Annotated in this window: 48 protein-coding genes (2 of these 48 cut by a window edge); 11 read left to right on the plus strand and 37 right to left on the minus strand. The window is 71.0% G+C overall.

Annotated elements, in window-relative coordinates:
* Positions 1 to 1,350, minus strand: partial view of a WS/DGAT/MGAT family O-acyltransferase gene (locus tag ACFPLC_RS06175; RefSeq protein WP_378188979.1) — the 5' portion only. The gene continues 57 nt to the left of window position 1, outside the view; only the first 1,350 of its 1,407 coding nucleotides appear in the window; its start codon is at positions 1,348 to 1,350; its stop codon lies beyond the left edge, outside the window.
* A gap of 34 nt (positions 1,351 to 1,384) precedes the next feature.
* On the opposite strand from ACFPLC_RS06175, the gene ACFPLC_RS06180 reads away from it, so the two are divergent.
* A complete protein-coding gene (locus ACFPLC_RS06180; protein WP_378188980.1) occupies positions 1,385 to 2,146 on the plus strand; it encodes a TrmH family RNA methyltransferase in 762 nt (253 codons plus the stop codon).
* 4 nt (positions 2,147 to 2,150) lie between these two features.
* Here ACFPLC_RS06180 and ACFPLC_RS06185 read toward each other — a convergent pair whose 3' ends face one another.
* A complete protein-coding gene (locus ACFPLC_RS06185; RefSeq protein WP_378189075.1) occupies positions 2,151 to 2,525 on the minus strand; it encodes an HAD-IA family hydrolase in 375 nt (124 codons plus the stop codon).
* A gap of 185 nt (positions 2,526 to 2,710) precedes the next feature.
* Between ACFPLC_RS06185 and ACFPLC_RS06190 the strand changes: the two genes are divergently transcribed.
* On the plus strand, positions 2,711 to 3,160 hold the full coding sequence (locus tag ACFPLC_RS06190; RefSeq protein ID WP_378188982.1) for an Rv3235 family protein: 450 nt from the start codon (positions 2,711 to 2,713) through the stop codon (positions 3,158 to 3,160).
* A 117-nt stretch (positions 3,161 to 3,277) separates the two neighbouring features.
* On the opposite strand, the gene ACFPLC_RS06195 is transcribed toward ACFPLC_RS06190, so the two are convergent.
* The 7 genes from ACFPLC_RS06195 to mtrA form a co-directional block, all read right to left on the minus strand.
* Positions 3,278 to 4,495, minus strand: a complete 1,218-nt coding sequence (locus tag ACFPLC_RS06195; protein WP_378188984.1) for a cytochrome P450 — start codon at positions 4,493 to 4,495, stop codon at positions 3,278 to 3,280.
* Between the two features lie 69 nt (positions 4,496 to 4,564).
* Positions 4,565 to 7,459: a preprotein translocase subunit SecA gene (secA, locus tag ACFPLC_RS06200; RefSeq protein ID WP_378188986.1), complete on the minus strand. Its 2,895-nt coding sequence runs from the start codon at positions 7,457 to 7,459 to the stop codon at positions 4,565 to 4,567.
* Positions 7,460 to 7,755: 296 nt separating this feature from the next.
* Positions 7,756 to 8,436 carry a ribosome hibernation-promoting factor, HPF/YfiA family gene (gene hpf / locus ACFPLC_RS06205; RefSeq protein WP_191315205.1) on the minus strand — a complete coding sequence of 227 codons (681 nt, stop codon included), beginning with the start codon at positions 8,434 to 8,436 and terminating at the stop codon, positions 7,756 to 7,758.
* 712 nt (positions 8,437 to 9,148) lie between these two features.
* Positions 9,149 to 10,009 (minus strand): ComF family protein, encoded by an 861-nt coding sequence (locus ACFPLC_RS06210; protein ID WP_378188987.1) that lies wholly within the window; start codon positions 10,007 to 10,009, stop codon positions 9,149 to 9,151.
* Positions 10,010 to 10,077: 68 nt separating this feature from the next.
* Entirely contained in the window at positions 10,078 to 11,787 is a 1,710-nt protein-coding gene (locus ACFPLC_RS06215) for an LpqB family beta-propeller domain-containing protein (RefSeq protein WP_378188989.1), read from the minus strand.
* On the minus strand, positions 11,784 to 13,514 hold the full coding sequence (gene mtrB, locus ACFPLC_RS06220) for an MtrAB system histidine kinase MtrB (protein ID WP_378188990.1): 1,731 nt from the start codon (positions 13,512 to 13,514) through the stop codon (positions 11,784 to 11,786). Before mtrB ends, ACFPLC_RS06215 begins: the two co-directional genes overlap by 4 nt.
* Before the next feature lie 7 nt (positions 13,515 to 13,521).
* Complete coding sequence (gene mtrA / locus ACFPLC_RS06225) at positions 13,522 to 14,199, minus strand: MtrAB system response regulator MtrA (protein ID WP_005150760.1); 678 nt, start codon at positions 14,197 to 14,199, stop codon at positions 13,522 to 13,524.
* A 337-nt stretch (positions 14,200 to 14,536) separates the two neighbouring features.
* On the opposite strand from mtrA, the gene ACFPLC_RS06230 reads away from it, so the two are divergent.
* Positions 14,537 to 15,322 (plus strand): IclR family transcriptional regulator, encoded by a 786-nt coding sequence (locus ACFPLC_RS06230; protein WP_378188992.1) that lies wholly within the window; start codon positions 14,537 to 14,539, stop codon positions 15,320 to 15,322.
* On the opposite strand, the gene ACFPLC_RS06235 is transcribed toward ACFPLC_RS06230, so the two are convergent.
* On the minus strand, positions 15,319 to 16,287 hold the full coding sequence (locus ACFPLC_RS06235) for a helix-turn-helix transcriptional regulator (RefSeq protein ID WP_378188993.1): 969 nt from the start codon (positions 16,285 to 16,287) through the stop codon (positions 15,319 to 15,321). The genes ACFPLC_RS06230 and ACFPLC_RS06235 overlap by 4 nt on opposite strands.
* Before the next feature lie 64 nt (positions 16,288 to 16,351).
* Here ACFPLC_RS06235 and ACFPLC_RS06240 point away from each other — a divergent pair, with 64 nt between their 5' ends.
* Both ACFPLC_RS06240 and solA read left to right on the plus strand, forming a co-directional pair.
* Positions 16,352 to 16,801 (plus strand): hypothetical protein, encoded by a 450-nt coding sequence (locus ACFPLC_RS06240; RefSeq protein WP_378188994.1) that lies wholly within the window; start codon positions 16,352 to 16,354, stop codon positions 16,799 to 16,801.
* Positions 16,802 to 16,858: 57 nt separating this feature from the next.
* Positions 16,859 to 17,989, plus strand: a complete 1,131-nt coding sequence (gene solA, locus ACFPLC_RS06245) for an N-methyl-L-tryptophan oxidase (protein WP_378188995.1) — start codon at positions 16,859 to 16,861, stop codon at positions 17,987 to 17,989.
* Here solA and ACFPLC_RS06250 read toward each other — a convergent pair.
* From ACFPLC_RS06250 to ACFPLC_RS06260, 3 genes are all read right to left on the minus strand, one after another.
* Positions 17,978 to 18,631 carry a dTMP kinase gene (locus ACFPLC_RS06250; protein ID WP_229903039.1) on the minus strand — a complete coding sequence of 218 codons (654 nt, stop codon included), beginning with the start codon at positions 18,629 to 18,631 and terminating at the stop codon, positions 17,978 to 17,980. The two genes, solA and ACFPLC_RS06250, sit on opposite strands and share 12 nt — an antisense overlap.
* A 62-nt stretch (positions 18,632 to 18,693) precedes the next feature.
* Positions 18,694 to 19,443 (minus strand): hypothetical protein, encoded by a 750-nt coding sequence (locus tag ACFPLC_RS06255; protein ID WP_378188996.1) that lies wholly within the window; start codon positions 19,441 to 19,443, stop codon positions 18,694 to 18,696.
* Positions 19,440 to 20,015, minus strand: a complete 576-nt coding sequence (locus tag ACFPLC_RS06260) for a papain-like cysteine protease family protein (protein ID WP_378188997.1) — start codon at positions 20,013 to 20,015, stop codon at positions 19,440 to 19,442. The genes ACFPLC_RS06255 and ACFPLC_RS06260 overlap by 4 nt, the downstream gene beginning before the upstream one ends.
* Positions 20,016 to 20,262: 247 nt before the next feature.
* Between ACFPLC_RS06260 and ACFPLC_RS06265 the strand changes: the two genes are divergently transcribed.
* Positions 20,263 to 21,261 carry a hypothetical protein gene (locus tag ACFPLC_RS06265; protein WP_191315215.1) on the plus strand — a complete coding sequence of 333 codons (999 nt, stop codon included), beginning with the start codon at positions 20,263 to 20,265 and terminating at the stop codon, positions 21,259 to 21,261.
* A 224-nt stretch (positions 21,262 to 21,485) separates the two neighbouring features.
* On the opposite strand, the gene ACFPLC_RS06270 is transcribed toward ACFPLC_RS06265, so the two are convergent.
* From ACFPLC_RS06270 to ahcY, 3 genes are all read right to left on the minus strand, one after another.
* Positions 21,486 to 21,935 carry a type II toxin-antitoxin system VapC family toxin gene (locus ACFPLC_RS06270; RefSeq protein ID WP_191315216.1) on the minus strand — a complete coding sequence of 150 codons (450 nt, stop codon included), beginning with the start codon at positions 21,933 to 21,935 and terminating at the stop codon, positions 21,486 to 21,488.
* Positions 21,929 to 22,216: a CopG family ribbon-helix-helix protein gene (locus tag ACFPLC_RS06275; RefSeq protein ID WP_378188998.1), complete on the minus strand. Its 288-nt coding sequence runs from the start codon at positions 22,214 to 22,216 to the stop codon at positions 21,929 to 21,931. The genes ACFPLC_RS06270 and ACFPLC_RS06275 overlap by 7 nt, the downstream gene beginning before the upstream one ends.
* Positions 22,217 to 22,316: 100 nt before the next feature.
* Positions 22,317 to 23,789 (minus strand): adenosylhomocysteinase, encoded by a 1,473-nt coding sequence (gene ahcY / locus ACFPLC_RS06280; RefSeq protein WP_191315218.1) that lies wholly within the window; start codon positions 23,787 to 23,789, stop codon positions 22,317 to 22,319.
* Positions 23,790 to 23,881: 92 nt separating this feature from the next.
* Between ahcY and ACFPLC_RS06285 the strand changes: the two genes are divergently transcribed.
* Positions 23,882 to 26,140 (plus strand): hypothetical protein, encoded by a 2,259-nt coding sequence (locus ACFPLC_RS06285; RefSeq protein WP_378189077.1) that lies wholly within the window; start codon positions 23,882 to 23,884, stop codon positions 26,138 to 26,140.
* Between the two features lie 51 nt (positions 26,141 to 26,191).
* On the opposite strand, the gene ACFPLC_RS06290 is transcribed toward ACFPLC_RS06285, so the two are convergent.
* From ACFPLC_RS06290 to ACFPLC_RS06310, 5 genes are all read right to left on the minus strand, one after another.
* Positions 26,192 to 26,884: an LPXTG cell wall anchor domain-containing protein gene (locus ACFPLC_RS06290; RefSeq protein ID WP_378188999.1), complete on the minus strand. Its 693-nt coding sequence runs from the start codon at positions 26,882 to 26,884 to the stop codon at positions 26,192 to 26,194.
* Positions 26,885 to 27,152: 268 nt separating this feature from the next.
* Entirely contained in the window at positions 27,153 to 28,679 is a 1,527-nt protein-coding gene (locus ACFPLC_RS06295) for an amino acid permease (protein ID WP_378189000.1), read from the minus strand.
* Positions 28,680 to 28,767: 88 nt separating this feature from the next.
* Positions 28,768 to 29,685: a cation diffusion facilitator family transporter gene (locus tag ACFPLC_RS06300; protein WP_378189001.1), complete on the minus strand. Its 918-nt coding sequence runs from the start codon at positions 29,683 to 29,685 to the stop codon at positions 28,768 to 28,770.
* 85 nt (positions 29,686 to 29,770) lie between these two features.
* Positions 29,771 to 30,088 (minus strand): helix-turn-helix domain-containing protein, encoded by a 318-nt coding sequence (locus ACFPLC_RS06305; RefSeq protein ID WP_378189002.1) that lies wholly within the window; start codon positions 30,086 to 30,088, stop codon positions 29,771 to 29,773.
* Positions 30,085 to 30,447, minus strand: coding sequence for a type II toxin-antitoxin system RelE/ParE family toxin (locus ACFPLC_RS06310; protein ID WP_378189003.1), 363 nt, complete (start codon positions 30,445 to 30,447; stop codon positions 30,085 to 30,087). The genes ACFPLC_RS06305 and ACFPLC_RS06310 overlap by 4 nt, the downstream gene beginning before the upstream one ends.
* 202 nt (positions 30,448 to 30,649) lie before the next feature.
* On the opposite strand from ACFPLC_RS06310, the gene ACFPLC_RS06315 reads away from it, so the two are divergent.
* Positions 30,650 to 33,574: an AfsR/SARP family transcriptional regulator gene (locus ACFPLC_RS06315; protein ID WP_378189004.1), complete on the plus strand. Its 2,925-nt coding sequence runs from the start codon at positions 30,650 to 30,652 to the stop codon at positions 33,572 to 33,574.
* A 632-nt stretch (positions 33,575 to 34,206) separates the two neighbouring features.
* Here ACFPLC_RS06315 and manA read toward each other — a convergent pair.
* The 5 genes from manA to ACFPLC_RS06340 all read right to left on the minus strand — a co-directional run bounded on the left by manA (position 34,207) and on the right by ACFPLC_RS06340 (position 38,665).
* The gene (manA, locus tag ACFPLC_RS06320) at positions 34,207 to 35,436 is read right to left on the minus strand and encodes a mannose-6-phosphate isomerase, class I (protein ID WP_378189078.1); all 1,230 of its coding nucleotides are present in this window, start codon (positions 35,434 to 35,436) and stop codon (positions 34,207 to 34,209) included.
* 54 nt (positions 35,437 to 35,490) lie between these two features.
* Positions 35,491 to 36,585 (minus strand): hypothetical protein, encoded by a 1,095-nt coding sequence (locus ACFPLC_RS06325; RefSeq protein ID WP_364256285.1) that lies wholly within the window; start codon positions 36,583 to 36,585, stop codon positions 35,491 to 35,493.
* Complete coding sequence (locus tag ACFPLC_RS06330) at positions 36,569 to 36,790, minus strand: Trm112 family protein (RefSeq protein ID WP_191315226.1); 222 nt, start codon at positions 36,788 to 36,790, stop codon at positions 36,569 to 36,571. The genes ACFPLC_RS06325 and ACFPLC_RS06330 overlap by 17 nt, the downstream gene beginning before the upstream one ends.
* 85 nt (positions 36,791 to 36,875) lie before the next feature.
* Positions 36,876 to 38,231: a phosphomannomutase/phosphoglucomutase gene (locus ACFPLC_RS06335; protein WP_191315227.1), complete on the minus strand. Its 1,356-nt coding sequence runs from the start codon at positions 38,229 to 38,231 to the stop codon at positions 36,876 to 36,878.
* Between the two features lie 80 nt (positions 38,232 to 38,311).
* Positions 38,312 to 38,665, minus strand: coding sequence for a DUF3499 domain-containing protein (locus ACFPLC_RS06340; protein WP_026468546.1), 354 nt, complete (start codon positions 38,663 to 38,665; stop codon positions 38,312 to 38,314).
* A gap of 79 nt (positions 38,666 to 38,744) precedes the next feature.
* Between ACFPLC_RS06340 and ACFPLC_RS06345 the strand changes: the two genes are divergently transcribed.
* A complete protein-coding gene (locus ACFPLC_RS06345; RefSeq protein WP_004559274.1) occupies positions 38,745 to 39,209 on the plus strand; it encodes a metallopeptidase family protein in 465 nt (154 codons plus the stop codon).
* 352 nt (positions 39,210 to 39,561) lie between these two features.
* Here ACFPLC_RS06345 and ACFPLC_RS06350 read toward each other — a convergent pair whose 3' ends face one another.
* The gene (locus ACFPLC_RS06350) at positions 39,562 to 42,867 is read right to left on the minus strand and encodes a glycosyltransferase (protein WP_378235727.1); all 3,306 of its coding nucleotides are present in this window, start codon (positions 42,865 to 42,867) and stop codon (positions 39,562 to 39,564) included.
* 198 nt (positions 42,868 to 43,065) lie between these two features.
* Positions 43,066 to 43,353 (minus strand): WhiB family transcriptional regulator, encoded by a 288-nt coding sequence (locus ACFPLC_RS06355; protein ID WP_161790928.1) that lies wholly within the window; start codon positions 43,351 to 43,353, stop codon positions 43,066 to 43,068.
* A gap of 264 nt (positions 43,354 to 43,617) precedes the next feature.
* Here ACFPLC_RS06355 and ACFPLC_RS06360 point away from each other — a divergent pair, with 264 nt between their 5' ends.
* On the plus strand, positions 43,618 to 44,379 hold the full coding sequence (locus tag ACFPLC_RS06360) for a site-2 protease family protein (RefSeq protein WP_378189079.1): 762 nt from the start codon (positions 43,618 to 43,620) through the stop codon (positions 44,377 to 44,379).
* A 29-nt stretch (positions 44,380 to 44,408) separates the two neighbouring features.
* On the opposite strand, the gene ACFPLC_RS06365 is transcribed toward ACFPLC_RS06360, so the two are convergent.
* The 3 genes from ACFPLC_RS06365 to mshB are packed head-to-tail and all read right to left on the minus strand — an operon-like array spanning position 44,409 to position 46,430.
* On the minus strand, positions 44,409 to 45,206 hold the full coding sequence (locus tag ACFPLC_RS06365) for a hypothetical protein (RefSeq protein ID WP_378189007.1): 798 nt from the start codon (positions 45,204 to 45,206) through the stop codon (positions 44,409 to 44,411).
* A complete protein-coding gene (locus tag ACFPLC_RS06370) occupies positions 45,199 to 45,591 on the minus strand; it encodes a hypothetical protein (protein ID WP_378189008.1) in 393 nt (130 codons plus the stop codon). The genes ACFPLC_RS06365 and ACFPLC_RS06370 overlap by 8 nt, the downstream gene beginning before the upstream one ends.
* Positions 45,588 to 46,430 carry an N-acetyl-1-D-myo-inositol-2-amino-2-deoxy-alpha-D-glucopyranoside deacetylase gene (gene mshB / locus ACFPLC_RS06375; protein ID WP_378189009.1) on the minus strand — a complete coding sequence of 281 codons (843 nt, stop codon included), beginning with the start codon at positions 46,428 to 46,430 and terminating at the stop codon, positions 45,588 to 45,590. Before mshB ends, ACFPLC_RS06370 begins: the two co-directional genes overlap by 4 nt.
* A 112-nt stretch (positions 46,431 to 46,542) precedes the next feature.
* Between mshB and ACFPLC_RS06380 the strand changes: the two genes are divergently transcribed.
* Positions 46,543 to 48,324: an ABC transporter ATP-binding protein gene (locus ACFPLC_RS06380; RefSeq protein WP_378189010.1), complete on the plus strand. Its 1,782-nt coding sequence runs from the start codon at positions 46,543 to 46,545 to the stop codon at positions 48,322 to 48,324.
* 131 nt (positions 48,325 to 48,455) lie between these two features.
* On the opposite strand, the gene ACFPLC_RS06385 is transcribed toward ACFPLC_RS06380, so the two are convergent.
* From ACFPLC_RS06385 to typA, 6 genes are all read right to left on the minus strand, one after another.
* Entirely contained in the window at positions 48,456 to 49,472 is a 1,017-nt protein-coding gene (locus tag ACFPLC_RS06385) for an ABC transporter permease (RefSeq protein ID WP_378189012.1), read from the minus strand.
* 82 nt (positions 49,473 to 49,554) lie between these two features.
* Entirely contained in the window at positions 49,555 to 50,484 is a 930-nt protein-coding gene (locus ACFPLC_RS06390) for an ABC transporter permease (RefSeq protein ID WP_191314840.1), read from the minus strand.
* Positions 50,477 to 51,493: an ABC transporter permease gene (locus tag ACFPLC_RS06395; RefSeq protein WP_191314841.1), complete on the minus strand. Its 1,017-nt coding sequence runs from the start codon at positions 51,491 to 51,493 to the stop codon at positions 50,477 to 50,479. The genes ACFPLC_RS06390 and ACFPLC_RS06395 overlap by 8 nt, the downstream gene beginning before the upstream one ends.
* 186 nt (positions 51,494 to 51,679) lie before the next feature.
* On the minus strand, positions 51,680 to 53,491 hold the full coding sequence (locus ACFPLC_RS06400) for an ABC transporter family substrate-binding protein (RefSeq protein ID WP_378189013.1): 1,812 nt from the start codon (positions 53,489 to 53,491) through the stop codon (positions 51,680 to 51,682).
* Between the two features lie 290 nt (positions 53,492 to 53,781).
* Positions 53,782 to 55,518: an ABC transporter family substrate-binding protein gene (locus tag ACFPLC_RS06405; RefSeq protein ID WP_378189014.1), complete on the minus strand. Its 1,737-nt coding sequence runs from the start codon at positions 55,516 to 55,518 to the stop codon at positions 53,782 to 53,784.
* Between the two features lie 381 nt (positions 55,519 to 55,899).
* On the minus strand, positions 55,900 to 57,671 hold the 3' portion of the coding sequence (typA, locus tag ACFPLC_RS06410) for a translational GTPase TypA (RefSeq protein WP_378189015.1). It continues 154 nt past the right edge of the window; only the last 1,772 of its 1,926 coding nucleotides appear in the window; the start codon falls outside the window, past its right edge; it ends in the stop codon at positions 55,900 to 55,902.

The raw sequence follows: 57,671 nt of genomic DNA on the forward strand, positions 1-57,671 counted from the left end.
ATCCACGTCGAACGCGGCCTTGCGGTCGCCGTTCAGTCCGAAGTAGACGCCGCCGTGGTAGGACGTCACCCCGATCGCCAGCGCCTGGGTGCGCATCAGCGGCATCACCGGGAACATCTCGACCAGTCTGGCCTCTCCCGCGTACATCGGCACCTGGGGACCCGGTGAATTGGTCACCATGACGTTGAAGATGCGCCCGGACAGCGACCCCGCCGCTCGCGCGCCGAGCGAGTGGAGCGTAGCCGGGGCGAAGCCGCCGACCTTGAGCAGGCCGCGCGCCGCCACCGAACGGCCCGAATCGAGGTGCTCGGCCATCGCGTGGCCGATGTGCTGCAGCCGCAGGACCGGGTTCGGCTCGCCGACCGGCAGGTCGACCAGGTACGCCGCCACCTGGTTGCCGACCAGCCCCGGGGTCGAGTACCCGGGCGTCTCGGCGTCGCGGACCGCCAGCGGCACCAGCGCGCGGATCGTCGTGTTCGGCGTCAGCTGCACCTCGCGCGAAAGCAGCCATTCGCGCAGCGCCCCCGCGATGGCCGCGAGGACGACGTCGTTCACCGTGCCGCCGTGCGCCGCGCGGATCTTACGGAAGTCCTCCAGCCGCGTGCGCACGACCGCGAACACGCGGCCGCCCGAGACCCGGACGTTCAGCGGTCCGGATGGCGCCGGGCTCACCAGCGTGCGCAGCGTCGACGCCACCCCGCCGACGGTTTCGGCGAACTTGCCCGCCGCCGCGACCGCGTCGTTCGCCGCCGACCGGACGTTCTCGACCACCTCACCCGGCCGCTGGACGCCCTCGCTGATCGCGTCCAGCACCAGCTGGGTGCGGCTCGGCTCGCGGCGCGGCGTCCAGATGTCCTCGAAGGGCTCGGGCGCGGCCGGCACCGGGTCGAGGATGAGCTGGCCGAGGTCGATCGTGCCGACACCGTCCACAACGGACTGGTGGGTCTTGGTCACCAGCGCCACCCGGTCGCCGGCCAGCCCCTCGATGAAGTAGGCCTCCCAGAGCGGCCGCTCCGGCGCCAGCCGCCGCGACATCAGGCGCGCGACCAGGTCGAACAGCTGGTCGTCACTGCCCGGCTGGGGCAGCGCCGAGCGCCGGACGTGGTAGTTCAGGTCGAAGTCGACGTCGTCCACCCACACCGGCCGCGCCAGGTGACCCGGCACCTCCAGCACGCGCTGCCGGTACCGCGGCAGGTACGCCAGCCGCCCGCCGATGAGGTCGACCAGCTGCGCGTAGCCGAACCCGGAGCGCGGCCGCTCGAAGATCGCCACGCCGCCGACGTGCATCGGGGTCGCGTGGTCCTCGACGTACAGGAACGAGGCGTCCAGCGCGGACAGGCGGTCGGGCATGGGCCGATCCTTACACAATGCGAGACTGCGGGGTGTGGGTGATGAGTCGACTATCTCGCCGAAGGACCGCTTCCTGACCGTGTACGGCCGGAAGCCGGTGCTCGAGGCACTGGCGGACGACGGCCTGCGCGTGGACAAGGTGATCCTCGCCGACACCGCTCGCGGTCCCGGCGCGGCCGAGATCACGCGCGCGGCGAAGGCCGCCGGCGTGCCGGTGCAGCGCGCCAGCGCCCACCGCGTCAAGGTGCTCGCCGGCAACGGCAAGCAGGACCAGGGCGTGCTCGCCGACGTCGTCGCGCCGCGGATGCGAGCGCTTTCCGCGGCGCTGGCCGACCGGCGGCCGCCGTCGCGGGTGCTGCTGCTGGACGGCATCACCACCCCCGCGAACGTCGGGATGATCCTGCGGACGGCGACCGCGGCGGGCCTGGACGGCGTGATCGTGCCCCGGCGGGGCGTCGCGGCGCTCGACCCGCTGGTGGTCAAGGCCTCGGCCGGGGTGGCGTTCCGCGCGCCGGTGCTGCGCTGCGGCTCGGCGGGCGAGGCCGCCGAGATGCTCGCCGAAGCCGGCTACGGCCTCTACGCGCTGGGCGCGTCGGCGCGCACCACGGTGTTCGACGTCGACCTGCCGCAGCGCGCCGCGTTCGTCCTCGGCGGCGAGACGGCCGGGGTCGGGCCGGAGGTCGGCGAGCTCGTCACGGAGTGGCTGTCGATCCCGATGCCCGGTGACGTCGAGTCGCTGAACGTCTCGGCCGCGGCCGCGGTGCTGTCGTTCGAGCTGGTCCGCCGGGGGCGCTGATCCCTCACCCGGCGGCGAACAGCACCGCGAGCTCGTCCAGCGTCTCGCTGACCGACCGGTGGTGCACCCCGACCATGCCCGCCTCGACGGCGCCGCGGATGTTCGCCGCGGAGTCGTCGACGACCGCGCAGCGCGCGGCGGGCAGCCCGAGCCGGTCGGCCGCGATCAGGTAGACCGCCGGATCCGGCTTGGCCACGCCGACCTCCCCGGAGAACACCAGGGCGTCGAAATAGTCGAACATCGTGTTCTTGACCTCGTCCGACGCCCCGGGGGCGTTGGACAGCAGCGCGGTGCGGACGCCGCGCTCGCGTGCGGCCGCCAGGTAGTCGTAGAACCGGCCGGCGTCGGGATCGGTGAGAACCCCCGCGAAATCGACCAATAGCCCTTTCAGCACCCGGCACACCATAGCTGTGGCGACCAACCGTGTCTCGCCGTGCGGGCGGTTTACCGCATCATTCGTGCAAAATCCACGGCTTCGACAGTTCTCCCCCGGATCGTGCGATTCCGGTGTCCTTTTCCCCCGTTCCCGCCTCTAAGCGAATGCCGAGTCAGGGAGGGCAGGAAATGATCGAAGAACATCGGTTGCGACGGCTGATCCACTGCGAGGTGCCGGGCCGGGCGGAGGGGGCGACGTCGAGGGAGCACCACCGCGGCGACCCGCGGTGCCCGGCGCCGCCGCAGCTCGAAGCGGGCGAAGTGGGTCACCTGCTGAACATGCTGCTGGAGGCCTACGACGGCCGCCGGCCGGCGGCGCAGGTCCGCGCCTTGGTCGCTCCGGAGGTGTACGCCGGTCTCACCGGGCCGCGACGGCCACGGCCACGGCACCGGACGCAGACGATCCACACGTGCACCCCGGTACCGGAGGTCGTCGAGGCGTGCGCCCGCGTGGAGGCGGACGGCCGGTCGTTCGCGCTGGCGGCGAGGTTCGTCCGCACCCCGGCGGGCTGGCGGTGCGAGCGGTTCGCGCTGTTGAAACCGCACCAGCCGGCCCACCCGCTCCGGCGGGCGGCATGAAATCGAACAGCGAGAGCCGCTCACCACCGGGCTCACCTCAAGCGCCCCAAGGCGGCCTTCGGTGCGTTAGACGCAACCAAGGCCACATTGGGGCGCTTCCGGCTGGCGGTCGCGTGATCAGTGGTCGTGCTGACCGGCGCTCTTCACCGGGAGGGCCGCCAAGCCGCGCAGCGTCGTCGTCGGGCTCCACTCCGGGTTTCCCGCCGAGGTCAGGTCCGGGCGGCGGCGGGCCAGCTCGCGGAAGGCGATCCGGGCCTCCAGCCTCGCCAGCGGGGCTCCCAGGCAGAAGTGGATGCCCTGGCCGAACGCCAGGTGCCGGCCCGGCTCGCGCGCCGGGTCGAAGGATTCGGGGTCCGGGCCCGTTGCCGGGTCGCGGTTGGCCGCGCCGATCACGACCACCGCCTGACTGCCCTCCGGCACGGCCAGCTCGCCCAGCGTTGTGTCGCGCAGGGCCGTGCGGGCCGTCAGCTGGACGGGTGAGTCGTAGCGCAGCACCTCCTCCACCACGCGCGCCGCGTTCTCGCCCTCCGTGCCCAGCGGCTTGAGGCCGTCCTGGCCGTGCAGCAGCGCCAAGACGCCGTTGCCGATCAGGTTCGTCGTCGTCTCGTGGCCGGCGATCAGCAGCAGCGTGAGCGTCACCAGCAGCTCGCCCTCGCTGAGCACGTCACCCGCGTCCGACACCGCGACCAGCGCCGACAGCAGATCGTCCCCCGGCTCGCGGCGCCGCCGCTCCGCCAGCTCGCGGAAGTAGCCCACGAACGACTGCCGCGCCCTGACCGCCGGTTCGAACGTCTCCGGGCGCTGCAGGAACGGCGGGTCCAGCGCCCGCGCCATCGCGTGCGACCACTCCGCGAAGCGCTCGCGGTCGTCCAGCGGCACGCCGAGGAGCTCGGCGATCACCTCGACCGGCAACGGCTTCGCGAGCGCCGTCATCAGGTCGAACTCGGCCGGGGCACGGTCGATCAGCGCGGCCGCGATCTCCTCGATGCGCGGCGCCAGCTGCTCGACCATGCGCGGGGTGAACGCCTTCGCCACCAGCCGCCGCAGGCGCGTGTGGTCGGGCGGGTTCAGCGACAGGAACGCCCGGACCACGCGTCCCGAGGCGTCGACCGGCTGGTCCGGGAGGCGGTCCGCCGGGTCCAGGTACTCGGGTTCGGGGTGCCCGAACGCCGGGTCGCGCAGCACCTGCGTGGCCTCGGCGAAGCCGCTGACCACGAACATCCGCTCGTCGAGGGCCGCGACCGGCCACCGCTCGCGCCACCGCCGGTACGCCGGGTACGGGTCCGGCCGCCGCTCGGCGGCGAACAACGCGAAGAACTCCTGCGGATCCGCCAACTGCTTCCCCCTCACGAAAAAAACCGGGGTGCGCGCGGACCACCGCACGCACCCCGGCACTCTGCTACATCAGCGACGCGGGCCCTTCTTGCCCTTCTTCTGGGCGTCACGCTGGGCGGCGCGACGGTCCCGGCGGGTACCGCCGGCGCCACCGCCCGCGGCCTGCGCCCCGCCCTCGACGTGCGACTCGACCTCGCCGTCCTCGCCCGGACCGGACAGCATCATGCCCGACGGCTGGCCACCGCCGCCGAGACCCTTGCCGCGCAGCGCGGCCGGGACGGACTCGGTGTCGGTCGTCGGCGGCTGCGGCGGCGCCGGCCGCGCGTGCCGGCCCTCCGAGGGCGCGGCTGCCTGGCCGTTGCCGGTCGGGACGCCCGTCGGCAGCGCCGCGGCCTGCTCGGCCGGCGGGGCCTCGGCCCGCTCGACCTGCAGGTTGAACAGGAAGCCGACGGCCTCCTCCTTCAGCGAGTCGAGCATCGCGCGGAACATGTCGAAGCCCTCGCGCTGGTACTCGATCAGCGGGTCGCGCTGCGCGAGCGCCCGCATGCCGATGCCCTGCTTGAGGTAGTCCATCTCGTAGAGGTGCTCGCGCCACTTGCGGTCGAGGACCGTCAGCATCACCTGGTGCTCCAGGGTCCGCATGCCCTCCGGGCCGACGAGCGCGTTGATCTCCGCTTCCCGCTTGTCGTAGGCGTTGCGGGCGTCCTGGATCAGGGCTTCGCGCAGGGTGCTCTCGTCGAGGTCGCCGTCCTCCATGAGGTCGTCCCACTCGATGCTCACCGGGTACAGCGTCTTCAGCGCCGTCCACAGCTTCTCGTGGTCCCAGTCCTCGGCGTAGCCGTTGGCCGTCGCACCGTCCACATAGGCGTTGACGACGTCGACGAGCATGCCCTCGATCTGGTCGCGCAGGTTCTCGCCGGCCAGCACGCGGTGGCGCTCGGCGTAGATCACCTTGCGCTGCTCGTTCATGACCTCGTCGTACTTGAGGACGTCCTTGCGCTGCTCCATGTTGATCTGCTCGACCTGGGTCTGCGCGCTCTTGATGGCCTTGGAGACCATCTTGTGCTCGATCGGCACGTCGTCGGGCAGCCGCATGGTCGTCATGACGCGCTCGACCATGGTCGCGTTGAAGCGGCGCATGAGCTCGTCACCGAGCGACAGGTAGAAGCGGGACTCGCCCGGGTCGCCCTGGCGGCCGGACCGGCCGCGGAGCTGGTTGTCGATGCGGCGCGACTCGTGGCGCTCGGTGCCCAGGACGTAGAGCCCGCCGGCCTCGCGGACCTCTTCGGCCTCGGCCTTCGACTCCGCCTTGACCTGCTCGAGGACCTCGGGCCAGGCGGCCTCGTACTCCTCGGAGTGCTCCACCGGGTCCAGGCCACGCTCGCGCAGCACCTGGTCGGCGATGAGGTCGGGGTTGCCGCCCAGCACGATGTCGGTACCGCGGCCCGCCATGTTCGTGGCGACCGTGACGGCGCCCTTCTGGCCGGCGCGCGCGACGATCAGCGCCTCGCGGTCGTGGTGCTTCGCGTTCAGCACTTCGTGCGGGACGCTCAGCTTCACCAGCAGCTTCGACAGGTGCTCGGACTTCTCGACGCTCGTCGTGCCGACCAGCACCGGCTGGCCCTTTTCGTGCCGCTCGGCGATGTCCTCGGCGACGGCCTCGAACTTGGCCTGCTCGGTCTTGTAGATCAGGTCCGCCTGGTCGACGCGGATCATCGGCCGGTTCGTCGGGATCGGCACCACACCCAGCTTGTAGGTCTGGTGGAACTCCGCGGCCTCGGTCTCGGCCGTACCGGTCATCCCGGACAGCTTGTCGTAGAGCCGGAAGTAGTTCTGCAGCGTGATCGTGGCGAGGGTCTGGTTCTCGGCCTTGATCTCGACCTTTTCCTTGGCCTCGATCGCCTGGTGCATGCCCTCGTTGTAGCGGCGGCCGTGCAGGATGCGCCCGGTGAACTCGTCGACGATCATGACTTCGCCGTTGCGGACGATGTAGTCCTTGTCGCGGTGGAAGAGTTCCTTCACCTTGAGCGCGTTGTTCAGGTACCCGACCAGCGGGGTGTTCGCGGCCTCGTAGAGGTTCTCGATGCCGAGCTGGTCCTCGACGAACCGGACGCCCTTCTCGGTGACGGCCACGGTGCGCTTCCGGACGTCGACCTCGTAGTGGTACTTCGAGTTGATCAGGTTCGTCTTCTCGACGCGCTCGCGCGACCCCATGGTGGTCGTGTCGATGCCCTGCATCAGCGGGGCCAGGCGCGCGAACTCGACGTACCAGCGCGAGGACTGGTCGGCCGGGCCGGAGATGATCAGCGGCGTACGGGCCTCGTCGATGAGGATCGAGTCGACCTCGTCGACGATGGCGAAGTTGTGCCCGCGCTGCACGCAGTCGTCGAGGCTCCACGCCATGTTGTCGCGCAGGTAGTCGAAGCCGAACTCGTTGTTCGTGCCGTAGGTGATGTCGGCGTTGTACTGGGAGCGCCGCACCTCCGGCTGCTGCTCCGAGAGGATGACGCCGACCTCGAGGCCGAGGAAGCGGTGGATGCGGCCCATCCACTCCGAGTCGCGCTTGGCCAGGTAGTCGTTCGTCGTGACGACGTGGACGCCCTTGCCGGGGATGGCGTTGAGGTAGGCGGGGAGGACGCAGGTCAGCGTCTTGCCCTCGCCGGTCTTCATCTCGGCGACCTGGCCGAGGTGCAGCGCCGCGCCGCCCATCAGCTGGACGTCGAAGTGGCGCTGGCCCAGCACCCGCTTGGCCGCTTCCCGGACGACCGCGAAGGCCTCCGGCAGCAGCTCGTCGAGGGATTCGCCGTCGCCGTTCCGCTTACGGAACTCCTCGGTCTTGGCCCGCAGCTCGGCGTCGGTCAGGTCCTTGACGTCGTCTTCGAGGGTGTTGATGTGATCGGCGATGTTGCGCAGCCGCTTCACCATCTTGCCCTCACCCGCGCGGAGCAGGCGGTTCAGCACCATCCGGTCGACCTCACTAGCTGAATATGAGCGCGCCCAGGCCGGTCCCGGGCAGGTTCTCCCGCGGTGGCGGCCGTGTTCGGCGCCACCTTCCCACCCCCATCGTAGGGAACGGTGGCCGTGGTGTGCACACGCCGTACGTCCTGAGAACCTTATTCAGCCGTCGGCCGGCGCGAATGTCACGGAGGTGGACGGCCTGCGGTCCGTAGCGCCGGCCTGACCAGAATAAGGTTCTGACATGCGGAAGACCCGCACGCGAGCGCGTGCGGGCCCTCCGGCTGACCTCCTTCGAGCCCGGCTCAGCCGAGCCGGATCACGCCGTAGTCGAAGCCTTTCCGCCGGTAGACCACGCTGGGCCGGCCCGCTTCGGAGTCGTTGAAGAGGTAGAAGTCGTGGCCGACCAGCTCCATCTCGTAGAGAGCCTGGTCCACCGTCATCGGTTCCGCGGTGTGCTGCTTCTCGCGAACGACGCGGCCGGGCTGGTGACCCAGGTCGTCGTCGGCCCAGCTCTGCTGCTGCGGCAGGCGGATCTCGTCGGCACTCGCGAAGCCGTTCGCCTGCGGCTCGGGTGCGTCCAACACCGCGGTACGCGCGGCGGGACTGGCTGCGGCCGGGGATCCACCACCCGGCAGCGCCGAGGTCGCTTCGGCGACCGATTCCGGGCGGCTGCGGCCGTAGTGCACGCGCCTCCGGTCGTGTGTCCTCCGCAGCCGGTTTTCCAGCTTGGTGACTGCGGAATCGAGCGCCGCGTAGAAGTCGGCGGCACACGCTTCGGCGCGTACGGCCGGGCCTCGCCCCTTTCCGGTGATTTCGACGCGCTGGCAGCTCTTGGCCTGGCGCCGGTTGGGTTCGTGGAACAGTTCCACGTCGTACCGGATGACTTTCCTGTCGTAGCGCTCGAGGCGGGCCAGCTTTTCGCTGACGAGTGCCCGATAGTGGTCGGGCACCTCCACGTTGCGGCCCTTAACGACGATGTCCATACACGACCTCCCTCGCTGAGATGACTGCGAGCTGTTGTGTTCACACACGGCGCCGGTATTGCGGGGACGTAAGCCCGGATCGCGGGCTGAGAAGGAACTCGGAAACGGTGGACGACGTCTCGTTCCGGTGACCGAGCGCGGACTCAGCGCACCTCCGGCGCCAGGGACATGGGCTCGTCACCTCCCTGCCTGCGGGGATTGCTGATTGCGGAGCACGTTAGCTTCCTCACGCCCGTTACAACAGCCCCCGAGCCGGGGGATGTCAGGGGTTGGGACTCGGTCACCCCGCGCAGTGATCGCGAAGTGGGCACCGCAAAACACCCGCTGGTCGGACGCGGCGCGCGTGCCGTGCTTTCACACGGACGGCGCACCGCTGCCTGCCGGTGGACGCCGAGGGTGACGACCCCGTCCCGCACAGCCGCCACTCCGGTGGAGTGGTGTGGCGGCCGAGTGATCGTGATCGACACCCTCATGCCCGGACAACGGGCGCCGATCCGTTCGCGTTCCCGGTTGCCGTCACTCATGTAGGTGACGGCAGGTTCACCCGGGCGCGAGAAGCGGTTTTTCGGGTGGTTTTTTGCCGGTTGAGCTGGGGCGGGACGGTGTTGGATCGCGGTGAGGCGCGGAACCGGTACCACTGATTTCGCCCGCGTTCTGCGCGCTTCGTGGGGAAGGTCCACAGTGGTTCGCATGGGTGGTCCGTTCGCTCGTTTCAGCCGGCGGCCAGGAGGGTCAGGACGGCGGAGACCGTGAATCCCGCCGCGGTCAGCGCCCGGGTGCAGGCGGCCGCGGTGGCGCCGGTGGTGATCACGTCGTCGAGGACCACGATGGCGGCTCCCGGGGGCGGTCGGCCGGACTCCCGGAATTTCAATCGGCCGGCCAGATTGGCCTGGCGTTGCTCGCGGGTCAGGCCGACGGCGTCGCGGGCTGCGCCGGCCAGTTCCAGTGCCGGGGCGACCGTGGCCTTGATGCCGCGGGCGGCCAGGGTGATTGCGGCCCCGTGGGCGAGGCGCTCGACGTGCGGGCCGCCTCGGACCCGTGCCGCGGAAGGACGGCTCGGGGCCGGGACGAGGCAGATCGGTCGCGTTGAGGTGGCTGCCTGGATCGTGGGTGCGGCTCGCACCGGGGCGGGCACGGGCTCGCTCGGCTGGGCCGGATCGGCACTCGCCGGTGCAGCCTCCTCCAACCTGCCCAGCGAACCCGCCGGAACCGGGGGCACGGCCCGCACCGAGGCCGGAGCGCCACCGGGCCCGTCGGCCGCAGCTCCCTCCGGCGCAAACGGACCCGCCGAAACCCCCACCACCGGCAGCACCACCAACGCCTCCGCGAGCGCCCGCCCAAGCGACGGCGCCAGGTCCCGACGACCGCGCTCCTTGTACGCGATCAGCAACCTCCGCCCCACCCCGCGGTACCGGGCCAGCGCGAACACCCGCACCAACCCCGCCGTCGGCCCGCGCACCACCTCCCGGGCCGCGCCCCACACCTCCGCGCACCGGGCACAACACGGCTCGCCCCGGGCTCCGCACGCGGCGCAGCGGCTGGGGATCAGGAGATCGAGCAGTCTCTTCAGCACACCGACAGTGTCACGACCGGCACCGACAGTTCCGGCCCTCCGGCCGTCACCCACCGGAGTGAAAAAGATCAGCCGGGATAGAAGGGGTCCGCGTCCTTCATCGTGTGGCTGTGCGGGCGCCACACCTCGCCCAGCGCCGACGCCGTCCACAGGCCGTTGGCGTCGGCCACCACGATCTGGTGGTCGGGAGCCGCCGTCACGCCGTGGACCGTCGGGGTCAGGTTGCTGCTGTTGAACGGGTCCAGGCGCTGGCCGTCCGCCGTCACCTTGACCACCGGCCGGGACGACGACTTCGTCGCCACCACCAGGGCGTCCGACGCGACCCAGTCGACGTCGACGACGTCCTCGAGTTCGTGCGGCTGGAGGTGGCGTGGCTCGCGCAGGGCCACCGAGTCGCCGTTGACGACCACCGAGGCCACCCACAGCTCGCCCTTGACCACCGCCGCGACGCGGGCGCCGTCGCGGGAGAACCGGAGCTCCGTGAGATCACCCTGCTGGGTCAGGTCCGTGGCGTTGACGCTCAGCGCCGTCCAGTGGCCGTTCTGGTCGAGCACCATCCGGCCCACCGACAGCCCGTCGACCACCGTCCACAGCTCGCCGGTGCCGGGACGCCACGTCGGGCGGGTCAGCGAACTGCCGCCGAGGGTGGTCGGCGCCAGGTCGCGGCCGAGGTCGCCGATCCGCAGGTGCACACCGTCACCGCCGCGCTCCACCACCGCCAGGCGCTTGCCGTCGATCGACTGGGCCGCGCTCACCACGTCGTACCCGCCGTTACCGGCCGGCCCGGCAACCGGGGCGCCGTCGCTGAGGGACCGGACCCGGCCGCCGACCGTCATCATGCCCAGCAGCTGCGGGCTGATCGACAGCGAAGCGCCGTACGCGGGCAAGTCGTTCTGCCGCCAGTCGGGGTGGTTCGGCACGAGCGGGGCGCCGTCGGCGAGGATGCGGATCCGGGCCGACGTGACGTACTGCAGGGACAGCACGATCTGCGCGGCGATCAGGTTCCGGATGTCGTCGGGCACCCCGGTGAGCCCGGTCAGCGGCACTACCAGCGTCCCGTCGTCGAGGCTCTTGACGTTCGTGTCGATCTCGATCGGCTCGCCGAGCAGGTTCTTCACCGCACCGGCCAGGCTCGTCGACGGTCCGCTGACCAGCAGGTCCATCACCCGGCCCGGCAGCCCGGACTGCGGCTTCGCGACGACGTACCGCCGATCGGGGACGAACGTGGCCGACGACTCCGAGTAGAAGCTCACCGGCACCGGGGTGTAGTTCTCGCTGAAGTCGGACTCGGTCGCGTACAGGTCGGCGGGCGGGTCGACGATCCGCCACTGGTTGTTCGCCTGCTTGCGCACCTTCACCTGCAGCAGCGCCGAGGTGTAGTCCGGCACGAACGCGCTGTTCTGGTACAGCGTGCCGATGTCGATCCCGCGCACGTTGACGACCTGCGTGTTCGGGTCCGGCGGCGGGGCGGTGTCGTAGACCGTGCCGAAGGTGTCCTGGATGATCGTCAGGCTGCGGCTCGGCCGCCAGTTCAGCCGGCTCTGCTCGTCGAGGTAAGCCCGGGCGGCGGCGTTGTTCTGCCCCTGCTTGAGCGTCGCCCCGATGAACGCGCGGACCAGCGACAGCGGGTCGATGTTCAGCGGCGGCTCCGGCACCACGTCACCGGCGCTCTGCCCCTGCCGCTCGCCGGACACGACCTGCGGCTGCGATTCCAGCGGCACGTTCGCGCAGCCCGCGAGCAACGTCAAGCAGAGAACAACGAGCAGAAGCCGTTTCACTGACCAATTCCCTCACGTTCAGCGAAGATCGCCTCCGGCGCCGGCGTCACGTCGATGACCCCGAGCGGCACGTCCGTGGCGAACCGGTCGGGCGGCGGCAGCACCAGCGGCGAGTCACCGGCGGGCACGTCCTGCTGCCGCGGCAGCAGGAGCCGGAAGCAGGCGCCGTTGCCGGGCTCGCCCCACGCGTCGAGCTCGCCGCCGTGCAGGCGCGCGTCCTCCTGGCTGATCGCCAGGCCCAGCCCGGTCCCGCCGGTGCGCCGGTTGCGCGACGGGTCGGCGCGCCAGAACCGGTTGAACACCAAGTCCGCTTCGCCGGGGCGCAGGCCGACGCCGTGGTCCCGGACCGTGATGGCGACGGCGGTTTCGTTCGCCCCGACCGTCAGCACCACCGGCTTGCCCTCGCTGTGGTCGACGGCGTTGGCGAGCAGGTTGCGCAGGATCCGCTCGACGCGCCGGGCGTCGACCTCGGCGATCACCTCTTCCTCGGGCAGCACGAGTTCCACCGAGCTGCCCGCGTTGCCGGCGATCACCCGCACCTGCTCGACCGCGCGGGTGGCGATCGGGCGGACGTCGATGAACTCCGCGGCCAGCTCCTCCACCCCGGCGTCGAGCCTGCTGATCTCCAGCAGGTCGCCGAGCAGCGCTTCGAACCGGTCGAGCTCGTCGACCAGCAGCTCCGTCGACCGCGCGAGCCCGGCCGGGAACTGCTCGCGGGACGCGTGCAGCACGTCCGCGGCCATCCGGACGGTGGTCAGCGGGGTGCGCAGCTCGTGCGAGACGTCGGAGGTGAACCGGCGCTGCAGGCCGCCGAACTCCTCCAGCTGGCGGATCTGGCGCTGGATGCTCGCAGCCATCCCGTTGTAGGACACCGCGAGCTTCGCCAGGTCGTCTTCGCCGAGCACGGCGAGCCGCTGGTCGAGGTCGCCGCCGGCGAACTGCTCGGCCGCCGCGGCGGCCTGCCGGACCGGGCGGACCACCTGCCGCGTCACCAGGTTCGTGATGCCGGCCAGCAGGAGCAGCAGCACGAGCCCGCCGACCAGCAGCGTGTTCTGCACCGTCGAGACCGTGTTCTGCTCGGTCGTCAGCGGGAACAGCAAGTACAGCTGCAGCGGGGTGGACACGGTGCTCAGCGGCGTACCGACGATCAGGTACGTCGTGCGGCCGCCACCGGTGTCGTCGGGGACGGTGTGCTCGAGGAAGCTCATCTGGTCGGCTTCGACGAACTGGCGCAGCCTCGGCGGCACGTTCTCGAACGGGCCCGCGGACGACGGCGGCTTCGCGCCGGGCTGGCCGTTGCCGCCGCTGGCGAGGACCGGGACGAACGTGCCGGCCGCCGACCCGGCCGCGTCCTGGCTGGTCGGCGTGATCGCGATCTTCTTCAGCGCGTTCTGGAGCCGGTTGGTCAGCGCCTCGTCGGTCTCGGAGCCGAGGCCGACGAGCTCGCCGGCGGCCGTCTCCGCCGCCGCGCGGGTCTGCGCGACCGCCGCCGTGCGCTTGGTGTCCAGCAGCCGTTCGGTGATCTGGTTCTGCAGCACCATGCCGAGCACGAAGACCACGGCCGAGGAGAGCGCGAGCGTCGAGACGGTGACGCGGAACTGCAGCGAGTGCTTCCACAGCTCGTTGAACGCGACCGCGCGACGGCGCGCGAAAACGACGACACGCCGCACAAGGCGTGCCGTCGAACGCGCGAACGCGGGGAGCCGTCTTCCGGTCTCGAGGGTCATCGACTCATCACGGCGGGCCGGCCTTGTACCCGACGCCGCGAACGGTCAACACCACCTCGGGGTGCTCCGGGTCCTTCTCCACCTTCGAACGCAGGCGCTGGACGTGCACGTTCACCAGCCGGGTGTCGGCCGCGTGCCGGTAGCCCCACACCTGCTCGAGCAGCACCTCGCGGGTGAACACCTGGCGCGGCTTGCGGGCCAGCGCCACCAGCAGGTCGAACTCCAGCGGGGTCAGCGGGATGGCCTTGCCTTCGCGCGTGACCTCGTGGCCCGGCACGTCGATCGCCAGGTCGCCGATGGTGAGCGACTCCGCGGGCTCGGCCTCGGTGCGGCGCATGCGGGCGCGGACCCGCGCGACCAGCTCCTTCGGCTTGAACGGCTTGACGACGTAGTCGTCGGCGCCGGACTCCAGCCCGAGGACGATGTCGACGGTGTCGCTCTTGGCGGTGAGCATGACGATCGGCACCCCGGACTCGGCGCGGATCGCCTTGCAGACGTCGATCCCGTTCATCCCGGGCAGCATCAGGTCGAGGAGGACGAGGTCGGGCTTCAGCTCACGCAGCGCGGGCAGCGCGCGTGAGCCGTCGGCGACCACCGCCGTGTCGAACCCCTCCCCACGGAGCACGATGGTGAGCATCTCCGCGAGGGCGGGGTCGTCGTCGACCACGAGAACACGTGCCTTCATGTCCACATATTCGCACTAGTTCCGGCGCCCGCACGCACGACCCGCGTGTTTGACCACCAGAAAGATCAAGATCGCCGCCCCCGCCTGCTCCATCCGGGTGCCGGTACCGGCCGCTTTGGACGGTCCGTGGAGGCTGCGCCGGGATTCCGCCGCAGCCTCCACGGACCTGAGAGAAGGGATCAGGGCACCGACTGGCCGGATACCCGGCCATTCGGTGAAAGTTGCGCATAGTGAGACTCTGTGCCTCCTCCGCAACAATCCGGGTTCGAGGACGTCCTCGTCAAGGGATTCGCCCACTCAGCCGATAGGAACCCCCCGAAACGGATACTGTTGCGCCATGCGGAACCAGGACTCGGGCAACGCAACTCAGAGCCAGGTGCAGTCGGTCGACCGGGCCATCAGCGTGCTCGAACTGCTCGCGCGCAACGGCGAAACGGGGATCACCGAGATCGCGGGCGAACTGGGCGTCCACAAGTCGACGGCGTCGCGCCTGCTCAGCGTCCTGGAGACGAGAGGCCTGGTCGAGCAGCTCGGCGAACGCGGGAAGTACGCCATCGGCTTCGGCGTCGTCCGGCTGGCCGGTGCCGCGACCGGCCGGATGGACCTCGCGAAACTGGGCCGGGCCAGCTGCCTGGCCCTGGCCGAGGAACTGGGCGAGACGGTGAACATCGCCATCGCCGACGACGGCGTCGCGATCAACATCAGCCAGGCCCGCGGTTCGGCGGCGATCACCACGCAGAACTGGACGGGCCAGCGGACGCCGCTGCACGCGACCTCGAGCGGCAAGGTCCTCCTGGCCTACATGGGCGAAACCGAGCGCAAGCGGGTGCTGAAGCGGAAGCTCGAGCGGTACACCCCGCGCACGACGGTCGAGCCGGAAGAGCTGCTGGCCGAGCTGGAACGGGTCGTCGAAGACGGTTATGCGGCCTGCTACGAAGAACTCGAACTCGGCATGCACGCCGTCGCCGTGCCGATCCACGGCCCGGGCGGGGAGGTCGTCGCCGCGATGAGCGCTTCCGGGCCGTCGTACCGGCTTTCGAAGCAGCGCGTGAAGCAGATCGTGAAGCCGATGACCGAGGCGGCGGACGAGCTTTCCGCGCAGCTGGGGTACTTCCGCGACTAGGGGTAGAGCCCCGCCATCGCGCGGATCGTCTTTCCCATGTGCGCCACCAGTTCCGCGGGGGCCAGCGCCTGCGCCTCCGCGCCGAGCCGCAGCAGCCCGGCGGCCGCGTGCGGCACGCTTTCCAGCGGGATTTCCGCGCGCTGCCAGCCTTCGGCGTCTTCGGGTTCGAGCGTCCGGGCGACGAGCCGCGCGGCTCGCGGGCCCAGGATGTCCGGCAGGGCCGCGATTCCGGCCGGGGAAAGCCGCACGACGGCGGTCTTCGCTTCTTCGCTGCCTTCGTAGCGTTCGACGTGCGCGCGCCAGAACGCGGGCAGGTCGAAGCCGGCCGGCCGGGTGAACTGCTCGTCGAGCGCGCGGAACTCCTCGATGCTGGCGACGCGGTAGGTGCGCGGCCGCGGCCCGGCGACCAGGTACCAGACCCCGGCCTTGAGGACCAGGCCGAGCGGGTGCAGCCGCCGCGTCACGACACCGGGCGCCGGCGACCAGCGGCGGTAGCGGATCTCCACGACCCGGTCCTGCCACAGCGCTTCCGCGGCCGCGAGCAGCTGCGGCACGGGATCCGCTTCGCGGTACCAGCCGGGCGCGTCGAGGTGAAACCGCTGCCGGATCCGCACCGACGCGTCGCGGTACGGCGTCGGCAGCGCGGCCATCAGCTTGAGCTCGGCGGCGGCCACCTGGGCACCCAGTCCCAGCTCGGCGGCCGGCTGCGGCAGCCCGGTGAGGAACAGGGACCCGGCTTCCCCTTCGGTCAGCCCGGTGAGCCGGGTCCGGTAGCCGTCCATCAGCTGGTAGCCGCCGTTCGGGCCGCCTTCGGCGTAGATCGGGACACCGGACGCGGCGAGCGCTTCGACGTCCCGGTACACCGTCCGCGCGGTCACGCCGAGCTCCGCCGCCAGCCGGGCGGCGCTCATCCTCCCCCGGTTCTGCAGCAACAGCAGCAGGGACACCAGCCGGCTCGCACGCACCCGGCGGAGTTTGCCAGCCGCCACTGACAAAAGGTGTCAGTGGTGGCACCCCAGGATCACCGGCATGAACGACTTCGACTTCTTCATCGGCTCCTGGACCGTGACGAACCGGCGGCTCGCCAAGCCCCTGACCGGCAGCGACGACTGGAGCGTCTTCCCCGGCACGTCGACCTGCTGGTCGCTGTTCGAGGGCGGCGGCAACGTGGACGAGATCGCCTTCCCCACCCTCGGCTTCCGCGGCTGCACGCTCCGGCTCTTCGACGTCGAGCGCGCGGAATGGTCGCTGTACTGGGCCAACAGCCGGACCGGCCTGCTCCAGCCACCGGTCACCGGCCGCTTCGAAGGCGGCCGCGGCGACTTCTACGGCGACGACACGCACGAAGGCGCGCCGATCAAGGTGCACTACGCCTGGACGGGCGTCGAAACGGCCACCCCGCGCTGGGAACAGGAGTTCTCCGCCGACGGCGGCCGGACCTGGGAGGCCAACTGGGTCATGGAGTTCGCCCGCGCTTGACAACGGCGTCGCGCATCACGCACGTTGTTGCCGAAGACGCAACTGCGGAAGGGTGCCATGACGCACTACGACGTGATCGTCGTCGGTCTCGGCGGGATGGGCAGCGCCGCGGCGTACCGGCTGGCGCAGCGCGGGCAGCGGGTGCTCGGCGTCGACCAGTTCGCGCCGGTGCACAACCGCGGGTCGAGCCACGGCGGTTCGCGGATCACGCGCCAGGCGTACCTCGAAGGCCCCGAGTACGTCCCGCTGCTGCTGCGGGCCCACGAACTGTGGGCCGGTCTCGAGCGCGACAGCGGACGGCGGCTGTTCACCCGCTGCGGCGGGATCATGGTGGGCACGGCGGATTCGCGGACGATCACCGGCAGCGTGGCGTCGGCCCAGGCCTTCGGCATCCCGCACGAACTCCTGGACGCGGCCGAAATCCGGCGCCGGTTCCCCACGATGGCGCCGGCTCCGGACGAGGTCGCGCTGTACGAGCCGGGCGCCGGGCTGGTGTCACCCGAAGGCAGCGTCGCCGCGCACCTGCAGCTCGCCGCGCGGTGCGGCGCCGAACTGCACCACGAGGAGAAGGTCTTCACCTGGAACACCACGGCCGGCGGGGTGCGCATCGGGACGTCGCACAACTACTACACGGCCGACCGCCTGGTGCTGTGCCCCGGCGCGTGGGCCGGTGAGCTGCTGCACGGCTTCGGCGTCACCTTCACGGTCCGGCGGCAGGTGCAGTACTGGTTCGCGCCGTCGGGCGGGATCGCACCGTTCCGGGACCACCCGGTCTACCTCTGGGAAGCCGACGGCTACACGTTCTACGGCTTCCCGGCGCACAACGCGCCCGCGGACGGCGTGAAGGTCGCGTTCCACGGCGGCGGCCGGACGTGCACGCCCGACGGCATCGACCGGGCGGTGTCCGGCGACGAGGTCCACGAGATCGCGTCCGTGGTGAAGCGGCACCTCCCGACGCTGCCCGGCGCGTTCCTCCGGGCCGCGACCTGCATGTACACCGACACGGCCGACGAAAGCTTCGTGCTCGCCCCGCACCCGGAGGAAGAGCGGGTGGTGCTCGCGTGCGGGTTTTCCGGCCACGGCTTCAAGTTCGCGCCGGTGATCGGCGAAATCCTCGCCGACCTGGTCGTCGAGGGCGCCACCGCGCACCCGATCGCGCAGTTCGACCCGGTCCGGCTACTGCCCTAGCAGCGTCGTCGCCAGTGCTTCGAGGTCCACGCCCGCGACGCCGTCGAGGACGTGCCAGGGCGCGAGCCAGCCCGACGCGGCCAGCTCGTCGTAGACGGCCGCGCACCGCCGCTGCAGGCCGTCGTCGGTCTCGAAGGCGTCGCGCTCCCGGCCGGTTTCGGTCTCCGCACGCCGCTCGGCGCGCTCGGCCGCGACCGCCGGGGCGACGCGCAGCAGGAGGTGCGCGTCCGGGCGGGGCAGGCCGAAGCGGTCGACCTCCAGCTCCCACACCCACTTCACGACTTCGCCGGCGGCGTCCTGGCGCAGGCGCGCGGCCGCGTACGCGGCGTTGGAAGCGACGTACCGGTCGAGCAGGACGACGTCGTGCGCGCTCCGCAGCGCGCGGATCTCGTCCGCGGCGCCGCTGCGGTCCAGCGCGTAGAGCATGGCCATGCCGTACACCGAGTCGGCGAGGTCGCCGTGCCCGCGGTGCAGTGCCTCGCGGACGAGGTCCGCGTGCACGCTCTTGCCGTAGCGGGGGAACGCCAGCGACGCGACACTCGCGCCCTTCGCGCCCAACGCCGTCGTCAGCCCGTCCGCGAGCGTGCGCTTGCCCGCGCCGTCGAGCCCTTCGATGACCACCAGTCGACCCACGCCGGTCACAGTAACGGTGGTGGACCGGCGGGCTCGGTGGAAGGGGATCGACGCCGAGCCCGCCGGTTCGTCTATGCGGCGTGCCGCCGCAGGTGGAGCACGTACCCGGCGCCGCTGACGGCCAGCACGCCGACCAGGATCAGCAGCGGCACCCAGCCGGTGTCGTGGCCGGACGGCGCCGCGCCGCCGTCGCCGCGGGGCATCACCTGGGACGTGGCGTCGAAGCCGCCCGCCTCGCCGTCGCGGGAGTAGGCCGAGCCGGGGAGCTTGTCGGCGTAGCGTTTCCCGACGATCTGCTGGTAGCCGGCGATCGCCCGGCCGTCGGCCAGCGAGGTCACCTGGCCGTCGCGGACCGCGTACCAGGCGTCGACCTGCGGTTCGTGCAGCAGCTGGGCGCCCGCGGGCAGCTTCCTGGCGTACTCGCCTTCGACGTCGCCCGAGGCGATGTTGCCGACCTGCCAGGTGCCGTCCGCGCCGCGGACCGACCAGAGCGTCGCGGTCCGGCCGTCGGAGGCACGCGCGGGGATCGCGAAGTAAGCGAAGTCACCTGGCGCCGCGTCGGGCTTGCCCGCGACGAAGTCCGGCGACAGCTCGTACACGGGGTACGCGTCCGGGGCGATCTGCACCTGCACCGGGCCGTGGGCGTCCGGCGCCTGGGCGAAGAACCGGAAGAGGACGTCCTGGAACCCCGCGGCCGCGTGGTGCGCCGCGGAGGCGTCGGCGCTGCTGATGCCGGCGGCCTGGGCCGCGCCTGACACCGGAGCCGTCATCAGCAGCGCCGCGCCGGTCAGCACGGCGAGCACGAGCGCCCGCCTGCTCATCGGGCGATCCCGGTGAGCGTGTGCGTCCAGGTGAAGGAGGAATTGTGCGCGTAGTACCCGTAGGTCGACCAGTTGTAGCGCTTGGCCGGGCCGGGGTCGCCCCAGAACACCCAGTCGCCGCGGGTGTCGTAGCCGTACAGGACGTGCACGTGGCCGCCGCCCGAGCGGTAGCCGACGCGGGTCTCGACCGGCCGGTTCGCCGCGGTCTGCGTCCGGACGTCGGCGTAGGAGATGCGCCGGTCGAGGTAGCGGCCGGGCGAGCCGAAGCCGAGCCGGGCGAACGCGCGCTGCGGGTCGGCGAGCGTGCCGGGGAGGTTGGCGCAGTCGGTGCCGGTCTCGTCGTGGGCGAGCTGGCAGAACCGCGTCTGGCTGACGGCCGCGCCGTGGTAGGCGGCGATGGTGGCGCCCGCGCCCGCCCAGCACCACTGGTTCTTCTGCTGGAGCTGCAGGGCGATCTGGTTCCGGTAGGTCGACGGCACTCCGGGCGCGGCTCCGGCGGTGACCGGCGCGACCAGGCACAACAGCAGGCTCACGGCCAGTACGGCGTGGACCTGGCTCGACTTCACCAGCACAGATGGCCTCCTGTGGAGGAGTGGGCGAACCAGCGGTGGTCACAACGGTGAACAACGCGGTCACAAGGAGCAAGAACGCCATCCGGAGGAACGGACCGTTCCGGGGGACAGCCGGAACGCGGAACGCTCACCTCAACGAGGCCAACCACCCTGAACGGGGGTCGGCACGGCCACTCTACGCTGCTACCGTGAACGTTCCGCGGTGTTCACGCCCAGCGCACACACTGGTCGGGTGAAGGGACGAGCGGTGGCACAAGACGGGAACCTCCCACTGATCATCGATGGCGCCCGCACGACCCGGGCATCGGTCGCCGAACTGCCGAAAGAGCTGACCGAGGCACTCCGTACCGGCGAGTTCCACCATGCGCTGAGACTGGCGATCGCCTACCGCGGCCTGTCGCTGGCCCGGCTGCGCGCCCACCTCGCGCTGCGCGGCGTCCAAATCGGACAGTCAACGCTGAGTTACTGGCAGCGCGGGCTGCGTCAGCCCGAGGTGCCGAAGGCGCTGCCGGCGGTCCGGGCGCTGGAATCGGTCCTCCAGCTGCCCGCGGACGCCCTGGTGGTGCTGATCGGGCCGCGACTGGTCCGCCGCGGCCACCAGCCGGCGGCGTCGTTCCACGACCTGCGATCCGGTGACATGGGGTCGATCGTCGAGGACCTCCTGGCCGAGCTGGGCGCGTACCCGTCGTCGAACCACTACAACGCCGACCTCGAGCTGCTGTCGGTCCACGACACGATCACGTTCGACGCGGAACACCGCCAGGTCAGCCTGCGCACGCGGCTGGTGACGCGGGCGCGGCGCCATGGGCCGGACCGGTATCTGACGGTGTACAACGGCGACCCGGGCTGCCGCATCGACGACGTCGAGCTGATCACGGACGAGGGCTGCCGGGTCGGGCGGATGCGCCGCAACCCGGACGCGGACACGATGGCGACGGAGCTGCTGTTCGACCGCAAGCTGGCCGAGGGCGACATCCACGTGTTCTGCTTCGAGGTCCGCGACGACTCGGGCTCGGCTTCGCCGGGCTACTACCGGATGCTGCGGGACCGCTGCGCGAGTTACCTGGTCCAGCTGCGGTTCGACCGGAACGCGCTCCCGGCCCGGTGCACGCGGCAGGTCCGGGCCCGCGACGACGCGCTGCCGGTGGTGGCGGAGGAGCTGCCGTGCGACATGGGCGGCGTGAGCAGCGCGTTCTTCAGCGACGCCGGACCGGGCCTGGCCGGCGTCGCCGTGGAGTGGAACTGACGTGATGCCCCGCTGATCACGTGTGATGCCCCTCCAGTCACGCGTGATGCCCGGTTGCGCACGGCCGGACCGGGTCGGCTCGCGTGCTCCGGGGCGGGAGACGCGTGATCAGGGGCGGAACATGCGTGATTGCGGACGGGACTCGCGTGATTGGGCGCGTGACTCGCGTGATCAGCGGGGCATCTCGCGTGATTGGGTGGGCATCTCGCCGGTGGCCGCGACCTTCACAGCACCTCGAAGCCGTTCGCCTTGGCCGCATCGGCTTGGCGCTCGTCGCGGGTGACGAAGGTGACGGGTTCGCCGCCGGTGAGTTCCGCGGTGTCGTGCATGGCGACCGCGATGTGGATCGCGTCCAGGGTGCGCACCGGGTAGTTCTCGGTGACCAGCCGCCGGGCCGCCGGAATGACCCGGTTCGGGTTGAAGGGGATGAGCACCAGGTCACCGTCCGGGGAGGCGAGGTGATCGAAGTGCGCCAGCATCGCCGCCGGATCGGGAATCCGGCCGGTCCGCTTGGCGGCCGTCATGGCACCGGCGAATTCGATGCGGGTGAAGTCGCTGCTGACCACCGGGGCAGCGCCCTCCAGGAGCAGCTTGCGGAACTTGTCGTGCTCCGGCTCATCGTGGAGGTAAGCCGTGACCAGCGCGCTGGTGTCCACGTAGAGCACGGTCACCACTCCCCTCGGGTCCAGTCGAGCGCTTCGCTCACAGCCGTGCCCCAGCCACGAGACATCTCTTCGAGCTCGTCCAGGGTCGGCACGTGAGCCGGCGGCTCCACGTGCACGACCTTGCCTTCGGCGATCATGCGCCGCTTCCATTCCGCACGAGTTTCCGTCTTTGCCACGATTCCCCTCAACGCCTCTGTGACCAGGTCGTTCATGCTGCGCCCCTGGGCTTCGGCCAGCGCCTTCAGCCGGGCGTGCAGCTCGTCGTCGATCCTCGTGATCAACTGCTTCACGACACCATGATAACACGTCACCCATTCGTGCTATCACTGTCACAAACGCAGAACAAAGGGCCGCCCCGAACACTTTCGGGGCGGCCCTGACCAGCGAAACTCAGTACCGGTAGTGCTCCGGCTTGAACGGGCCTTCGACGTCCACGTCGATGTACTCGGCCTGCTCCTTGGTCAGCTTGGTGAGCTCCCCACCCAGCGCCTCCAGGTGAATGCGAGCCACCTTCTCGTCGAGCTTCTTCGGCAGCCGGAAGACCTCGTTGTCGTACTCCTCGTGCTTGGTGAACAGCTCGATCTGCGCGATCACCTGGTTCGAGAAGCTGTTCGACATCACGAACGACGGGTGCCCGGTCGCGTTGCCCAGGTTCAGCAGGCGCCCCTCGGACAGCACGATGATCGTGTTGCCGTTCGGGAAGATCCACTCGTCGACCTGCGGCTTGATGTTGATCCGGCGGATCCCCGGGTACCGGGCGAGCCCCGCCATGTCGAGCTCGTTGTCGAAGTGGCCGATGTTGCCCAGGATGGCCTGGTGCTTCATCTTCGCCATGTGCTCGACCAGCACGACGTCCTTGTTGCCGGTCGTCGTGATCACGATGTCGGCCTCGGGCAGCGCGTTCTCCAGCGTGCGGACCTGGTAGCCGTCCATCGCCGCCTGCAGGGCGCAGATCGGGTCGATCTCCGTCACGATCACGCGCGCGCCCTGGCCGCGCAGGGACTCCGCCGCGCCCTTGCCGACGTCGCCGTAGCCGCAGACCACCGCGACCTTGCCGCCGATCAGCACGTCGGTGCCGCGGTTGATGCCGTCGATCAGGGAGTGGCGGATGCCGTAGCGGTTGTCGAACTTGGACTTCGTCACCGCGTCGTTGACGTTGATCGCCGGGAACAGCAGCTCGCCCGCCGCCGCCAGCTGGTAGAGGCGCAGGACGCCGGTCGTGGTCTCCTCCGTGACACCGCGGATGCCCTGGCCGATCTTCGTCCACTTGTCCTTGTCCGACGCCACCGAGGCGCGCAGCAGCTCGAGGAACACGCGGAACTCGTCGGAGGTGTTCTCGTCCGGGGTCGGCACGACGCCGGCCTTCTCGAACTCGGTGCCCTTGTGCACCAGCATCGTGGCGTCACCGCCGTCGTCGAGGATCATGTTCGGGCCCTCGCCGTCCCAGGTGAGCATCCGCTCGGTGCACCACCAGTACTCCTCGAGCGACTCGCCCTTCCACGCGAAGACCGGGACACCCTTGGGCTCCTCGGTCGTGCCGTGCGGGCCGACGACGACGGCCGCGGCCGCGTGGTCCTGCGTCGAGAAGATGTTGCAGGACGCCCAGCGCACCTCGGCGCCCAGCGCCACCAGCGTCTCGATCAGCACCGCGGTCTGCACGGTCATGTGCAGCGAGCCCGACACGCGCGCCCCGCGCAGCGGGTAGACCTCCGCGTATTCGCGCCGCAGCGCCATCAGTCCCGGCATCTCGTGCTCGGCGAGGCGGATCTCCTTGCGGCCGAACTCGGCGGCCTCGAGGTCGGCGACGGCGAACTCGATGCCGTTGCGGGTCTCGTGCCGCTTGGCAACGCTTTCGGGGGTCATAGTGGCGATTCCTCCAAGACTCGATGACACCCGAACACTACCGTTGTCCGCTCGACTGTCACTGGAAGTGTTAGGAGGCCCTTACCGTGCCCATGCCCGGCCCGGACACCCGCGTCGTGGAAATCCGCGTCGCCGGGCTCGTGGGCACCAGCGGGGAAACGCTGCTCGACGCGGTTTCGACCGTCGACGTCGCCGGCGACGGACTGGGCCGCGTGATCCGCCCGGCGGACCGGCTGCGCCGCCCGGCACCCGGCCCGGTGCTGCCGGCGCTGGGCCGGTCGATCCCGCGGACCCTCGAGGGCTACCTCTGGCACGGCATGACTTCGGGCGGCGCCGCGAAGGCCACCTGGGCGCTGCTGTTCCCGTTCTCCCTGGCCAACGTCTGCTTCTGGATGCTGCCCCCGGTCCCGCCGGAGAGCCGCCTCGCCCGCGGCCTCGCGGCCGTCTGCCGCGGGCTGCTGCGCGTCGGCGCCCTGCTGCTGACGATGCTGCTGATGGGCCAGCTCGCGGCGATCGCGCTCGACCTTTTCGCCGCGCAGTGCCTCGCGCCCGGGTCGGGCTGCCTGCCGGTGGTCCCCGACGTCCTCCGCACGACGGCCGCCCGGATCGCCGTCGGCGTGCTGCCGCTGCTCGCCGTGATCTTCGTGCTGCACCGGATTTCCAGCGCGACCTGGGCGGTGCACGCCGACGGCGACCTCACCGGCGGTCCGCTGCGGATGCGCGCCGACCCGGAGACCCCGGCGCTGCGCTGCCTGCACACCGTCGCGGCGCTGGCCTCGGTCGCGCTGCTGCTGCTCGGCGGGCCGTTCCGCGTGCCGGGCGGCAGCGTGGACCTCGTGGCCTGGATCGTCACCCTCTCCGTGGTGCTCGCCACCGTCGTCGCCGCGGCGATCGGCGTCGACACCGGCCGGTTCGCGCGGCCCGGCGTGCTCGCCTTCGCGACGCTGCTCGTCATCGTCGCCGCGGTCCGGCTCAGGCCGGGCACGGGGCCGCTGCCCGGCACGAACGGCGTCGTCGAAGGCCTCGGTGCGGCCCTGGTCGCCGTCACCGTGCTGTTCGCGTTCTTCCTCGTCCCGGCGGCACTGCTGGCCCGTCCCGGCTGGAAGCACAAGCCACAGCGGCTGCGGCCGTGGCTGGGCGGTTGGGCCGCCGCGCCGGTGCTCGCGCTGGCGGGCCTGCTCGGCGGCGGCTTCGGTGCCGGGCTCGCCGAAGCGCTGCGACGGCTTTCCGGGGCGGAACACCTGAAGGTGCCGGACACGTACTTGCTGGTCACCGTCCTTTGGGGCGCCGGGCTGGCGCTGGCCGCGGTGCTCGGCGTGCTGGGTTTCGCGGTCGCCGTCCCGTTGCGGCGGCTGCGGCGGGGCATCCCCGAGATCGTCGAGCTGATGGAGCACGACGAGCGGCAGGAGGCCCAGGCCGCGGCGGCCTGGGCGCGGTCGGCGTGGGAACGGCGGCACCTGCACCACCTGGCACTGGCGGTCGCGTGCGCGATGTCCGCGGGTGGCGCGGGCCTGCTGGTGCTGCGGTTCGGGTTCGGCCTGGTCCCCGGCTGGTTCGGCCCGCTGTCCGCGATCGGCGTGGTCGCGCTCGGCGCGCTGGCCGCGGGCCTGCTGCGGGTGGTCTACACGGCCGCGCGCACCCCGCAGCGCAGCCGGCACCTCGGGGCGCTGGCCGACCTGGTCTGCTTCTGGCCGCGGGCGGCGCACCCGACGGTCCCGCCCTGCTACGCGCTGAAGGTCGTCCCGGAGCTGGCCGCGCGGGCCCGCGAGCACCTCGCCGACCCCGGCACGCGCGTGGTGCTCTCCGGCTACAACCTGGGCAGCCTGCTGACGATCATGGCCGCCGCCCGGCTGGCGGCCGAGCTTCCGGCGGCCGACCTCGAGCGCGTCGGCGTGCTGACGGCCGGGTCGCCGTTGCAGTGGGGCTACCAGCGTGCTTTCCCGGCTCTGCTGCCGCAGGAAGCGCTGGAACGGCTCTTCGCCGACCTCGACGGCCGCTGGCGGGCCCTGTGCCGCGGCACCGACATCTTCGGTGGCGGCGTGACGACCTGGCGGCACTCGGTCGCCGACCGGCGGCTGCATGGCGTCGGCTTCCTGCCTGAGGGCGGCTGCGGCCCGGTGTCGGCGACGGCCGACGGCAACGGTGTGCTGATCCTCGGCGGCGACCACTGGCTGCCGGACCCGCTGCGCGGCCCGACCGGGCGGCACCGCTGGGCACCGGGGGTGCTCAAGCACCAGGACTACGTGGTGGACGCCGAATGGGACCACGCCGTCGCGATGGCGGCGGGCCTCGGCAAGCCGTCCTGGGGCGAGCAGGGCTCTCTGTTCGGGGACCTGCCCCCGAAACGGTGAAGGCCCCTCGCGCGCGGAGCGAGGGGCCTTCGACCGGGAACTAGCTCAGCTTCACTCGGAAGCCTTGCGGCGGAACTTCAGCAGCGCCAGCAGGCCGCCACCGGCGGCGAGCAGCAGCGCGCCGACCCAGATCAGCCAGCTGTTGTCGAAACCGGTGTTGGCGAGGCCGCCGCCGGTGCCCGACTCGTTGCCCGCCGGCACGACGGCCGCGGCCGTGGTGCTGCTGGTCGGCGAAACGGAGGTCGGCGAGGTCGCCGGGGTGGTCGGCTTCGCGGTCTCGGACGTCGCCGGCGGCTTGGTCGGCGTCGCCGTCGCCGTCGTGGTGCTGGTCTGCGGCGGCTTGGTGGTCTTCGTGCCGCAGAGGAACCAGTCTTCGACCTTCGGCTGGCTGCCGTTGTAGTTGAACGGCGCGCGCAGGTCGTTCCACGGCGCGTTCTTGTCGAGCTTCTTGCCCGGCGTGTAGTCGTTGAAGCCGTCGTCGCCGCCGACGACCACGATGCGGGTGACCGTGACACCCTCGTTGACCGACTTGATGTTCAGCCGGGTGTTGTTCTTGGTCAGCTCGAAGACGACGTCCTTCTTGTCGAGGACCTTGCCGTCGGCACACGGCGTCGGCTTGCCCGGCGTCGGGTGGGGACGGTTGTCGTCGCTGTAGCAGGCCAGAGCGGAACCGGCGGTCCCGATGAGGGCAGCGGTGGTGAGCGCCATGACCGCCACGGCGCCGCGGAAGGAACGTCTGCGCATGAGTTCTCCAGTACCGAACGGGGGATGAACAGCAAAATCGGGGGTCGGCGTACCACTGCGCGTGAAATCACGCGGCTGTAATTCACCCGTCAGTGGCACACGAAGGATCGAAAGGTATCGCACGTCACCCGACCGCTTACAGGGGGTCCCCCTTTGCGCATAAATCGCAAGATCCTCTTGATCAAGCCGTAACCTCGCATTAAGCAACCAAACGCAAAAAGCCCCGCCGACCTGGGCGTCCAGGAAGGCGGGGCTTTTGCCGTGCAAGTCAGGCGTCGGGCGCCTTCACGGGTTCGTCGAGGCCTTCGGCCTGCCGCTTGCCGAGCAGCGAATGCCGGCGGCTGTACCCGAAGTAGAGCACCACGCCCAGCACCATCCAGGCGAGGAACCGCAGCCAGGTCAGCACGGTCAGGTTCAGCATCAGCCACAGGCAGGCGAGGATGGCCAGGATCGGGATCAGCGGCACCAGCGGCACCTTGAACGCCCGGGGCAGGTCGGGCCGCTTCCGGCGCAGGATCAGCACGCCCGCCGAGACGAGAACGAACGCGAAGAGCGTGCCGACGTTGACCATTTCCTCGAGCTTGTCCGCCGGGAAGAACCCGGCCGCGAGGGCGACCAGGCCGCCGACGATGAGCGTCGCGCGCTTCGGCGTGCCGTTCTCGCCGGTCTTCGCCAGGCCGCGCGGCATCAGGCCGTCACGGGACATCGCGTAGATGATCCGGACCTGGCCCAGCATGAGCACCATGACGACGGTGGTCAGGCCGGCCAGCGCGCCGAAGGAGATGATGTTGGCCGCCCAGTCGACGCCGTTCGCGGAGAACGCCGTGGCGAGGGTCTTGTGGCTGCCGTCGCCCGCCTTCGTCGCCAGGTCCTTGTACGAGGTCATGCCGACGACCACCAGCGACACCGCGACGTACAGCACGGTCACGATGGCCAGCGAGCCCATGATCCCGCGCGGCACGGCCTTCTGCGGGTTCCTGGTCTCCTCCGCAGTGGTCGCGACGATGTCGAAGCCGATGAACGCGAAGAACACGAGCGAAGCGCCGGCCAGCAGGCCGAAGACGCCGAACGAGCTGCTCGCGCCGCCCGCGATCAGGGAGAACAGCGACTGGTCGACACCCGTCTGGCCGGCCCCGCCGGTCTCGCCCGGCGGGATGTACGGCGTGTAGTTGGCGCCCTTGATGTAGAAGAGCCCGAGGATGATCACGAACAGCACCACGGCGACCTTGATCCCGGTGATCACCATCGAGACCCGCGAAGACAGCTTCGTGCCGACGGCCAGCAGCGTCGTCAGGATCGCCACGACGAGCAGCGCGCCCCAGTCGACGGTCACGCTCCCGATGTCGAACGTCGTCTTCGTGCCCTTGCCGAAGAGGTAGCCGAGCACGGTTTCGAGGTACACCGACCAGCCCTTGGACACCGCCGCCGCGCCGACGGCGAGCTCGAGGATCAGGTCCCAGCCGATGATCCACGCCATGAACTCGCCGAAGGTGGCGTAGGAGAACGTGTACGCGCTGCCCGCCACCGGCACGGTCGAGGCGAACTCGGCGTAGCACAGCGCCGCCAGCGCGCAGGCGATCGCGGCGAACACGAAGGCGAGCGAAACCGACGGCCCGGCGTAGTCGCCCGCCGTGCGCGCGGTCAGCGTGAAGATGCCGGCCCCGATGACGACGGCGACGCCGAAGACCGTGAGGTCCCACGCGCTGAGGTTGCGCCGGAGCTTGGTGTCCGGCTCGTCGGTGTCCTTGATCGACTGTTCGATCGATTTAGTGCGCCACAATCCCGTTCCGGGCACCGTTGACCTCCTGCGGCTGGCCTGCATGTATCGCAGTAGGTCACCCTATCGGGTCAGGTCCGTGACGGCTCGCCGAAGACGGTCCCGGCTAGCGCGCGAGACTGCGGTCCAGGTCCGGTTCGAGGTAGATCAGCTTGGCCACCGGCACCTTGGCGCGGACGCGGGCCTCGGCGTCGTCGATGGCCTTCGCGACCTCGGCGGTGTCGAGCCCCGGCACCAGCGCCAGCTTCGCCGCGACGAGCAGCTCGTCCGGGCCCAGGTACTGGGTGCGGATGTGGATGACCCGCTCGACCTTGCCCGCGGCGAGCTCGTCGACGATGGTCGCGAGGACGCCCTCGGTGGCGCCTTCGCCGATGAGCAGGCTCTTCATCTCGATGATCAGGATGATCGCGATGACGCCGAGCAGCGCGCCGATCGCGAGGGTGCCGACGCCGTCCCAGACGGGGTCGCCGGTGACCACCGACAGCCCGACGCCCAGCAGCGCGAAGACCAGGCCGAGCAGCGCGCCGGCGTCCTCGAGCAGCACGACGGGCAGCTCGGGCTCCTTGGCCTGGCGGATGAAGCCCCACCAGCTCGCGTTGCCCTTGATCTTCTTCGACTCGCCGACGGCGGTGTAGAAGCTGTAACCCTCCAGCGCGACCGCGACCAGCAGGATGATCACGGCGACGATCGGTGATTCGAGCGGCTCCGGGTGGCCGATCTTGTGGATGCCTTCGTAGATCGCGAAAGCCGAGCCGAGCGTGAAGAGCATCAGCGCGACGATGAAGGAGTAGAAGTACCGGTCGCGGCCGTAGCCGAAGGGGTGTTCCTTGTCGGCTTCCCGCTTCGAGGTTTTCTGCCCGAGCAGCAGCAGGCCCTGGTTCGTGGTGTCGGCCAGCGAGTGCACCGACTCGGCCAGCATCGACGACGACCCCGTGACGAGGAAGCCGACGAACTTCGCCGCCGCGATCCCGGCGTTCGCCCCGAGCGCGGCGAGGATCGCCTTGGTTCCGCCTCCAGCTGACACGACCGCTCCCCTGGTAGGTCCTGATTTGTCCGGGTGGAGCCTAATGGGAACGGTCCCGTCCGGTCGTCACCGGCCGGAGAGTCGCTCAGGCGATGGCGGCGATGTCACCGTCCTCGAAGTAGATCGCCTGGTGCAGCCGGCCACCCAAAGCGGCGGCGTAGCGGGCCAGCACCTCCAAGCCGGAGATCTTGCCCTGTTCGATCTGGGACACCCGGCCCTTGGTGACGCCCATCCGCTCGGCCAGCTGCAGCTGGGTCAAGCCGCGGCCCCGGCGGATCTCGGCGAGGCGGTGGCCTTGGACCACGGCGAGGAGCTCCTGCTTGCCCGCCTCGACCGCTTCCTCGCCGCCGGCCCGCTCGACATGCGTCGCGCGGACGTCCTTCCAACGCGTGTAGCCCGTCATGGTCGGCCCTCCTCTGCCTGGCGTTCCTTCAGATAGCGGTCGTAACGATCCTCGGCCAGTGGGATCGCCTCCCGGTACCAGGCATTCCACTGTCCTGCCTTGTCCCCGGCGACGAGCAGGACACTCGCTCGCCAGGGGTCGAAAACGAACAGGATTCGCACGGTACCGGGCCGCACCTCCTTCAGGTTCTGGATCCGAGACCCGACGATGGTGTCGACCAGCGGCCGCCCCAGGCCCGGGCCACCTTCCGCCAGCGCGTCGATCGCTTGCACGACACGAGCGTGCGTCGCATCGTCCAGCCGCTCGATCCACTCGAGGACTTCGTCCACGACATAGATTTCCCAGTCCTGGCCCGCCATCGTGTGAGTATAGCGATCACTATACTCACACGAACGGGCGATGCCAAGCGCGGTGGTCGAGCGGGTTCTCGCCGCGCATTCCCTCCGGCTCGCCGCAAAGTCGCCGGCCGGCCGCCGAAGATCACCTCAACCGCGGCCACCGGTTCTGTCGTACCCCTTCGCTACCGTGGTTTTTCCTGTCGGCTCCACCCGGGAAGGTGACATGGCGCACTTCGCCGTGCTCGGTCCGCTCGCCGTCGAAAGCCCGCCGGGCCGGTGGGCGGTCCTGCGCGGTGAGCGGCAGCGCACGCTGCTGGCCGTGCTGCTGCTCAACGCCGGCCGGCACGTGCCCGTCGACGTGCTCGTCGAGGCGCTGTGGCCGGACGGCCCACCCAAGTCGTCCGCCTCCAACCTGCACACCTACCTCTCGCGGCTGCGCGACCGGATCGACGGCCTCCAGGTCGAGCACGGTCCGGCCGGCTATCGGCTGCACGTCGAGCCGGAGGAGCTCGACCTGCTCGTCTTCCGGTCCGCCGTCGCCGAAGGGCGGCGGGCCGCGGACCCGGTGGCCGCCGCGGGGCACTACCGGCGGGCGCTCGCGCTGTGGCGGGGGCCGGTGCTGGCCGGGCTGCACGTGCCGCGGCTCGACGCCGACGTCGCCCGGCTGGAGTCCGAGCGGCTCGCGGTGTTCGAAGACTGCGTCGACGCGGAGCTCACCGCGGGGCGGCACGGGGAGCTGACCGGCGAGCTGCAGGCCATGATCACCGAGCACCCGCTGCGCGAACGGCTGGCCGCGCAGCTGATGACCGCGCTGCACCGGGCCGGCCAGCAGGGCAGCGCGCTGGAGGTCTACCGGCGGCTGCGGACCACGCTGATCGAAGAACTCGGCGTCGAACCGGGGGCGGAGGCCCGGCGGGTGCACGCCGCCGTCCTGCGGGGCGAGGACCCGGTGCCGCGGCTGCCGCCCGCGGTGTGGCCGGTGTGCCAGCTGCCGCCGGACATCGGGGACTTCACCGGCCGCGACGCCGAGCTGGCGGAGCTGGCCGAGGTGCTCGACGCGGGCAGCGGCGTCCCCGTCGCGGTGCTCAGCGGCGAGCCGGGTTCAGGCAAGAGCACCCTCGCCGTGCGCGCCGCCCACCGCCTGCGCGCGCGGTTTCCGGACGGCCAGCTGTACGTGCCGCTGGCCGGCCGTGACATCGGGGAGGTCCTGGCCGATCTGCTGCGCGCGCTGGGCGTCCCCGGGCCGGCGGTGCCGGACGACGTGCGGGCGCGCGCGGCGGTGTTCCGCGGACGGCTCACCGACCGGCGGGTGCTGGTGGTGCTCGACGACGCCGTCGACCCCGAGCACGTCCGCACGCTGCTGCCGGGCACGCCGGGCTGCGCGGTGCTCGTGACGAGCCGGCGACGGCTGAGCGGCCTCGCCGGGGCACACCGGCTGGCCCTCGGGCCGCTGTCCGGCGCGGACGCCGCGGAGCTGCTGCACCGGCTCGCCGGGGCGCGGGTGGCCCGGGAGCGCGCCGACGCCGAGCGGATCATCACGGCGTGCGCGCGGCTGCCGCTGGCGTTGCGGATCGCGGGCAGCAGACTCGCCATCCGCCCGCACCTGCGGCTCGGCGAGCTGGCCGGCCGGCTGGAGGACGAGGTCCGCAGGCTCGACGAGCTGACCGTCAGCGACCTCGCCGTCCGGAGCAGCATCGCGCTGAGCTACGAGGGCCTGCGGCCGGCCGCGCGGCGCGCGTTCCGGCTGCTCGGCCGGTGCCGCCTCGCCGACCTGCCGGCCTGGGCGGTCACCACCCTGGTCGACGACCCGGACGAGGCCGTCGAAGAGCTCGTCGAAGCGAGCCTGCTGGAGGCGCGCGGAGCGGATGAGACGGGCGAAGGCCGCTACCGGATGCACGACCTCGTCCGGCTGTTCGCGGCGGAGCTCGACGACCCGGTGCCCAGCGAAGGCCTGCGGACGGTGCTGGCGGCCACGCTCGCCCTCGCCGACGCGGCGGCGGCCCGGCTGCCACGCACGGTGCCGATGCCGCCCCCGGCCCACGCGGCGCCGGCCCAGCCGCTGCCGGATTCACTCGTGGAGCGGTTGCTGGCGCGTCCGGACGACTGGTTCGCCGCCGAGCGCGCGAACCTCGTGCTGCTCCTCGGCACGCTCGGCCCGCGGGACGCCCTGCTGCTGCTCGACCGCCTCGGCGTCTACCTGTACCTGCACGGGCAGTACGCCGACATGCGTGCGGCGTACGAAACGCTCTTGGCCGCGGAGCCCCCGCTGGCGACGGTCGCCGAAGCCACGTTGACGCTGCTGCGGCACGCGCGCGGCGAGTACGAGGAGGCCGCGGCGCGTTACCGCGCGTGCGCCAAGGAGCTGGAGGCGCAGGGCGACCGGCGCACGCACGCGTGGGTGTCGGCGAACCTGGCGCACTGCCTGATCGGCCTGGGTCGCGCGGAAGAGGCACTGGAGACGGCGGCCCACGCTCGCGAACTGTTCACAGTGGACGGTTCGGCCGACCTCGGCTGGGTCCGGGCGGCGGAGTCGGCCGCGTTGCTGCGGCTCGGCCGGATCGTGGAGGCCCGGGAGGTCGACCGGGCGGCCCTGGCGGCGGCGAGGTCGAGCGGCGACGCGCGGGTGCTCGGTGAGGCGCTGCACGGGTTCGCGTGGTCGTCCCTGCTGACGGGCGACGATCCGGGCGCGGTGGCGGCGATCGCGGAATCGGTGGACCTGCTGCGCGGCACGATGGCGCGGTCATCGCTGGCGAAGTCGTTGCGCACTCGTGGCGCGATTTCGGCGGCGACGGGAGCACGCGACGACGCGACGGCGGCGTTCGGGGAGGCCCGCGAGCTGGCGCGGGAGCTGGACGAGCGGCCGCGCGAGCTGTCGTGCACCCGCGCACTGGCGGCGGCCTGGATCGGCGAAGGCCGGGCGGCGCAGGCGATCCCGGTGCTGCGGGCCTGCTTGGACGAGTTCCGCGAGATGGGCAGCAGGGCGGCAACGGGGCTGACGTGGCTGGTGCTGCACCGCGCACACCTCGCAACGGCAGATCCGAAGGCGGCCCAGGAGGCGGAGGCCGAGGCGGCGGAGCTGCTCGACCCGCGCGACGCAAGCGCGGCAGCCCTGCGCCGGGCACTGCTTGCCCTCACCAACCCGGCTTGACGGCCACCCGCACCGGCCCGCTCCTCGCCGAACACGCCCAACTCGACCCGCCGCCGGGGTGCTCGCCCACACCGACCCGACCTGACGCGAGCCGCCACCCGGATGCCGCTCGCCCTCACCAACCCGACCTGACCTGAGTCGCCGCCCGGATGCCGCTCGCCCTCACCAACCCGGCTTGACGCGAGTCGCCGGCCTGGCCGGGTGGTGCTCCCCTCACCACACCGGCCGACCGGCGAGCGCCCCCGGCGAGACCAGGCGGTGCCCCCCTCACCGCACCACCCGCCTCGCCTCGGCCGCCGGGGCGCCGCGGTGGTGCCGCCCCCTCGCGGCACCACCCTCAGCCCACGGACGCCGGGCGAAATCCGACCGGCGCCACCCCCAGCGGACCCGGCGGCGCGCATCAGCGCACCAGGGTCCCCCCTTGGTGTCGATCGTGGCGGACCCCGCCACACGGAACGCACACAGAACCCACCTCGCCCGCCCACAACCCGCCCGAGTACGCGAACCGACCCTCTGGGTACGCAGACCGACCGTTCAGGTACGCAAGCCGACCCTCCAAGTACGCAAGCCGACCCTTCGGGTACGCAGGCCGACCCTTTGGGTACGGCAACCGACTCGGGTGACCTGGGTGGTCAGTCTTCGCAGGTGCCTGCTGTTGCGCGGAAGAGCTGGGCGCGCTCGCCGCCCAGCGCGCGCACGCGGACCGGCGGGTCCGCCGCCGGCAGCCACACCGACTGGCCGCGCCGCAGCTCGACCTCCTCGCCGTCGTCCGCCGTCACCAGCAGGTCGCCCGCGGTGCACAACAGGATCTGGGGGCCGACGCTGTCGACCGAGATCTCGTCGTCCTGGCCCGCGGCCCACTCCACGCGCGACAGCTCGAACTCCGGCGCGTCCGTGCGGTACACCGAAAGACGGCCCCCCGTGTCGCCGCACTGGACCGGCATCTCGCCGCACGCGAAGTCGACCACGCGCAGCAGCTCCGGGACGTCCACGTGCTTCGGCGTCAGGCCGCACCTGAGGATGTTGTCCGAGTTCGCCAGGATCTCGACGGCCGTTCCGTGGAGGTAAAGGTGCAGGTTCCCGGCCGGCAGGTAGATCGCCTCGCCCGCGCGCAGCGTCAGGCGGTTCAGCAGCAACGCCGCCAGTACGCCCGCGTCGCGCGGGTGCGCCTCGCCGAGCTCCAGGATCGTGCGGCACTCGACCGCGAACTCGCCGTGCTCCTGAACGTGCCGGACGCACGCGTCGAGCACCTCGGGCAACAGCGAGTCGAGCGACGGCTGCGGCAGCGTGATCCACGTCGTGAACAGCGCGCGGAGCCCGGACGGGTCCGGCTGGGCCTCCAGCAGCCCGGTGTACTTCGCCAACCCCGGCGTCTCGATGGCCTTGAGCAGCTTCACCGTGCGGTCCGGCGCGCGGAACCCGGCCAGCGCGTGGAACTCCGTCAGCGCGCAGACCAGCTCCGGCTTCGCCGTCGGGTCCGGGTAGTTGCGGTTGGCCGCGTCGCGCGGGATGCCCAGCTTCTCCTCGCGGGCGTGCCCCTCCGCGGCCTGCGCCGCCGACGGGTGCGCCTGCATCGACAGCGGCTCCTCGGCCGCGAGGATCTTCAGCAGGAACGGCAGCCGCCCGCCCCACCGCTTCGCGCACCGCTCGCCGAGCTGGGTCACCGGGTCGGCGTCCACCAGCTCGAGCAGGCTCCGCTCGGTCCCGTCGGGACCGATGACGTGCGACGGGTCACCCGGGTGGGCACCCATCCACAGCTCGGCCTCGGGGTGCGGCGCGGGTACCGGACGGCCCAGCAGCTCGGGGATCGCTGTCCGCGATCCCCAGGCGTAGGGCCGCACCGCGTTGCGCAGCAGCTCCACTGTCACCTCAACTCCACTCCTTCGGCACCGGCCGGGGCCGGTGCTAGGCGGGTCTCACGCCGTCGCAGGCGCGAAGCGGCCCGCGCCGCCGATGCTGCCCGCCGCCAGCCCGAGATAGACCGCCGCCAGTTCGAACCGCAGTGCCAGCACCGCGGCCCGCACGATTTCGTCGGCCTCGATCTCCTCGGCCGGCGCGATGACGTCCGCACCCGGCAGCAGATCCTCGGCCTGGTAGCGCGCCGCGTCCGTGGCCGGACCGGTCCGCACCGAGAGCAACAGCACCCGGGTGGGGATGTCACCAGAGGGATCGTCCGGATCGGCGAAGATGTCACGCTCTCCGCCACCTGATTGCGCCGCCCGCCGCAATGCGGGGCGCGCCAGGGCCTGACGATAGTCCTCGACGTCGCACACCGTGGCCGCGTGGGCGGCGAACGCGTGCGCAGCGTGTTCGCCGACGGCGACCGCGACCGGGTCCAGGCCCCACAGCAGCGGCACGCGGTCGGCGACCCGCAGCGCCAGCGCCTTGGCCGGGTTCGCGAACGACTCCCGCGCCAGGTAGTCCTTTTCGGCTTCGAGGTCCAGCTGGTCGGCGAGCACCTGGACATCGGAGATCAGCAGGCCCAGCGCGTTGGCGGTGAGCAGCCCGGCGGCCAGGCCGCGCGGGAACGCCAGCTCGGGCGGCACCGGGATCCGCGGCGCCAGCAGCAGGCCCTTGCCGGCCACGGCGGCCGCGACCGGCCCTTCCGAGGGCGCCGAAAGCACCACCGAGGCGCCGTAGCGGGCGGCGCGCTCCAGCGACGCGGCGAGCTCGCGGTCGCCGGGGTCGTCGGTGTGCGCGAACACGACGTCGAGCGCGCCGATCCAGCTCGGCACCACTTCGGCGACGACCACCGGGACCGGGCACGACGGCGCCAGGAGGGCAGCCAGCAGCCGGGTGAGCGTGCGGCTCACCCCGGGCCGGTCGATCAGCACGACGGCGCGCGGGCGGCCCATGTCGAGCCGCTCGGACAGCTCCAGCTCCGCGGCCAGCTCGGCGGTCGCCCGCACCTGGGCGCCGGCCATCGCCGCAGCTCGGAGCAACCCCGCGCTGTCGGCCTCGGCCAGCCGCGCGGGGTCGTCGAGCAGTGTGTCGTCAAGCACTGTCGGCATCGGAGTTTCCGTTGTTCCCCGGCACGGTGGCTTCGTCCAGGAGCAGCACCGGGATGCCGTCACGGACCGGGTACACCCGGCCGCATTCCGTGCACGTCAGCGCGTCGGCCTCGGGGTCGTCCGGGGTGCCCGGCCGGAGCGGGGCGTGATCGGGCGACGGGCACGCCAGGATCTCGAGGAGCTGGGCGTCGAGCGTGATGGCCATGGTTCCTCCATACCACGCGAGAAGGTGTGATGAAGGGCACTTCAGGACACAGTTCGGCCCGCGGGCCGCCCTTCACCGTGGACTGTCAGTTGCGGATGATCGCGAGTACTTCGTCCACCAGCCCCTGCACGGCCTCGGCGTTCGCCGCCTCGACGTTCAGCCGGAGCAGCGGTTCGGTGTTCGACGGGCGCAGGTTGAACCAGGCGCCGCCCGGCAGCTGCACGGTCAGGCCGTCCAGCTCGTCGAGCTCGACCCCGGACCGGGTGCCGAAGGCGTCCTTGACGGCCATCATCTTCGCGACCTGGTCGTCGACCGTGGAGTTGATCTCCCCGGAGGCCGCGTAGCGCGAGTACGCGCTGGTCAGCTCGCTCAGCGGGCCGGTCTGCTCGCCGAGCGCGGCGAGGACGTGCAGCGCCGCCAGCATGCCGGTGTCGGCGCGCCAGAAGTCGCGGAAGTAGTAGTGCGCGGAGTGCTCGCCGCCGAAGATGGCGCCGGTGCGGGCCATCTCGGCCTTGATGAACGAGTGGCCGACGCGGGTGCGGACCGGCTTGCCGCCGTGCTCGGCGACGATCTCCGGGACGCCCTTGGACGTGATCAGGTTGTGGATGATCGTGCCGCCCGGGTCCTTGGCCAGCTCGCGGACGGCGACCAGCGCGGTGATCGCGCTCGGCGAAACCGGCTCGCCGCGCTCGTCGACGATGAAGCAGCGGTCGGCGTCGCCGTCGAAGGCGATGCCGGCGTCCGCGCCGACCTCGCGCACCTTCGCCTGCAGGTCGACGATGTTCGCCGGGTCGAGCGGGTTGGCCTCGTGGTTCGGGAAGGTGCCGTCGAGCTCGAAGTACATCGGCACGACGTCGATGGGCAGCCCCTCGAAGACGGTCGGGACGGTGTGGCCGCCCATGCCGTTCCCGGCGTCGACCACGATCTTCAGCGGCCGGCTGCCGGACAGGTCCACGAGGTTGCGCAGGTAGGCGGCGTAGTCGGCGAGGACGTCCCGCTCGGTCACCGAGCCGCGCTGGCCCTCGAACTCCGGCACGCCCTGCTCGACCGTGTCGCGGATCTCGGCCAGCCCGGTGTCCTGGCCGACCGGCGACGCGCCCGCGCGGCACATCTTGATGCCGTTGTACTTGGCCGGGTTGTGGCTGGCGGTGAACATCGCGCCCGGCAGGTTCAGCGAACCGGAGGCGAAGTACAGCTGGTCGGTGCTGGCCAGCCCGATGCTCACCACGTCGAGGCCCTGCGAGGTGACACCCTCGGCGAAGGCGGTGGCCAGCCCCGGCGAGGAGTCGCGCATGTCGTGGCCGATCACCACCGAGGGCGCTTCCGGCTTGATGAGCAGGGCGAACGCGGCGCCGAAGTCGCGGACGAGGTCCGCGTCGAGCTGCTCGCCGACCACGCCGCGAATGTCGTAGGCCTTCACGATGCCCGAAAGGTCTGGCACGCCGTCTCCCCGCGAATAGTCGTCCCGGCGCCCGCTGCGCCGCGCGGAAAGCCTACCGGCGGGGTGAGAGGGTTACGCGTTCAGGCGCGGCCGGGGAGGACCCGCAGGTGGCCGCGGCGCCCGGACGGCCCCTCCGGCTCGGGCGCGGGAGCCGGTTTTCCGGGGCGGCCGGCCTCGCGCACGGCCTCGGCCAGCGCGGTCAGTTCATCGGCCGACGGATCCGGCGCGGCGAAGGCGCCCTCGTGCCGGACGACTTCCCAGCCCTTGGGGACGGTGAGCCGCAGCGCGTGGGCTTCACAGAGGTCGTACGAATGCGGCTCGGAGGCGGTGGCCAGCGGGCCGACGACGGCGGTGGAGTCGCTGTACGCATACGTCAGCGTGGCCACAGCTGGCTCGAGACAGCCAGTACGCGAACACTTCCGTACGCTCCGCACGAAACGAAACGATAGCGCGTCGCCGCAAGCCTGGAGGAGCGACACGCGCTGGGACGTGCCGACCGCATAGACTTCGGGCGTGGCGACGGCACGTGATTACCGACAGCGGCGGCGCTCGCGGCGGGACCGGCACGGCCGGGGCCTGCGCGGGACGCTGTATCCGGCGACCCTGCCCGCTGCCGCGAGCCGCGCGGAGAGGTTCGACGCACTGGTGCTCGACGCACTGGAGCCGATCGAAGCCCGCTGGCGCCACGAGCTGACGAAGCTCGACGTGGCGGTCGACGACGTACCCGAGGTCCGCGAGAACGGCCACTCCCCGGCGGACGGCGTCCTGCACGACGGCGCGGTGCCGTTGTCCCGCCTGGTCCCGGCGGGGGTGGACCGGACGGGGTTGCCGACGCGAGCCAGGATCGTGCTGTACCGGCGGCCGCTGGAGGCCCGGGCGAAGGACCCGTCGGAGCTGGCCGAGCTGGTTCATGACGTGCTGGTGGAGCAGGTTGCCGGGTACCTGGGCGTGGAGCCGGACGTCATCGAGGGCGAGTAGGGCCGGGGGCGGCGGCGCAAGCCGGCCCACGATGTGATCGCGAATCGGCGGCCGGGAGCGCAAGGCGACCAGCGACGTCACCAGACCTGCCCAGCCGCGGCAGAAAGCAGCGTTCAAGCCCTGCCGCGGCAGTCTGCCGCGGCTAAAAAGAAAAAGATTGTCCTCGCCGGACGGGCAGGCTCTGGGATGACCCTTCCTCGCCGCTGTTGTCTCACGTTCCCGAGATGGGCCGCTGGGTGGTCATCCCGTCGCCTGAACGAGGCCTATCACTTTGAGCCGGGCCCGCAAGCTTGCGCTGTTATCCCGCGTTGACCTGTTGGTTGCGGGCCCGGCTCAAAGTGATTTGACGGCCTCAGGCGACGGGATGACCACCCTGCTCCTTCCTTGGGGCAAGCCCCCTTGGGCCGGGGACCGCCGTCAGGAGGGTGAACAGCACTGCCGCCAGTTGGGCCAGCAAGAGCAGGTTCCGCTCCGTTCCCGGGTACTCCACCGTCACCTCTGCCGATGTCGGGGGTACCGATACCGCTACCTGGTGGCCCCACGCCGGGACGATCGGGACCGGTTTGCCGGCCACCGTCGCCTTCCAGCCTGCCTCCTGCTCTGCCGCCAGCACCAGGAGCCTGCCGGTTGGGCCGTCGGACACCCTGACGCGCACGTCCGGCAGGTCGGCCCGGACCGGGGCCACGCCCGGCGAATTCCCGGGGGCGCCGCCGCCCGTGACCGCTGCTTTGGCCAGCTCCGGCGAGATCAAGATCACTCCTCCGGCCGGGGGCACCAGCCGGAGGACGCCGCGGCCGTCGGATGTCGGCGCCGCCACCGACAGCAAGTCCTTCGCCAGCGGGACGTACGCCTTCGGGTCGACTCCTGGGGGGAGGACCACGAACTGGACGCCCGCCGCCGCGGCCGCCGCGAGCGCGCCCTGGACCGCTGCCGCGTCGCCGCGGCCGAGGCTGACGCGCCACGACGTCAGGCGGGCCGGGGTGCCGGGGGTCGGGGCCAGCTCGTCGTCGCCGTAGTGCGGGAGGCGGCCGCCGAGCTGGCGGGTCGCGTCCGGGGCCAGGTCGAGCACCGACCGGCCGGACGCCGCCAGCTCGGCCGCCACCTCCGGAGCCAGCGAGGGCCGCGAACCGGCCCGCAGCGGGCCCTGCGACCCGACGACCAGCGCGCCCGCCGCCAGCGCCAGGAACACCGCCACCCCGGCCACCGCCATGACCTTCGGCAGCCACGCGGCCGGCACTCCGGCCGTGCCTCCGCGCTGCCACGAACCGAGCACCACCCACAGCAGCCCGGCGCCGACGATCAGCAGCGGCACGCCCGCGTAGCCGTGCGACGGCGTGCCGCCCTGCAGCGGGGGTGCCGTCACCAGCCGCACCAGCACCAGCCCGGCCGCGCCCAGCGCCGCGAGCGCGACCCCGCCGGCGGCGAGCTTCGTCGGCCGGACGACCACGGCCACCAGCGCCGCGGCGATCACCGCGACGCCGAGCGGCCAGGCGCCCGGCCCGCCCGGGTCGAGCCCGGCGAGATCCGTGCCGGAAACGGGCGCGGCCGCCCCGCCGAGCCCCTGCACGAGCAGTTCCGGGTGCTTGAGCAGCACGGTCGGCCACGGCAGCAGCAGCGCCAGCGGCAGCAGCACCACGATCCCGACCGACGCGATCCGGCGGGCCAGCCCGGTCGGCGCGGGCAGCACGACGAACCCGATCAGCAGCCCGGCGAGCGCGAGCCCGTGCGCCAGCGGCGAAAACGCGCCGAGCAGCGCCACCCCGAACGCCGAGAGCGCCGACACGTGCAGCCAGCGCGTGTCCGCGTGCACGAGCAGCCCGGCGATGCCCGCGGCCACCAGCGGCAGCACGAGGTGCACCACGACGACGTCGAGCCGGCCCTGCGCCACGCCGGCGGTCGCGGCCGGCAGGAGCGCGTAGGTCGCCGCGACGACCGCGCGGACCCAGCGGCGCACGCGAAGCCGCCTCGTCGCCGCGTACGCGCTCAGCGCCGCGAGCGGGATGTCGCCGATGAGGAGGATCGCCACCAGCGCGGCCGGGCCGCCGATCGGCGCGAACACCGCGCCGAGCGTGCCGAGCACCGGCAGGGTGGCCGACGCCGGCGCGCCGGTGCCGCCCGCGATCGCGTGCCACGGCGTCAGGTACGACGTCCAGAGCTCCCCCAGCCCGCCGACCGGGAGCAGCTTGCCGCCGAAGAGGTCGAGGCCGAGCCGGGCGCGGTTGACGACCAGGCCGAGCGCGGTCAGCACGACGAGCAGGACCACGGGCGGCGCGAAGACCGTCGCCGCCAGCACCCGGCGGCGGTTCACCTCCACGAAGACGAGTTCGGACTCCGGCTCTTCGGCTTCGGAGGCGTCTCCGGCGGTGTCTTCGGCGTCTTCGGCGCGAGGCGCCGGGGTTTCCGGCAGCGCGACGGCGACGAGCGTGCCGGGACGGCGCAGCCCGGACCCGCGTGAGCTGACTCCGCGCAGCGCGCCCGCGGGCAGCGCGTCCGGGCCGACCGGACGGTGGTCGCGGGCGTCGAGCGCTTCCGGCGTCACCCACGCCGACTCGGTCTCGACGGTCTCGGGTACCCGGCCGAGCGCGACGTCGTTCTCGACTCCGCGGCGCACCAGGCCGACGACTCCGGCGCGGACGGCGTTGCGCAGCCGGGTCCAGCGGCCGGTGAAGAGCCCGCGGACCGAGCCCGGCCGCGGATTCCGCCGCCGGTGGGCACGCGCGGCACGCAATCCGCCGCGTCCACTGAGGAGGTACGCGGCGGCGGCCAGCTCGGACCGGGCTTCCCCGGTGCGGCGCAGCAGGACGAAGGCCAGCGCGCGCAGCACCGCGAGCAGCGGGAGCCGGATCATGCCGAGCCAGAAGGAAAACGGCGTGCAGTTCACCAGGAACACGCGCAGCCCGTGGGCGCGGTTCGCGGCGGCCACCGGGCCGGGGAGCGCGTCCGCCGTCCGCCGTCCCGTGGTGACGGCGCGGGCGTGCCGCACGCGGGCGAGCGGCACGGACAGGACCACGCCGCCGGCCGCGTTCGCGCGCCAGCCGAAGTCGAGATCCTCGCGCAGCAACGGGAAATCCGGGTCGAAGCCGCCGAGGGAGTCCCAGGCGTCGCGGCGCACGAGCGAGCCGGCGCTGGGCACAGCGAGCACTTCCAGGGGGTCCTCGGCGGTGGTGGCGACCTGCTGGCGGTGCCCGGCGGCGTCGGTGGACAGGCCGGCTTCGACGATCAGCCGCGGATCGGTCCAGTCGAGGCCGAGCGCGCCGAGCACGGTGGCCGACGGTTCCTTCGTGGCGGTGTGGAGCAGCTGCTCGAGGCAGTCGGGTTCCGGCGCGCAGTCGTCGTGCAGCAGCCACAGCCAGGAACCGGGGTCGCCCCAGCGTTCGGTGGCGTGCCCGACGGCTTCGGCGACCGCGGCCGCGAAGCCGGTCTCACTCGAGAGTGTGACGACCCCCGAGAGCACGGGAGAAGAATCCGGCCCGGGATCCGCGGCGGCTTCGGCGAGCAGCCGCGGGGTCGCGTCGGTGGAGCCGGTGTCCACGGCGAGCACGTGCCGGGGCCGGACGCTGCTGCGGCGCAACGCGGAAAGCGCCAGCGGCAGCCAGTTTTCGCCGTTGTGACAGACCACAATGGCCAGAACGGGCGCGGTGCGCGAGACGGGGGGCAACGAACGCTCCAGATGAGGCGGGCAGTCGGTGCGGCCACCCTACGGCCCCGGCCCGTCACCCGATGGTGAGCCCACGCCGAGGCTTCACCAAAGGGAAATCGCCGGTGACACGAACATCACCGGCGATTTCCGCAGTTCCACTGTGTGGACGCGACGTCGACACGGGCCTCGCCACGCACGGGGCCCCGGGGACCCGCTTCAGACAGCTCGCTTCTTCAGCTTGCGGCGCTCCCGCTCGGACAGACCGCCCCAGATGCCGAAGCGCTCGTCGTGGGCCAATGCGTACTCAAGGCACTCGTCCTTGACCTCGCAGCCCAGGCAGATCCGCTTGGCTTCGCGGGTGGAACCGCCCTTCTCGGGGAAGAACGCCTCCGGGTCCGTCTGCGCGCACAGGGCGCGTTCCTGCCAATCCTGCTCTTCTTCGGTGGCATCGATGAGCTCGGTGAGATCTCCCAGAGCCTGCTCCGGGATCTCGCCCCAACTCATGACGTGCCCCCATTCCTTCCCATCGGCTTCCAACCGCACGTCCGCCTCCTCGCTCCCTAGCACTCCCCAGGCTGGCGGTGGTGAAACGACACTCGCCGTCCCCTCTCGGCGGCGAATGACATCACTGTGATTACACCCGTGTAGTGCGGTCAGGTCAAGCGGAGTAGCGAGTTCGGGGGACGTTCCGGCCCGATCGCGCAAGGGGACACGCCGGTAACTTCACACCGGGCATACGGAAGACTGGAGCACGTGCAGAAGTCAGCAGTGCGCCCCAGCCCGGTCTTCCTCGGCATCCTCGCGCTCACCGTCGCCGGTGGCGCCATGGCCGCGTTCGGTGACGTCAACACCGTTTTCGTCCGCGACCGCGACCCGCTGCTCATCGCCGGCGTGGTGATCTTCGTCGCCGCCGGCTGGGTGGCGTCGCTGTCGCTGCACGAGTTCGGGCACGCGATGGTCGCCTACCGCGGCGGCGACTACAGCGTCGCCCACAAGGGTTACCTGACGCTCGACGTGCGGAAGTACACCGATCCCGTCCTGTCGATCATCCTGCCGTTGATCTTCCTCATTATCGGCGGCATCCCGCTGCCGGGCGGCGCGGTGTGGATCAACCGCGGCGCGCTGCGCTCGCGCGGGACGTCTTCGTGGGTTTCGCTGGCCGGGCCGCTGAGCAACCTCGCGGTCGGTGCGGCGCTGGCGCTGGTGGTCGCGGTGGTCCCGATGGCGGGCGGCCTCGCCATCGCGATCTCCTACCTGACCCTCCTGCAGGTCCTGACCTTCCTCTTGAACATCCTCCCCATTCCCGGCCTCGACGGCTGGGGCGCGCTCGAGCCGTACCTGCCGCCGCGGGCCCGAGAACTGGGCGCGCAGGTCCGCCCGTGGGCACCGATCATCCTGTTCGCGATCCTGTGGTTCTTCGACCCGGCGCGGGACGCCCTCTGGGCCGGCGCGGACTGGATCTACGACGCGTTCGGCGGTTCCCGGCGGCTCGCCGTCTTCGGCAACTCGGTCTTCCAGTTCTGGCGCTGAGGTTTGGGATCGGCGCCGCGCGGGAATGATCAGCGCGGTGCCGTGGCGGGTGGCGCGTGCTCGGTGAGCCAGCCGTGCGCGCGCTTCCACACCACGCGCAGCCCCGACCGCTCCCCGAGGTAGTCGCCCGCCGCACCGACGACCGGGAGCATGCCGAGCGCGCGGTGGAACAGGTTGCCGCGAGGGCGCTTCTCCAGTTCCCCGGTGATGCCCAGCAAGCCGCGGCCCAGCCGCCACAGCGTCCGGCCGGCCGCCTTCACCGTGGCCTTGCCGTGCTTCTTCTCCGACTCCCTCAGTTCTTCGGTCAGCTTCGCCGCTTCGTCCGCCTCCGCGGCTTCGTCGTGCTCCGCGTGCTTGCCCGCCGCGAGGTCGGGATCGATGGCGCGCTCGAAGAGCACCCACGCGATGAGCCGCACCCGCGTTCCGACGTCGGTCACCCCGTACTCGCCCGCGATCGCGCACAGCAACAGGCCTTGGGACGCCGCACCGAGGGCGTCCTGCACCGGCAGCCGGTCGGCCAGCGCGCCACCCAGCCCGGGGATCGACGTCAGCAGCGCGGTGAAGCGGCCGACGCGGTTCATCCACCAGCTCGACCGGTCGTAGCCCGTCATCCGCGCCCACGCCGCCGTGCCCGGCACCTTCACCGACGTGACGCCGTGGATCAGCTTCGCCTTCAGCCCGGACTCGACCTCGGCCAGGTCCTCGGCCGCCCGCGCCTGCAGGCCGAACGGATCGGACTCGCGCAGCGCGTCCAGCATCGGCCCGCACGCACGCACGAACGGCCGCAGCACGGCCACGACCTGCCGGTCGGAGATCGTCTCACCCACGTCCCGGTCCCCTTCCCGCCGGCCGGCGCGGCGCGCCGCCCAGCACCATCGCGCCCGGCAGCGCGCTCGCGCCGAGCAGCAGCAACGCCCGCCAGTCCTGGATCAGCACCAGGTCACCGCCCGGGCCCAGCATGCCGACCCCGAACACGACGAGCACCCACACCGCGAGGGGTACCCAGGAAAGCCCGGGCCGCACCAGCTTCGCCGTGGTCCACACCAGCCACGGCGTGGTGACGGCGCCCACGAGCACCGTCACCGGCAGCGGGACCACGCCGATCCGCAGCGGCAGGAAGAACAGTTCCAGCAGGGCCAGCAGCACCGTGTCGACGGCGAGCAGCGCGAGCAGCAGCCCCTGTTCGAGCGTAAGCCGCTCCTCCACGGTCACAGCCCGCCGAACAGGTCGTCCGCCGCGCCCTCGGCCGGGCCGTGGGCCAGCACGAAGCAGTCCTTCGCGGGGATCGGCTGAGCGATCTCGTTCGTCAGCGCGAAGTACGGGACGTCACCCTCGACCACGTCCAGCTGCGTCGCGTGCGCACGCAGGGCCGCCAGCTTCGCCGGGACGTACGCGGCGACGTCGAGCACCGTGGTGATCTCCTCGTCGGGTGTCGCGGGCAGCTCGTCGTCCTCCGGCACGCGGTAGCGGGTCTCGCCCGCACGCAGCGCGGCCAGCCCGGCACGCACCGCGCTCTCCGACGTCACCGTGTGGAACACCCGCGCCACCGAAGCGGCCCCGGCCGCCGCCGCCATCGTGATCTCGTGGGCGCGGATGTGGTCGGGGTGGCCGTAGCCGCCGAAGGCGTCATAAGTCACGACGACCTGGGGCCGGACCTCGTCGAGGAGCTCCGCCAGCTGCGCGGCCTGCTCCTCGGCGCTGCCCCCGGTGAACGCCCGCGGGTGCGACGCCGACGGCGTGCCCGCCATGCCCGAATCGCGCCACCGGCCGATGCCGCCCAGGAAACGGTGCCGCGACACCCCCAGCGCGGCGCAGGCGGCCTTCAGCTCGGCGACGCGGTAGCCGCCCAGCTGGTCGGCGGCCCAGGCGCCCAGCCCGGCGAGCTCGGGCAGGCCGGCCATGATCTCGCCTTCCTCACCCAGCGTGCAGGTCACCACGGTCACCTCGGCGCCTTCCGCGGCGTATCGTGCGATCGAGGCGCCGGTGGTGATGCTTTCGTCGTCGGGATGGGCGTGGACGAACAGCAGCCTTCGCGATACCGGGGAGATCACGGGTTGAGCGTAATTCCCGTGCTCCGACCTTCGTCGGGGACACCCTCGGTTATCCTCGCGCGAGTCGCGACCGCCGCGTCGTGACGGTCTGTACCCCCACGAAGGGCATCTGGTGAGCACTGAAGCAACTTCGGCGGACGTCGCCGGCGTGTCAGGATCGGTCCTGTCCATTTCCGACCTCAGCGTGTCGTTCCAGACCGAGGACGGCGTCGTGAACGCCGTCAAGGGCATCGGGTTCGACGTGCAGCCCGGCGAGATCGTGGCCGTGGTCGGGGAGTCCGGGTCCGGCAAGTCCGTCACGTCGATGTCGGTGCTGGGCCTGCTGCCCAAGACCAGCCGGATCGCCGGTGAGCTGCGCCTCGGCGAGCGCAACCTGGCGGATCTCAAAGAGAAGGACATGCAGAAGATCCGCGGCAACCAGGTCGCGATGATCTTCCAGGAGCCGATGACGGCGCTGAACCCGGTCTACACGGTCGGCTGGCAGCTGCGCGAGGCCCTGCGGTCCCACCTCGACATCGCCAAGGACGCCGCCGACAAGCGGGCGGTCGAGCTGCTCGACATGGTCGGCATCCCGAACCCCGAGCTGCGGTTCAAGCAGTACCCGCACCAGCTCTCGGGCGGCCTGCGCCAGCGCGTCGTCATCGCCATGGCGATCGCCTGCGACCCGAAGGTCATCATCGCCGACGAGCCGACCACGGCGCTCGACGTCACGGTCCAGGCGGAGATCCTCGGCCTGCTGCGCAAGCTGCGCGACACCCTGGACACGGCGATCGTGCTGATCACCCACGACATGGGCGTCGTCGCCGACATGGCCGACCGCGTCATCGTGATGTACCAGGGCGAGATCGTCGAAGAGGCGCCGGTGCGCGAGCTGTTCGCGTCGCCGAAGGAGGACTACACCCGGCGGCTGCTCGCCGCGGTGCCGGTGCTCGGCCAGCGCCCCGAGGGCCGCCGTCTCCTGGAGGACTCCGGGATCGCCGGCGACAGCACCGAGGCGGCCAGGATCGCCGAGGAGATCCGGCTGGCCGACAAGGAGCTCGAGGCCGTCATCGAGGAGGCCGCGCCGGCCCTCGAGATCAAGAACCTCGTGCTCGAGTACCCGGGCCGCCGCGGCCAGGCCAAGAACCGCGCGGTCGACGACGTCTCGCTGACCATCGCCAAGGGCGAGATCGTCGGCCTGGTGGGCGAGTCGGGCTCGGGCAAGTCGACGGTCGGCCGCTGCGCCATCCGCCTGCTCGACCCGACCGAGGGCACGGTGTCCATCGCGGGCAAGGACATCACGAAGATGTCGGCGAAGGAGCTTCGCCCGCTTCGCCGGTACTTCTCGATCGTGTTCCAGGACCCGGCGTCGACGCTGGACCCGAAGATGACGATCGGCGAGTCGATCGCCGAGCCGATGGTGCTGCACAAGGTGCTCGCCGGTAAGGAGCTGTCGGCGCGGGTCCGGTCGCTGCTCGACAAGGTCGAGCTGGGCGGGCACTACATGAACCGCTACCCGCACGAGCTGTCCGGCGGCCAGCGCCAGCGCGTGGCGATCGCCCGGGCGCTGTCGCTCGACCCGGCGCTGCTGATCGCGGACGAGCCGACGTCGGCGTTGGACGTGTCGGTGCAGGCCCGCGTCCTGGACCTGTTCCTCGACCTGCAGCAGTCGCTGCAGTTCGCGTGCCTGTTCATCAGCCACGACCTGGCCGTGGTCGACCTGCTGGCCGACCGCGTCGCGGTGATGCAGCACGGCAAGCTCGTCGAGGTCGGCACCCGCGACCAGGTGCTGCACTCGCCGCAGCAGGAGTACACGAAGCGCCTGCTGTCGGCGGCCCCGGTCGCGGACCCGGTGCTGCAGGCCGAGCGCCGCGCGGCCTGGGAGGCCGGCCGGCTGGCCCCGGTGGCCGACTGACGTCCTGACCGTCGAAGGGCCCGCACCCGGCTGGGATGCGGGCCCTTCGCCGTGTCTGGAGGGGTCTGACGCGTGCTCAGGCGGGCATCATGCGTGTCTGGAGGGGCATCACGCGTGATCGGAGGGGCATCTCAGCCGACGCGGATGCGGGGGTCGAGGATGCCGTAGAGGAGGTCTGCGACCAGGTTGGCGATGACCACGCTGGCCGCGATCACGACCAGCCAGCCCATCAGGACCTGGGGGTCGTTCTTGTTGACCGCCTCCACCAGCAGCGTGCCCATGCCGTGCCAGTTGAAGACCGTCTCGGTGATGATCGCGCCCGTCACCGTGGCGCCGAAGTTGACCGAGAACAGCGTCATCACCGGGATCAGCGCGTTGCGGAACGCGTGGCGCCAGATCACGCGGCTGTTCGAGACGCCCTTGGCGCGCGCTGTGCGCACGTAATCGGCCCCGAGGACCTCCAGCATCGACGCCCGCTGGAACCGGCTGTACGCGGCGAACGTGATCGCCATGATCGACAGCGTGGGCAGCAGGAACGCGCCGACGTACTTCGCGAGCGCGTCGCCGACTCCGGTGGCCGAGAGGCTCTCCGGGCTCGTCGTCCGCAGCCACGGGTCGCCGAGGACGTCGGACAGGCCCAGGTCCCGGACCCAGATGTTGGCGCGGATCGCGTAGCCCTTGAGGACGATCGCCACGCAGAAGATGGGCATCGAGAACATCAGGAACGCCAGCGTCGTGGCCAGGTAGTCCCAGATCGAGTACTGCTTGACGGCGGCGAGGACACCCACCAGGACGCCGAAGACCAGGGCCAGCACCGACGCCGCCAGCACCAGTTCCAGCGTCACCTTGAACGCGGCCATCACCTTCGGCTGCACCGGGGCGAACGCGTTGCCCTGCGCGATCGAGATGCCCCAGTCGCCGGTCAGGAAGTGCCCCAGCCAGGTGAAGTAGCGGGCGACGACGCTCTGGTCCAGGCCGAGCTTCTGCTCGGTCTCGGCGATCGCCGCCGCGCTGATCCCCGGCTTGCTGCGGATTTCGCCGAGCGGGTCGCCGGTGTTGGCCACCATGACGAAACACAGGAACGTGCCCACCAGCAGGACCGGGATGGAGATGGCCAGCCGGCGCAGCACGTACAGCACGAGATTCATCCGAAACCCCCAGGTCCGGCGATCACCCTGCGCGGAAACGGACGCGGGGGCGACCGGAACCGGTCACCCCCGCGTCGTGCGTTCAGGCCTTCATTCTCCGCTGGCGCGGGTCGAAGGCGTCGCGAAGACCGTCACCGATGAAGTTGATCGTCAGTGAAATCAGCACGAGCACGATGAACGGCCCGAAGAACAGCGCCGGCCGGGTCTGCAGCTGGGCGTAGTTCTCCAGGATGACGCGGCCGAGCGAGGTGTCCGGCAGCTGGACACCGAGGCCGATGAACGACAGCGCGGCTTCCGCCAGCACGGCCTGCGCGACCGCGAGGGTCGCGTTCACCGTGATGCTGCCGACCATGTTCGGCACCAGGTGCTTGAAGATGATCCGGAACGTTCCGGCACCCGACGCGCGGGCCGCGTCGACGAACTCGCGCTGGGACAGCGACATCGCCTCGGCGCGGGTGATCCGGGCGATCTGCATCCAGCCGAACGCCGCCAGCACCAGCGCGACGATGTACCAGGAACCGCCGCCGAACACCTTGGCGAGGATGGCCGCCGCGGCGATCTGCGGGATGATCAGGAACAGGTCCGTCACCCGGGAGATGGCCGAGTCGGAGAACCCGCGCAGGTAGCCGGCGACCGCGCCGAACACGACGCCGATCACGGTGGCCAGGATCGACACCGTGAGCGCGATGAGCAGCGAGTACTGCGTGCCGCGCAGCACCTGCGACACCATGTCCTTGCCGACCTGCGTCGTCCCCAGCGGGAACTCCGCGCTGGGCTTGGCGAACGACGGGAACGAGCTGTCCTGGTAGCTGTGCTTCCAGAAGATCGGCAGCAGGATGCTGATCAGCACGATCAGGATCAGCACGGCCGACGACGCCATCGCCAGCTTGTGGTGCAGGAACTTCCGCAGGACCAGCTTGCCCTGGCTCCGCGGTTCCGGCAGCGCGTCCGGCGGCAGCGTGCCTTCGGCCGCGGCGGTCTCGGTCGCGAGAAGAGAGTTCAAGTCAGCCAACGCGAATCCTCGGGTCCAGGATGCCGTACATCAGGTCGGCGATCAGGTTGGCGACGATGACACTGCTGGCGATCACCACGAGCCAACCCATCATCACCTGAGTGTCGTTCTTCGTGACGGCTTCCACCAGCAATGTGCCCATACCGTGCCAGTTGAACACCGTCTCGGTGATGATGGCGCCGGCGAGGACCGAGCCGAAGTTGACCGAGAACAGCGTCGACACCGGGATCAGCGCGTTGCGGAACGCGTGCCGGAAGATGACCCGGCCGTTGGCCAGGCCCTTGGCACGCGCGGTGCGCACGTAGTCCGAGCCCATCACCTCGAGCATCGAGGCGCGCTGGAACCGGCTGTACGCGGCGAAGCTGATCGCCATGATCGACAGGGTCGGCAGCAGGTACGCGCCGATGGTGCTGGTGATGAAGTCGCCGACGCCGTCGGTCTTCAGCTGCTCCGGGCTGGTCGTGCGCAGCCACGGGTTGCCGAGGACGTCGGAGAGGCCGAGGTCGCGGACCCAGCCGTTGATCTCGATCGCGTAGCGCTTCAGCACGATCGCGACGCAGAAGATCGGCATCGAGAAGAGCAGGAAGGCGAGGGTGGTCGCGAGGTAGTCGATGATCGAGTACTGCTTCACCGCGGCGAGCACGCCGACGATGATGCCGATGATCAGCGCGAGGATCTCGGCGCCGACGACCAGCTTGAGGGTGACGCCGAAGGCGGCCATCACCTTGGGGGCGACCGGCGCGAGGGCGTTGCCCTGCGCGATGGAGATGCCCCAGTTCCCGCTCAGGAAGTCACCCAGCCACGTGAAGTAGCGGGGCACGATGCCCTGGTCGAGACCGAGCTTGGCGGCCGTGGCGGCCAGCGCTTCCTTGCTGATGGTCGGGTTCTGCCGCAGCTCGCCGAGCGGGTCGCCGGTGCCGGCGACCATCACGAAACACAAGAAAGTCCCGACCAGGAGGACGGGGATCGATATCGCCAGACGGCGAAGGATGTAGATCACCAGGTTCAACGAACTGCTCCTCATCCGGGCCTGGTCGTCAGAAGTGCGCTGGACCGCTACCCGGTTGTCTACCGTAGTGGCGGTAACCCTACGGTCAACAGCTACTTCCGGTGGGTACCGGGGCCCGGCTTGTGGCCGGACCCCGGTACCTCCCAGGTCATCTGGAGCGAGGGGAAAGAAGAGGCGGGACGAGCCCTACTTCTTCTGCTCCCACTCGCCGACGTTCCACAGAACACCGTCGTACGACTGCATGTAGACGCGGTCGATGCCCTTGAACGCCCACATGCTCGGCGTCTGGAACAGCGGCAGGGTCGCGTAGTCGTCGGCGATGGCCTTGTCGGCCTCCTGGTACTTCTGCAGCTTGACCTGCTCGTCGGTCGCCTTCACCGCGGCGTTGTAGGCGTCGTCGATCTTCGGGTCGCACAGGCCCTGGTAGTTCTGCTCGCCGCCCTTGTCCGGGCAGATGTAGATCGAGCGGGACTCGGCCTTGAACGGCTGAGCCGACCAGCCGAACAGCGCGACGTCGTAGTCACCGGTCGAGACGCGGCCACCCTTGAGGAAGTTGGCGTCGGTCTCGTCCTTGACCTCGATGCCGGCCGCCTTGGCCTGCGAGATGATGATCTCGACGGTCTGGCTGCGGCGCGCGTTCTGGTTGTGCGTGATCTTGAACTCGGCCCGCTGGGTGCCCTTGGCGAAGATGCCGTCGGCGCCCTTCTTCCAGCCGGCGTCGGTCAGCGTCTTGGCCGCCGCCTCGGCGCCCAGGCCCGCCTTGCTGCTGTACAGGTCGGTGTAGCCCTCTTCACCCTGGAAGAACACGACGCTGTTCAGCGGCTCCGCGTCCGCCTGGACCTCCTTGAGCAGCTTGTCCGTGATCTCCTTGCGGTTGATCGACTCGAGGAACGCCTTGCGGAGGTCCTTGTCGGCGAACATGCGCTTGAAGTTCAGGTCGAGGTGCTCGTAGGTCAGCTGCGGGGCCGAACCGTAGACGACACCCTGAGCCGCGAGGCCCTTCATCGTCTGGGCCGCGGTGGCGTCCGGCTGGGTCGACGCGGCGACGTCGATCTCACCGTTCTGCAGCGCGGTCGCCATGGCCTTGGTGTCTTCCATCGCCTTGACGACGATCTTCGACGGGCCACCCTTGCCGCCCGCCCACATCGGGTTCTTCTCGAGGGTGACGGCCTTCTGGTTGGCGTCGAACGCGGTGATCTTGTACGGGCCGGAAGCGGGCATGATGTCCGCCTTGAAGCCCTTCCACTCGTTCGTCCAGAAGTCACCGGCGGCCTTGATCTGGGCCGGGTCGCCGGTCGGGGCCAGCTTGGTGATGTCCGAGATGCCGGTCTTGGCCTCGAGGATGTGCGCCGGCATGATCGCCGGCGAGTTGAACAGGCCCTTGTAGTCGAGGTAGGGCTCGCTGTAGTCGGTGACGAAGGTCAGCGGGTCCTTGCAGGTGGCCTGCTTGATCAGGTCGTAACCGGTGTTCGACGCCGAGTTGAACGGGTTCTTCCCGTCCGGGCCCTTGGCCAGGCCGCTCTGCGACAGCCACGCCAGGTACATGTCCTTGCAGTCGTAGGGCTGACCGTCCGACCACTTGATGTTCGGCTTGATCTTGTAGGTGACCTGCTGCGGGTCCTTCTGCGTGATGTCCCACGACTCGAAGACGTCGCTGTTCAGCAGCACCTTGTTGTTGCCGTCGAGCTTCAACGTGCCGGAGAGCACCGCGGTCAACACGTAGTTGTTGTACGAGCTGTTGGTGTCCGGGGTCTGGTTGTTGTACCCCGAGTACCCGTCGTCGATACCGATCGTGACCGTGCCGTCGTACCCCGGGGTGTCCGCGAGCTTGAACAGGTCGCCGGTCTCGGCCTTGCCGACAGCCATCGCCTTGACGTCGGTCGACGATCCGTTCTGATCGGTGTTGCCCGAACCCGAATCACCACCGCTGCAAGCGCTCAGCAACAGCGAGGCGCCGGCGACGAGCGACAAAGCGGAGACTGCTTTGGATCTCCTCATGAAGTGTGCCCTCCTAGCACTGAGCCCTTGAATATCGGGACAAGGGCCCACACCGCTCCGGTTTGGTTGGGCCGGAGCCTACGACACGCCAAGCGACACTCAACTGGCGCACTGCGGGAGCACGCTAGAAAGGAAAAGCACCGACAGTCACCAGTTCAGGGTCGATCGTGACCAAAGGGTGACTTCCAGTCGACATCCAGAAATACGGCGGTTACCTCATGGATTCACAACGTCCCACTCGAAGGCGTTGGTAAAGATCACCCGGTAGTACTGAATGCGTAGCCAACCGATTACTTCGGGCCGCGAGTCCAGTTCACCGCCGACCCGAACGGGCCCACCATGGGGGGACCGGGGGTGACGCCCGAGATGCCCGATCCGATCGCCAGAGTGTCAGCCATTTGGAACAGCGGAATCACCACGTTCTGGCGCCAAAGTTCAGGCTCAAGAGTGGTGAGCGCCTCGGTGAGCGGGGTCGATCCGGAGAGGGCCGCGTCGATCGACGGCTGCAGCGCCGGGTCGCAGAAGCCGGCCGCGTTGCCCGGGACGACGGGCTTGGTCTTGTCCGCGCCCGCGGCCGTCTGCTCCGGGCGGCAGCCGAACGTCGACGCGAGGACCGAAGCGGTGTCGCCCCCGACCGCCTGCGGGACGACGGCGATGTCGACCCCGACGTTGCCCGCCGAGTCGCCGGTCGGCTGCTGGACCCCGTTCACGACCGGCATCGCCAGAAGGCCGCCGAAGAGGTCGCGCGGCTGCGGCGTGATCGGGCTCACCTCGATGCCCTGCGCCGCGAGCTGGCTGGTGAGTTCCTTGGCGATCGTCGCGTACGGCTCCTGGGCGGCCGGGGACGCGATGACCAGCGAGAGCGCCCGGCCGTTCTTGCGCCAGGTGCCCGCGGTCTTCGTGTAGCCGGCCGCCTGCAGCGACTGCTCGGCCTTGGCGACGTCGGGTGCGGTGGGCGGGCCGGGCGGGATGGTCGCCGCGTAGCCCTTCACCGACGGCGCGGTCACCTGGGCGTCGGCGTGCAGCGTCGACGACGGGCCGCCGTTGACGCCTTCGGTGATCAGCTTGGTGCGGTCGATCAGCGCGGCGATCCCGGCGCGGACCTGGGCGTCCTGCAGCGTCGCGCTGACCGGGCGCAGCAGCACGTCGGCCACCACCGGACGGGCCACCGTGTGCAGCTTGACGGCCGGGCCGAGCTCGCCGAGCAGCTTGAGCTCGTCGCCGCTCGTGCGCGCCAGCGCGAACTGGTCGTTGCCGCTGCGCAGCGCGGCCAGCAGCGTGTTCTGGTCCGAGCGGCGGAGCACGATCCGGTCGATCGCCGCGGGCTTCTCCCAGTAGCGCTCGTTGCGCTCGAGGATCACCTCGCCGCGGGCGGTGTCCAGGCTCTTGATCGAGAACGGGCCGGCGACGGCCGGGAAGTTCGACGCGAGCGCCCCCCGCCAGCCGTCGGGCGCGTCCTTGAGCAGGTGGGCGGGCAGCAGGTCGGAGAACAGCGTCTGCCAGCCCGGGTACGGCTTGGCGAAGGTGACCTCGACGCGCTTGCCGCCCTCACGGGACTGCAGGTCGGTGATCTGCCGGTAGCCGGCAGGCCCGATCACGCCCGGCTGGTCGCGCAGCTGGGTGCGCAGGTAGTCGAAGTCCTCGGCGGCGATGGGCGCGCCGTCGGACCAGGACGCGTCCGGCCGGATGTCGTAGGCCACCACGAACGGCTGCTGCGAGATCACCTCGGCGGACTTCATCAGGTTCTTGTCGAGCTGGGTGGTGCCGTCGTCCTTCTGGCGGAACACCGAGGGCAGCAGCAGCTGCGAGAGCGCGGAGGTGACCTGGGAGGAGTCCGCGAGGTTGTGCGGGTTGTACCCGCCGAGCACGTCATCGACGCCCACGACGATCTGCGACGGCGTCTTGCCGGTGGTGGACACGGGCGCGACCGACGACGACACGACCGGGGGCGGCGGGGTGTTGGAGCAGGCGGTGAGCAGCACGGCCGCGAGTGCCAGTACCGGCACCGCCTTGCGATTCACCCGCACGCCCCGTTCCTCCCAGTTTCTCCCCGATCGGGTCAGTCATGCTCCCACGACCGCCTGCGCCGCCGGAACCGAGATTCCCACACCCGGATCGGGCGGCTGCGCCGCCCCAAGGTGGGCCCTACGGGGAAGGACGCGCGGAACACCGTCCGGGTTCCCGGACCGTTCCGGAACGGCGGAACGAACACGGGCCGGACACGAGAAAGGTTCACACCGGTGGTCGGCGCCAGGCGATGAAGCCGTCGCGGCCCCTATAAAGATATAAGGAGAAGAACGGCGCAATTCCTGACGCTGGGTTCGCCACCGGCCGACTCAGCGTAAGGGACCGGGCACGAAAAAACCTCCCGGCGACTCGCGCCGGGAGGTTTTCGCGAAGTGCGAGGATCAGCCGTTGTCGCGGCTCTTGGCGCGCGAACGCTCCTTCGCGCGGGTATTGACGTCCAAGGTGACCTTGCGGACCCGGACGACCTCGGGCGCGACCTCGACGCACTCGTCGACCGAGCAGAATTCCAGCGCCTCTTCCAGGCCCATCTTGCGCGGGCGGGCCAGCGTCTCCATCACGTCGGCGGAGGACTGACGCATGTTGGTCAGCTTCTTCTCCTTGGTGATGTTGATGTCGAGGTCCTCGAAGCGCGGGTTCTCGCCCACGACCATGCCCTCGTAGACGTCGACACCCGGCTCCACGAAGAACGTGCCGCGGTCGGCCAGCTGGATCATCGCGTACGCGGTGACCGGGCCCGAGCGGTCGGCGACCAGGGAGCCGCTGTGCCGGGTGCGGATCTCGCCCGCCCACGGGAAGTAGCCCTCGAACACGTGGTTCGCGATGCCGGTGCCGCGGGTCTCGGTGAGGAAGTCGGTGCGGAAGCTGATCAGGCCGCGCGACGGGAGCACGTACTCGAGCTTGATCCGGCCGGTGCCGTTGCCGCTCATGTCCTCCATGCGGCCCTTGCGGGCGGCCAGGAGCTGGGTGATCGCGCCGAGGTGCTCCTCCGGCGAGTCGATGTAGAGGCGCTCGAACGGCTCGTGGAGCTTGCCGTCGATCGTGCGCAGCACCACCTGCGGCTTGCCGACGGTCAGCTCGAAGCCCTCGCGGCGCATCTGCTCGACGAGGATGGCCAGCGCCAGCTCGCCGCGGCCCTGGACCTCCCAGGTGTCGGGGCGCTCGGTCGGCAGGACGCGGATGCTCACGTTACCGATGAGCTCCTGGTCGAGGCGGGCCTTGACCAGCCGCGCGGTGACCTTGTCGCCGCCGTTGCGCCCGGCCAGCGGCGAGGTGTTGACGCCGATGGTCATCGAGATGGCCGGCTCGTCGACGGTGATCCGCGGCAGCGCCACCGGGTTGTCCGGGTCGGCGAGCGTGTCGCCGATGGTGATGTCCGGGATGCCGGCGATGGCGACGAGCTCGCCCGCGCTGGCCTCGGTCGCCGGGACGCGGGTGAGCGCCTCGGTGACCAGCAGCTCGGAGATGCGGACGTTCTGCGTGGTGCCGTCCGCGCGCATCCAGGCCACGGTCTGGCCCTTGCGCAGCTTGCCGGCGTGGATGCGGATCAGCGCGATGCGGCCGAGGAAGTTGGACGCGTCGAGGTTGGTGACCAGCGCCTGCAGCGGCGCGTCGAGGTCGGCCGCGGGCGGCGGCACGTGCCGGAGCAGCGTGTCGAACAGCGGGTCGAGGTTTTCGCTCTCGGGGATCTCGCCGTCGGCGGGCTGCTCCAGGCTGGCCTTGCCGGCGCGCGCGGAGGCGTAGACGACCGGGAGGTCGAGGATGGCGTCGTGGTCGGCGTCCTCGATGTCGCTGGCCAGCTCGAGCAGCAGGTCGTGGGTCTCCTCGACGACCTCGGCGATCCGGGCGTCCGGCCGGTCGGTCTTGTTGACCAGCAGGATCACCGGCAGGCCGGCCTCGAGGGTTTTGCGCAGCACGAACCGGGTCTGCGGGAGCGGGCCCTCGGACGCGTCGACCAGCAGGACGACGCCGTCGACCATGGCCAGGCCGCGCTCGACCTCGCCGCCGAAGTCGGCGTGACCGGGGGTGTCGATGACGTTGATCGTCACCTGGCCCTCGGGCGTCTGGCGGTGGATCGAGGTGTTCTTCGCGAGGATCGTGATGCCCTTTTCGCGCTCCAGCTCCCCCGAGTCCATCACGCGGTCGACGACCTCGG

Origin of the sequence: Amycolatopsis plumensis (assembly GCF_042652605.1) — a bacterium.
Lineage (GTDB): Bacteria > Actinomycetota > Actinomycetes > Mycobacteriales > Pseudonocardiaceae > Amycolatopsis > Amycolatopsis plumensis.

Excerpts from the sequence above, each read along its gene's own strand:
- hpf (WP_191315205.1), bottom strand. The coding sequence starts at position 8,436 with ATGGACATCGTCGTTAAGGGCCGCAACGTGGAGGTGCCCGACCACTAT.
- ACFPLC_RS06305 (WP_378189002.1), bottom strand. The coding sequence starts at position 30,088 with ATGACGGGCTACACGCGTTGGAAGGACGTCCGCGCGACGCATGTCGAG.
- ACFPLC_RS06400 (WP_378189013.1), bottom strand. The coding sequence starts at position 53,491 with ATGAGGAGATCCAAAGCAGTCTCCGCTTTGTCGCTCGTCGCCGGCGCC.
- secA (WP_378188986.1), bottom strand. The coding sequence starts at position 7,459 with ATGGTGCTGAACCGCCTGCTCCGCGCGGGTGAGGGCAAGATGGTGAAG.
- mtrB (WP_378188990.1), bottom strand. The coding sequence starts at position 13,514 with ATGACCCTCGAGACCGGAAGACGGCTCCCCGCGTTCGCGCGTTCGACG.
- ACFPLC_RS06240 (WP_378188994.1), top strand. The coding sequence starts at position 16,352 with ATGAACGACTTCGACTTCTTCATCGGCTCCTGGACCGTGACGAACCGG.
- mtrA (WP_005150760.1), bottom strand. The coding sequence starts at position 14,199 with ATGAAGGCACGTGTTCTCGTGGTCGACGACGACCCCGCCCTCGCGGAG.
- ACFPLC_RS06325 (WP_364256285.1), bottom strand. The coding sequence starts at position 36,585 with ATGCCGACAGTGCTTGACGACACACTGCTCGACGACCCCGCGCGGCTG.
- ACFPLC_RS06315 (WP_378189004.1), top strand. The coding sequence starts at position 30,650 with ATGGCGCACTTCGCCGTGCTCGGTCCGCTCGCCGTCGAAAGCCCGCCG.
- ACFPLC_RS06355 (WP_161790928.1), bottom strand. The coding sequence starts at position 43,353 with ATGAGTTGGGGCGAGATCCCGGAGCAGGCTCTGGGAGATCTCACCGAG.
- ACFPLC_RS06330 (WP_191315226.1), bottom strand. The coding sequence starts at position 36,790 with ATGGCCATCACGCTCGACGCCCAGCTCCTCGAGATCCTGGCGTGCCCG.
- ACFPLC_RS06230 (WP_378188992.1), top strand. The coding sequence starts at position 14,537 with ATGCGGAACCAGGACTCGGGCAACGCAACTCAGAGCCAGGTGCAGTCG.
- ACFPLC_RS06190 (WP_378188982.1), top strand. The coding sequence starts at position 2,711 with ATGATCGAAGAACATCGGTTGCGACGGCTGATCCACTGCGAGGTGCCG.
- ACFPLC_RS06310 (WP_378189003.1), bottom strand. The coding sequence starts at position 30,447 with ATGGCGGGCCAGGACTGGGAAATCTATGTCGTGGACGAAGTCCTCGAG.
- ACFPLC_RS06290 (WP_378188999.1), bottom strand. The coding sequence starts at position 26,884 with ATGCGCAGACGTTCCTTCCGCGGCGCCGTGGCGGTCATGGCGCTCACC.
- ACFPLC_RS06255 (WP_378188996.1), bottom strand. The coding sequence starts at position 19,443 with ATGAGCAGGCGGGCGCTCGTGCTCGCCGTGCTGACCGGCGCGGCGCTG.
- ahcY (WP_191315218.1), bottom strand. The coding sequence starts at position 23,789 with ATGACCCCCGAAAGCGTTGCCAAGCGGCACGAGACCCGCAACGGCATC.
- ACFPLC_RS06385 (WP_378189012.1), bottom strand. The coding sequence starts at position 49,472 with ATGAATCTCGTGCTGTACGTGCTGCGCCGGCTGGCCATCTCCATCCCG.
- ACFPLC_RS06285 (WP_378189077.1), top strand. The coding sequence starts at position 23,882 with ATGCCCGGCCCGGACACCCGCGTCGTGGAAATCCGCGTCGCCGGGCTC.
- solA (WP_378188995.1), top strand. The coding sequence starts at position 16,859 with ATGACGCACTACGACGTGATCGTCGTCGGTCTCGGCGGGATGGGCAGC.